Source organism: Ensifer sp. ENS03, assembly GCF_014852035.1.
GTDB lineage: Bacteria > Pseudomonadota > Alphaproteobacteria > Rhizobiales > Rhizobiaceae > Ensifer > Ensifer adhaerens.
On the sequence record NZ_JACVAV010000014.1, the window covers coordinates 56,803 to 110,402 of the forward strand.

General features: G+C 58.6%; 65 protein-coding genes (2 of these 65 only partly in view). 31 read left to right on the forward strand and 34 right to left on the reverse strand.

Annotated features, from left to right (window positions below; translation table 11 throughout):
* The 6 genes in view from IB263_RS30960 to purU are tightly spaced (at most 53 nt apart) and all read left to right on the forward strand, a layout consistent with a single transcriptional unit that may run on beyond the window.
* Positions 1 to 731 carry the 3' portion of a TIM barrel protein gene (locus IB263_RS30960; RefSeq protein WP_029742750.1) on the forward strand. Its footprint begins 49 nt before the window's first position, so 731 of the gene's 780 nt are visible here — the last part of the coding sequence; its start codon lies off the left edge, out of view; the stop codon is at positions 729 to 731.
* A gap of 4 nt (positions 732 to 735) precedes the next feature.
* On the forward strand, positions 736 to 1,560 hold the full coding sequence (locus IB263_RS30965) for a 3-methyl-2-oxobutanoate hydroxymethyltransferase (RefSeq protein WP_029742749.1): 825 nt from the start codon (positions 736 to 738) through the stop codon (positions 1,558 to 1,560).
* Between the two features lie 18 nt (positions 1,561 to 1,578).
* Positions 1,579 to 2,580: an inositol 2-dehydrogenase gene (iolG, locus tag IB263_RS30970; protein WP_029742748.1), complete on the forward strand. Its 1,002-nt coding sequence runs from the start codon at positions 1,579 to 1,581 to the stop codon at positions 2,578 to 2,580.
* A 53-nt stretch (positions 2,581 to 2,633) separates the two neighbouring features.
* Entirely contained in the window at positions 2,634 to 3,827 is a 1,194-nt protein-coding gene (locus tag IB263_RS30975; protein ID WP_029742837.1) for an NAD(P)/FAD-dependent oxidoreductase, read from the forward strand.
* Complete coding sequence (gene folD, locus IB263_RS30980) at positions 3,827 to 4,708, forward strand: bifunctional methylenetetrahydrofolate dehydrogenase/methenyltetrahydrofolate cyclohydrolase FolD (RefSeq protein ID WP_029742838.1); 882 nt, start codon at positions 3,827 to 3,829, stop codon at positions 4,706 to 4,708. Before IB263_RS30975 ends, folD begins: the two co-directional genes overlap by 1 nt.
* A gap of 19 nt (positions 4,709 to 4,727) precedes the next feature.
* Positions 4,728 to 5,612 (forward strand): formyltetrahydrofolate deformylase, encoded by an 885-nt coding sequence (gene purU / locus IB263_RS30985; protein ID WP_029742839.1) that lies wholly within the window; start codon positions 4,728 to 4,730, stop codon positions 5,610 to 5,612.
* A gap of 597 nt (positions 5,613 to 6,209) precedes the next feature.
* On the opposite strand, the gene IB263_RS30990 is transcribed toward purU, so the two are convergent.
* The gene (locus IB263_RS30990; RefSeq protein ID WP_029742841.1) at positions 6,210 to 6,698 is read right to left on the reverse strand and encodes a DUF1016 N-terminal domain-containing protein; all 489 of its coding nucleotides are present in this window, start codon (positions 6,696 to 6,698) and stop codon (positions 6,210 to 6,212) included.
* A 352-nt stretch (positions 6,699 to 7,050) separates the two neighbouring features.
* Here IB263_RS30990 and IB263_RS31000 point away from each other — a divergent pair, with 352 nt between their 5' ends.
* Positions 7,051 to 7,704, forward strand: coding sequence for a hypothetical protein (locus IB263_RS31000; RefSeq protein WP_029742842.1), 654 nt, complete (start codon positions 7,051 to 7,053; stop codon positions 7,702 to 7,704).
* Positions 7,705 to 7,950: 246 nt separating this feature from the next.
* Here IB263_RS31000 and IB263_RS31005 read toward each other — a convergent pair whose 3' ends face one another.
* Both IB263_RS31005 and IB263_RS31010 read right to left on the reverse strand, forming a co-directional pair.
* Positions 7,951 to 8,307 carry a type II toxin-antitoxin system HicB family antitoxin gene (locus tag IB263_RS31005; RefSeq protein ID WP_029742843.1) on the reverse strand — a complete coding sequence of 119 codons (357 nt, stop codon included), beginning with the start codon at positions 8,305 to 8,307 and terminating at the stop codon, positions 7,951 to 7,953.
* Positions 8,304 to 8,558 carry a type II toxin-antitoxin system HicA family toxin gene (locus IB263_RS31010; RefSeq protein ID WP_029742844.1) on the reverse strand — a complete coding sequence of 85 codons (255 nt, stop codon included), beginning with the start codon at positions 8,556 to 8,558 and terminating at the stop codon, positions 8,304 to 8,306. The genes IB263_RS31005 and IB263_RS31010 overlap by 4 nt, the downstream gene beginning before the upstream one ends.
* Before the next feature lie 1,259 nt (positions 8,559 to 9,817).
* On the opposite strand from IB263_RS31010, the gene IB263_RS31015 reads away from it, so the two are divergent.
* Entirely contained in the window at positions 9,818 to 10,585 is a 768-nt protein-coding gene (locus IB263_RS31015; protein WP_127890995.1) for a hypothetical protein, read from the forward strand.
* Between the two features lie 220 nt (positions 10,586 to 10,805).
* Here the strand turns inward: IB263_RS31015 and IB263_RS31020 are convergent, their stop codons facing one another.
* The 3 genes from IB263_RS31020 to IB263_RS31030 all read right to left on the reverse strand — a co-directional run bounded on the left by IB263_RS31020 (position 10,806) and on the right by IB263_RS31030 (position 14,424).
* Positions 10,806 to 11,900 carry a PHB depolymerase family esterase gene (locus IB263_RS31020; protein WP_029742846.1) on the reverse strand — a complete coding sequence of 365 codons (1,095 nt, stop codon included), beginning with the start codon at positions 11,898 to 11,900 and terminating at the stop codon, positions 10,806 to 10,808.
* Between the two features lie 450 nt (positions 11,901 to 12,350).
* Positions 12,351 to 13,130: an ATP-dependent Clp protease proteolytic subunit gene (locus IB263_RS31025; RefSeq protein WP_029742847.1), complete on the reverse strand. Its 780-nt coding sequence runs from the start codon at positions 13,128 to 13,130 to the stop codon at positions 12,351 to 12,353.
* Complete coding sequence (locus tag IB263_RS31030; RefSeq protein WP_029742848.1) at positions 13,117 to 14,424, reverse strand: hypothetical protein; 1,308 nt, start codon at positions 14,422 to 14,424, stop codon at positions 13,117 to 13,119. Before IB263_RS31030 ends, IB263_RS31025 begins: the two co-directional genes overlap by 14 nt.
* A 232-nt stretch (positions 14,425 to 14,656) precedes the next feature.
* On the opposite strand from IB263_RS31030, the gene IB263_RS31035 reads away from it, so the two are divergent.
* Positions 14,657 to 14,884, forward strand: a complete 228-nt coding sequence (locus IB263_RS31035) for a hypothetical protein (protein ID WP_029742849.1) — start codon at positions 14,657 to 14,659, stop codon at positions 14,882 to 14,884.
* Between the two features lie 632 nt (positions 14,885 to 15,516).
* On the opposite strand, the gene IB263_RS31040 is transcribed toward IB263_RS31035, so the two are convergent.
* On the reverse strand, positions 15,517 to 15,987 hold the full coding sequence (locus IB263_RS31040) for an NUDIX hydrolase (RefSeq protein ID WP_112977425.1): 471 nt from the start codon (positions 15,985 to 15,987) through the stop codon (positions 15,517 to 15,519).
* Positions 15,988 to 16,134: 147 nt separating this feature from the next.
* Here IB263_RS31040 and IB263_RS31045 point away from each other — a divergent pair, with 147 nt between their 5' ends.
* Both IB263_RS31045 and IB263_RS31050 read left to right on the forward strand, forming a co-directional pair.
* Positions 16,135 to 17,028 carry an SDR family oxidoreductase gene (locus IB263_RS31045; protein ID WP_090300832.1) on the forward strand — a complete coding sequence of 298 codons (894 nt, stop codon included), beginning with the start codon at positions 16,135 to 16,137 and terminating at the stop codon, positions 17,026 to 17,028.
* Between the two features lie 552 nt (positions 17,029 to 17,580).
* On the forward strand, positions 17,581 to 18,099 hold the full coding sequence (locus IB263_RS31050) for a DUF4334 domain-containing protein (RefSeq protein WP_112977424.1): 519 nt from the start codon (positions 17,581 to 17,583) through the stop codon (positions 18,097 to 18,099).
* Between the two features lie 46 nt (positions 18,100 to 18,145).
* Here IB263_RS31050 and IB263_RS31055 read toward each other — a convergent pair whose 3' ends face one another.
* The 5 genes from IB263_RS31055 to IB263_RS31075 all read right to left on the reverse strand — a co-directional run bounded on the left by IB263_RS31055 (position 18,146) and on the right by IB263_RS31075 (position 21,770).
* Positions 18,146 to 18,958, reverse strand: a complete 813-nt coding sequence (locus tag IB263_RS31055; protein WP_192439454.1) for a Ku protein — start codon at positions 18,956 to 18,958, stop codon at positions 18,146 to 18,148.
* A gap of 14 nt (positions 18,959 to 18,972) precedes the next feature.
* Positions 18,973 to 19,866: a Ku protein gene (locus IB263_RS31060; RefSeq protein WP_029742953.1), complete on the reverse strand. Its 894-nt coding sequence runs from the start codon at positions 19,864 to 19,866 to the stop codon at positions 18,973 to 18,975.
* 208 nt (positions 19,867 to 20,074) lie between these two features.
* On the reverse strand, positions 20,075 to 20,680 hold the full coding sequence (locus IB263_RS31065; RefSeq protein ID WP_029742952.1) for a general stress protein: 606 nt from the start codon (positions 20,678 to 20,680) through the stop codon (positions 20,075 to 20,077).
* A 22-nt stretch (positions 20,681 to 20,702) separates the two neighbouring features.
* Positions 20,703 to 21,023, reverse strand: a complete 321-nt coding sequence (locus IB263_RS31070; protein ID WP_029742951.1) for a PepSY domain-containing protein — start codon at positions 21,021 to 21,023, stop codon at positions 20,703 to 20,705.
* Positions 21,024 to 21,392: 369 nt separating this feature from the next.
* A complete protein-coding gene (locus IB263_RS31075; RefSeq protein ID WP_034800313.1) occupies positions 21,393 to 21,770 on the reverse strand; it encodes a hypothetical protein in 378 nt (125 codons plus the stop codon).
* 676 nt (positions 21,771 to 22,446) lie between these two features.
* Between IB263_RS31075 and IB263_RS31080 the strand changes: the two genes are divergently transcribed.
* Genes IB263_RS31080 through IB263_RS31090 form a run of 3 tightly spaced genes read left to right on the forward strand, consistent with a single transcriptional unit; the run spans position 22,447 to position 24,336 of the window.
* Positions 22,447 to 22,992, forward strand: coding sequence for a nutrient deprivation-induced protein (locus IB263_RS31080; protein WP_162728928.1), 546 nt, complete (start codon positions 22,447 to 22,449; stop codon positions 22,990 to 22,992).
* Complete coding sequence (locus tag IB263_RS31085; protein ID WP_034800315.1) at positions 22,985 to 23,404, forward strand: phage holin family protein; 420 nt, start codon at positions 22,985 to 22,987, stop codon at positions 23,402 to 23,404. Before IB263_RS31080 ends, IB263_RS31085 begins: the two co-directional genes overlap by 8 nt.
* Positions 23,401 to 24,336, forward strand: coding sequence for a DUF3618 domain-containing protein (locus IB263_RS31090; protein ID WP_060606898.1), 936 nt, complete (start codon positions 23,401 to 23,403; stop codon positions 24,334 to 24,336). Before IB263_RS31085 ends, IB263_RS31090 begins: the two co-directional genes overlap by 4 nt.
* A gap of 193 nt (positions 24,337 to 24,529) precedes the next feature.
* Here IB263_RS31090 and IB263_RS31095 read toward each other — a convergent pair whose 3' ends face one another.
* Entirely contained in the window at positions 24,530 to 24,706 is a 177-nt protein-coding gene (locus IB263_RS31095; RefSeq protein ID WP_162728929.1) for a hypothetical protein, read from the reverse strand.
* A 226-nt stretch (positions 24,707 to 24,932) separates the two neighbouring features.
* On the opposite strand from IB263_RS31095, the gene coxB reads away from it, so the two are divergent.
* The 7 genes from coxB (at position 24,933) to IB263_RS34825 (ending at position 32,278) form a co-directional block, all read left to right on the forward strand.
* Complete coding sequence (gene coxB, locus IB263_RS31100; protein WP_246811127.1) at positions 24,933 to 25,805, forward strand: cytochrome c oxidase subunit II; 873 nt, start codon at positions 24,933 to 24,935, stop codon at positions 25,803 to 25,805.
* Positions 25,802 to 28,318, forward strand: coding sequence for a cytochrome c oxidase subunit I (ctaD, locus tag IB263_RS31105; RefSeq protein ID WP_112977339.1), 2,517 nt, complete (start codon positions 25,802 to 25,804; stop codon positions 28,316 to 28,318). The genes coxB and ctaD overlap by 4 nt, the downstream gene beginning before the upstream one ends.
* Positions 28,318 to 28,698, forward strand: coding sequence for a hypothetical protein (locus tag IB263_RS31110; protein WP_060606889.1), 381 nt, complete (start codon positions 28,318 to 28,320; stop codon positions 28,696 to 28,698). The genes ctaD and IB263_RS31110 overlap by 1 nt, the downstream gene beginning before the upstream one ends.
* Positions 28,695 to 29,324, forward strand: a complete 630-nt coding sequence (locus tag IB263_RS31115) for a cytochrome c oxidase assembly protein (RefSeq protein WP_060606886.1) — start codon at positions 28,695 to 28,697, stop codon at positions 29,322 to 29,324. The genes IB263_RS31110 and IB263_RS31115 overlap by 4 nt, the downstream gene beginning before the upstream one ends.
* The gene (locus IB263_RS31120) at positions 29,324 to 30,391 is read left to right on the forward strand and encodes a c-type cytochrome (RefSeq protein WP_063894947.1); all 1,068 of its coding nucleotides are present in this window, start codon (positions 29,324 to 29,326) and stop codon (positions 30,389 to 30,391) included. Before IB263_RS31115 ends, IB263_RS31120 begins: the two co-directional genes overlap by 1 nt.
* Before the next feature lie 48 nt (positions 30,392 to 30,439).
* Positions 30,440 to 31,774 carry a sorbosone dehydrogenase family protein gene (locus tag IB263_RS31125; RefSeq protein WP_112977355.1) on the forward strand — a complete coding sequence of 445 codons (1,335 nt, stop codon included), beginning with the start codon at positions 30,440 to 30,442 and terminating at the stop codon, positions 31,772 to 31,774.
* A gap of 108 nt (positions 31,775 to 31,882) precedes the next feature.
* On the forward strand, positions 31,883 to 32,278 hold the full coding sequence (locus IB263_RS34825) for a hypothetical protein (protein WP_371814283.1): 396 nt from the start codon (positions 31,883 to 31,885) through the stop codon (positions 32,276 to 32,278).
* 291 nt (positions 32,279 to 32,569) lie between these two features.
* On the opposite strand, the gene IB263_RS31130 is transcribed toward IB263_RS34825, so the two are convergent.
* From IB263_RS31130 to IB263_RS31145, 4 genes are all read right to left on the reverse strand, one after another.
* Positions 32,570 to 33,547: a quinone oxidoreductase gene (locus IB263_RS31130; protein WP_060606883.1), complete on the reverse strand. Its 978-nt coding sequence runs from the start codon at positions 33,545 to 33,547 to the stop codon at positions 32,570 to 32,572.
* A 55-nt stretch (positions 33,548 to 33,602) separates the two neighbouring features.
* Positions 33,603 to 34,169 carry a TetR/AcrR family transcriptional regulator gene (locus tag IB263_RS31135; protein ID WP_112977356.1) on the reverse strand — a complete coding sequence of 189 codons (567 nt, stop codon included), beginning with the start codon at positions 34,167 to 34,169 and terminating at the stop codon, positions 33,603 to 33,605.
* A gap of 799 nt (positions 34,170 to 34,968) precedes the next feature.
* Complete coding sequence (locus IB263_RS31140; RefSeq protein WP_192439455.1) at positions 34,969 to 35,457, reverse strand: GNAT family N-acetyltransferase; 489 nt, start codon at positions 35,455 to 35,457, stop codon at positions 34,969 to 34,971.
* 279 nt (positions 35,458 to 35,736) lie between these two features.
* Positions 35,737 to 35,919, reverse strand: coding sequence for a hypothetical protein (locus IB263_RS31145; protein WP_060606880.1), 183 nt, complete (start codon positions 35,917 to 35,919; stop codon positions 35,737 to 35,739).
* Positions 35,920 to 36,188: 269 nt separating this feature from the next.
* Between IB263_RS31145 and IB263_RS31150 the strand changes: the two genes are divergently transcribed.
* The 5 genes from IB263_RS31150 (at position 36,189) to IB263_RS31175 (ending at position 39,043) form a co-directional block, all read left to right on the forward strand.
* The gene (locus IB263_RS31150) at positions 36,189 to 36,503 is read left to right on the forward strand and encodes a hypothetical protein (protein ID WP_162770633.1); all 315 of its coding nucleotides are present in this window, start codon (positions 36,189 to 36,191) and stop codon (positions 36,501 to 36,503) included.
* An 8-nt stretch (positions 36,504 to 36,511) separates the two neighbouring features.
* Entirely contained in the window at positions 36,512 to 36,922 is a 411-nt protein-coding gene (locus IB263_RS31155) for a PAS domain-containing protein (RefSeq protein ID WP_060606875.1), read from the forward strand.
* 178 nt (positions 36,923 to 37,100) lie between these two features.
* The gene (locus tag IB263_RS31160) at positions 37,101 to 37,991 is read left to right on the forward strand and encodes a hypothetical protein (RefSeq protein WP_060606872.1); all 891 of its coding nucleotides are present in this window, start codon (positions 37,101 to 37,103) and stop codon (positions 37,989 to 37,991) included.
* A gap of 430 nt (positions 37,992 to 38,421) precedes the next feature.
* Complete coding sequence (locus IB263_RS31170) at positions 38,422 to 38,820, forward strand: hypothetical protein (RefSeq protein ID WP_162728927.1); 399 nt, start codon at positions 38,422 to 38,424, stop codon at positions 38,818 to 38,820.
* Complete coding sequence (locus tag IB263_RS31175) at positions 38,813 to 39,043, forward strand: hypothetical protein (RefSeq protein ID WP_162728931.1); 231 nt, start codon at positions 38,813 to 38,815, stop codon at positions 39,041 to 39,043. The genes IB263_RS31170 and IB263_RS31175 overlap by 8 nt, the downstream gene beginning before the upstream one ends.
* A 238-nt stretch (positions 39,044 to 39,281) precedes the next feature.
* Here the strand turns inward: IB263_RS31175 and IB263_RS31180 are convergent, their stop codons facing one another.
* From IB263_RS31180 to IB263_RS31190, 3 genes are all read right to left on the reverse strand, one after another.
* Positions 39,282 to 39,515 carry a DUF982 domain-containing protein gene (locus IB263_RS31180; RefSeq protein WP_034800350.1) on the reverse strand — a complete coding sequence of 78 codons (234 nt, stop codon included), beginning with the start codon at positions 39,513 to 39,515 and terminating at the stop codon, positions 39,282 to 39,284.
* A gap of 87 nt (positions 39,516 to 39,602) precedes the next feature.
* A complete protein-coding gene (locus IB263_RS31185; protein ID WP_112977342.1) occupies positions 39,603 to 39,785 on the reverse strand; it encodes a hypothetical protein in 183 nt (60 codons plus the stop codon).
* An 86-nt stretch (positions 39,786 to 39,871) separates the two neighbouring features.
* Positions 39,872 to 40,120 carry a DUF982 domain-containing protein gene (locus IB263_RS31190; protein WP_034800356.1) on the reverse strand — a complete coding sequence of 83 codons (249 nt, stop codon included), beginning with the start codon at positions 40,118 to 40,120 and terminating at the stop codon, positions 39,872 to 39,874.
* Between the two features lie 436 nt (positions 40,121 to 40,556).
* Between IB263_RS31190 and IB263_RS31195 the strand changes: the two genes are divergently transcribed.
* Positions 40,557 to 40,841, forward strand: a complete 285-nt coding sequence (locus tag IB263_RS31195; protein WP_162728932.1) for a hypothetical protein — start codon at positions 40,557 to 40,559, stop codon at positions 40,839 to 40,841.
* 602 nt (positions 40,842 to 41,443) lie between these two features.
* Here the strand turns inward: IB263_RS31195 and IB263_RS31200 are convergent.
* The 9 genes from IB263_RS31200 to IB263_RS31215 all read right to left on the reverse strand — a co-directional run bounded on the left by IB263_RS31200 (position 41,444) and on the right by IB263_RS31215 (position 47,196).
* Positions 41,444 to 41,704: an acyl carrier protein gene (locus tag IB263_RS31200; RefSeq protein ID WP_112977344.1), complete on the reverse strand. Its 261-nt coding sequence runs from the start codon at positions 41,702 to 41,704 to the stop codon at positions 41,444 to 41,446.
* Between the two features lie 35 nt (positions 41,705 to 41,739).
* Positions 41,740 to 41,925: a DUF3606 domain-containing protein gene (locus tag IB263_RS31205; protein WP_060606866.1), complete on the reverse strand. Its 186-nt coding sequence runs from the start codon at positions 41,923 to 41,925 to the stop codon at positions 41,740 to 41,742.
* 398 nt (positions 41,926 to 42,323) lie between these two features.
* Positions 42,324 to 42,449 carry a hypothetical protein gene (locus tag IB263_RS34535; protein ID WP_255381443.1) on the reverse strand — a complete coding sequence of 42 codons (126 nt, stop codon included), beginning with the start codon at positions 42,447 to 42,449 and terminating at the stop codon, positions 42,324 to 42,326.
* A 712-nt stretch (positions 42,450 to 43,161) separates the two neighbouring features.
* Positions 43,162 to 43,347, reverse strand: a complete 186-nt coding sequence (locus IB263_RS34345) for a hypothetical protein (protein ID WP_090300846.1) — start codon at positions 43,345 to 43,347, stop codon at positions 43,162 to 43,164.
* A 384-nt stretch (positions 43,348 to 43,731) separates the two neighbouring features.
* Complete coding sequence (locus IB263_RS34540; RefSeq protein WP_256386711.1) at positions 43,732 to 43,857, reverse strand: hypothetical protein; 126 nt, start codon at positions 43,855 to 43,857, stop codon at positions 43,732 to 43,734.
* A gap of 197 nt (positions 43,858 to 44,054) precedes the next feature.
* Positions 44,055 to 44,177, reverse strand: a complete 123-nt coding sequence (locus IB263_RS34545) for a hypothetical protein (protein ID WP_256386710.1) — start codon at positions 44,175 to 44,177, stop codon at positions 44,055 to 44,057.
* A gap of 291 nt (positions 44,178 to 44,468) precedes the next feature.
* Entirely contained in the window at positions 44,469 to 44,720 is a 252-nt protein-coding gene (locus IB263_RS31210; RefSeq protein ID WP_112977345.1) for a hypothetical protein, read from the reverse strand.
* Between the two features lie 644 nt (positions 44,721 to 45,364).
* Positions 45,365 to 45,598, reverse strand: coding sequence for a hypothetical protein (locus IB263_RS34830; RefSeq protein ID WP_034800367.1), 234 nt, complete (start codon positions 45,596 to 45,598; stop codon positions 45,365 to 45,367).
* Between the two features lie 1,316 nt (positions 45,599 to 46,914).
* Complete coding sequence (locus tag IB263_RS31215) at positions 46,915 to 47,196, reverse strand: hypothetical protein (RefSeq protein WP_112977347.1); 282 nt, start codon at positions 47,194 to 47,196, stop codon at positions 46,915 to 46,917.
* Positions 47,197 to 48,577: 1,381 nt separating this feature from the next.
* Here IB263_RS31215 and IB263_RS31220 point away from each other — a divergent pair.
* Genes IB263_RS31220 through ligD form a run of 3 tightly spaced genes read left to right on the forward strand, consistent with a single transcriptional unit; the run spans position 48,578 to position 50,097 of the window.
* Positions 48,578 to 48,907 carry a hypothetical protein gene (locus tag IB263_RS31220; RefSeq protein ID WP_192439456.1) on the forward strand — a complete coding sequence of 110 codons (330 nt, stop codon included), beginning with the start codon at positions 48,578 to 48,580 and terminating at the stop codon, positions 48,905 to 48,907.
* Complete coding sequence (locus IB263_RS31225; RefSeq protein ID WP_051659543.1) at positions 48,904 to 49,122, forward strand: hypothetical protein; 219 nt, start codon at positions 48,904 to 48,906, stop codon at positions 49,120 to 49,122. Before IB263_RS31220 ends, IB263_RS31225 begins: the two co-directional genes overlap by 4 nt.
* A gap of 51 nt (positions 49,123 to 49,173) precedes the next feature.
* A complete protein-coding gene (gene ligD / locus IB263_RS31230) occupies positions 49,174 to 50,097 on the forward strand; it encodes a non-homologous end-joining DNA ligase (protein ID WP_246811128.1) in 924 nt (307 codons plus the stop codon).
* On the opposite strand, the gene IB263_RS31235 is transcribed toward ligD, so the two are convergent.
* Positions 50,094 to 50,423, reverse strand: a complete 330-nt coding sequence (locus tag IB263_RS31235) for a hypothetical protein (protein WP_034800375.1) — start codon at positions 50,421 to 50,423, stop codon at positions 50,094 to 50,096. The two genes, ligD and IB263_RS31235, sit on opposite strands and share 4 nt — an antisense overlap.
* 889 nt (positions 50,424 to 51,312) lie before the next feature.
* Between IB263_RS31235 and panD the strand changes: the two genes are divergently transcribed.
* A complete protein-coding gene (gene panD, locus IB263_RS31240) occupies positions 51,313 to 51,765 on the forward strand; it encodes an aspartate 1-decarboxylase (protein ID WP_060606845.1) in 453 nt (150 codons plus the stop codon).
* A 414-nt stretch (positions 51,766 to 52,179) separates the two neighbouring features.
* On the opposite strand, the gene IB263_RS31245 is transcribed toward panD, so the two are convergent.
* The 4 genes from IB263_RS31245 to dinB all read right to left on the reverse strand — a co-directional run.
* Positions 52,180 to 52,371 carry a hypothetical protein gene (locus IB263_RS31245; RefSeq protein ID WP_060581445.1) on the reverse strand — a complete coding sequence of 64 codons (192 nt, stop codon included), beginning with the start codon at positions 52,369 to 52,371 and terminating at the stop codon, positions 52,180 to 52,182.
* Between the two features lie 30 nt (positions 52,372 to 52,401).
* On the reverse strand, positions 52,402 to 52,680 hold the full coding sequence (locus tag IB263_RS31250) for a hypothetical protein (protein WP_060581444.1): 279 nt from the start codon (positions 52,678 to 52,680) through the stop codon (positions 52,402 to 52,404).
* Between the two features lie 90 nt (positions 52,681 to 52,770).
* Complete coding sequence (locus tag IB263_RS34550; protein WP_256385321.1) at positions 52,771 to 52,893, reverse strand: hypothetical protein; 123 nt, start codon at positions 52,891 to 52,893, stop codon at positions 52,771 to 52,773.
* Between the two features lie 417 nt (positions 52,894 to 53,310).
* On the reverse strand, positions 53,311 to 53,600 hold the 3' portion of the coding sequence (gene dinB / locus IB263_RS31255) for a DNA polymerase IV (protein ID WP_112977350.1). 793 nt of this gene lie beyond the right edge of the window; the window shows 290 of its 1,083 coding nt (coding positions 794–1,083); the start codon falls outside the window, past its right edge; its stop codon occupies positions 53,311 to 53,313.

Sequence of the window (53,600 nt, forward strand, 5' to 3'; positions counted from 1 at the left end):
GCTCGATCGAATGGAGGGCCTCGCGCCTCAAGGAAATGGGTTTTGGCGTCGGCCTGTGGAACTGGCCCGACCATGATCTGGCGAAACTGGAGGCCACCGGCGCGACGTTCACCATCATGAACGGCTACCTGCGCGGCAGGCTCACCGATGACGACGGAGCGGCGGAACTCCTTGAAACCGCACGGCAGACGGCCCGGATCGGCAAGAGGCTCGGTGTGCAGCGCCTCAATCTGCACGGGACCGGTCTTGGCGAAGGCGGACTTCCCGTCCAGCCGATCGAGGTCGTAACGGGAGCGATGTGGCTGAGGGCACGCGACACGCTTCGCCGTATCGTGGAGATGGCAGAGGAAGAGGGCGTCACCTTCACGCTCGAAAACCTCAACCTTCCGGTCGATCACCCGGGCGTACCCTTCGGTCGGGCCGAGGACACATTGGCTCTGGTCGCGAGCGTCAACCACCCGCGTCTGCGTCTCAATCTCGACCTCTATCACGCCCAGATCGGCGAGGGGAACCTGATCGAACTCTGCCGCAAATGCCTGCCCTTTATCGGCGAGATCCAGGTCGCCGACGTGCCTGGCCGCTTTGAGCCCGGAACCGGGGAGGTCAATTGGAAGGGCATCGCTAGTGCTCTTAAAGCGATGGGTTATGCCGGACCGGTCGGTATGGAGGCCTTCGCCTCCGGTGATCCGGAATTCGCGCTCGAATCCTTCCGCAACGCGTTCACGGTATAGCTCCATGGTTCACAAGAACACTCGACCGACCGTCGCCGACATCCGCACCATGAAAGCGCGCGGCGAAAAGATCTCCATGCTCTACGTCACCACGCTCGAGGAAGCGGCGGCGGCCGATGCTGCCGGTATCCATATGCTCTCGGTCGAAGGTCGCTTCTTCTCGCCCGAGATGCGCGAGGCGGCCGGCCGCTGCTTCGTGCAGATTGGTCTGCCCTACGGTGGTTGGGGCAAATTCGAGGGTCGCCCGCTTGCAACGACCGAAGACTATCTCCGTGCGGCGTTCCACTTTTCTGCCATGGGCGGCGACTGTTTCTATTGCGCAGCGTCGCTGGATATCCAGAAGGTGCTCTGCGACAACCATGTGCCGATCGTCGCCCATGTCGGGCTCATCCCCTCTTACATTACCTGGACGGGCTTTCGGGCGGTCGGCAAGACGGCCGCGGAGGCGGTCAAGGTCTTCCGTCACGTCAAGCAACTTGAAGCCATCGGTTGCTTCGGCGCTGAACTGGAGGTGGTGCCGGACCGGATCGGCGAGCTGATATCGAGAAACACATCCATGATCATGCTCGGCATGGGCGCTGGTCCGGGAGCCGACGCCCAGTATCTCTTCGCAGAAGACGTGCTTGGCCACACCGACGGCCACAGGCCGCGGCACGCCAAGGCCTACCGCAATTTCGCAGCCGAATTCGAACGGTTGCAGAAGGAGCGCGTCTCAGCGTTCCGCGAGTTCATCGATGACGTCAACACTGGCGCCTATCCGCAGCCGCAGCACAACGTCGCAATCACTGACACCGAATTGACCGCATTCAAGACCGAGCTCGGTCTTTGATCAGTAAAGGAAAATCAAATGCTTAAAGTTGGCCTTCTCGGCGCGGGTCGCATCGCCGGCGTGCACGCAACGGCGATCTCCAGCCATTCCGGCAGCAGACTTGTTGCCGTATCCGACATCAACATGGCCGCGGCCGAAAAGATCGCTGCGCAGTACGGCGCTGAAGCGCGCGACACGACGGCTATTCTGGGCGACCCGTCGATTGATGCCGTGCTGATCGCCACGTCGACCGATACCCATTCCGACCTGACCGAACGGGCGACGGCCGCCGGCAAGGCGGTCCTTTGCGAAAAGCCGGTTGATCTCAGCCTCGCGCGGGCGCAGGCCTGCCAGAGAACAGTTTTGTCTAGCGGGCGACCAGTCATGATCGGCTTCAATCGCCGGTTCGATCCCAATTTTTCGGCGCTAAAAAAGGCGGCAGACGCGGGCGAAATCGGCAAGTTGGAACTTCTCTCGATCACCTCCTTCGACCCCGCGCCGCCGCCTGTCGCCTATATCAAGGTCTCGGGCGGTCTCTTCCGGGACATGATGATCCACGATTTCGACATGGCGAACTTTATCATGGGGACACCACCGGTCACGGTGACCGCGGTCGGTTCGTCCATCGTCGATCCGGAGATCGGTTCGGCAGGCGACGTCGACACGGCTGTGGTGACACTCACCTACGCCGATGGCCGCATTGCCGTAATCAAGAACAGTCGCCGCGCCGTCTACGGTTACGACCAGCGCCTCGAACTGCTTGGCTCCAAGGGGTTGCTGCAGGCCCAGAACATGGTGGAAAACACCGTGGTGAAGTCGACAACCGAGGGCGTGATCGGCGCAAAGCCGACCTATTTCTTCCTCGAGCGCTACATGCCGGCCTATGCGGCGGAGTGGGCTGCTTTCGTCGAAGCGGTTGCAGGCACAAAACCTCTGCCGGTGACGCTGGACGATGGCGTTGCCGCCCTGGCAATGGCGGAGGCCGCCACACTATCCGTGAAAACGGGCGCCCCCGTCTCACTTCGATCCGTTCTCGGCTGAAGCGATGACCCCGAGCAGTCTTCGGGCCGCTCCTTTCACAATCGGAAACGACAATGACGAACCATGTCATCATCGGCGCGGGCGAAGCCGGCTTGCGCGCTGCTGCAACATTGCGGGACGCGGGCGAGAGCCACGTCACCCTTGTCGGTGGCGAGCAGATGCCGTCCTACGACCGACCCGCCCTCTCCAAGCCCGACGGCGAAACGGGCCTTTTCCACCGCCCGATCGCGGTGGACCTTGCCGGGGTGGAGGTCATGCTCGGGCGTACCGCGGACCGGATCGACCGGGTGGCGAAAGAGGTCATCCTGACGACGGGAGAACGGCTGACCTATGACCGTCTTCTGCTTGCGACGGGGGCGAGGCCGCGGCGCTTGCCTTGTGATCCCGCAGGTCATGCCTTGATGCTGCGCACTCTTGCGGACGCCGAGGCGATCTACGGGAAGGCGGTCGCTGGGGGCCGCGCCGTGATGATTGGCGCTGGCCTTATTGGTCTCGAACTGGCGGCGGAGTTGACCCGTCGCGGCATGGCTGTTCACGTTCTGGAGGCGGGTCCGCGGGCGCTCGGTCGTGGTGTACCAGCCGAAATCGCCGACGTGATCCTGGGTCGTCATCGCTACGCTGGATCGACGATTGATTTCGACGTTCGCATCGATCGCTTCGAACAAGGGGCCGTCGTGCTCGCTGACGGTAATCGGATTGAAGCGGATCTCTTGATTGCTGCAGTCGGCATCGAGCCGGAGGTTAGCCTTGCTCTATCGGCCGGGCTTACCTGCGCCAACGGGATCGAGGTCGATCGCCGGCTCGTGACGTCGGATCCGTCGATCCTCGCTGCAGGAGACTGTGCGGTCGTCGATCATCCTCGCTACGGCCGCACACGGTTCGAAACCTGGCGAAATGCGTGCGACCAAGGCGCCCACGCGGCGAAAGTGATGCTCGGCGGGCACGAAAGCTTCGACGCTCTACCCTGGTTCTGGTCGGATCATTTCGATCTCGGTCTGCAGGCTGTTGGCTTGCATGATCCGTCGCGCCGCGCTGTGCGCCGCGACTTGACCGATGGCGGTTGGCTGCGTTTCGAACTGGACGAGAATGATGTGCTTCAGGCAGCGGCAGGCATCGGACCTGGAAACTCGGTCGCCCGTGACATCCGTCTCGCCGAGAAGCTGATCGAGAGGGGTGCTTCCTGTTCTCCTGAGGCGCTCGCCGGTCCCGGTTCAGGACTGAAATCGCTTTTGAAGGTTGCGGCGTAATGGACGCGGTTTCGGACCACCATATCGACGGCAAACAAATCGCCGCGCAGCTCAGGGCCAACATCGCATCAGAGGTATCCAAGCTCAAAGACGTGACCGGAGAGGTTCCGGGGCTCGCGGTCATCCTCGTCGGCGACGATCCGGCAAGCCGCGTCTACGTCGCCAACAAGCATCGCCAGACCGTTGAAGCCGGGATGAAGTCGCTGGAGTTTCGACTTTCGGAGCAGACGACGCAAGCCAAACTCGTCGCACTCATCGAGCGCTTGAACGAGGACCATTCGGTTCATGGAATTCTCGTCCAGCTGCCGCTACCCGCGCAAATCGAAGCGGAGGCGATCATCAACGCCATTGCCGTCGAGAAGGACGTGGACGGGTTTCATGTTCTCAATGCCGGGCGTCTTGCGACCGGGCAGGCATCGCTAGTGCCCTGCACGCCGCTTGGGACGGTTATGCTTCTCAAAGACCGTCTTGGCGATTTGTCGGGTCTCCATGCTGTGGTCGTCGGTCGAAGCAACATCGTCGGTAAGCCGCTTTCGCAGCTGTTGCTTGCGGAAAATTGCACCGTGACCGTCGCCCATTCCCGCAGCCGCAATTTGCCAGATATCTGTCGGAGCGCGGACATCCTTGTCGCCGCCGTCGGCAGGCCGGAATTGATCAGGGGCGACTGGATCAAACCGGGTGCTGTCGTCATCGATGTCGGCATCAACCGGCTGAGCGACGCAGATGGCGTGCGGCTCGTCGGCGACGTCGCGATGTCCGAGGCTGGACACGCTGCCGCCATCACGCCCGTTCCCGGCGGGGTCGGGCCCATGACTATAGCCTGCCTTCTGTCCAATACGCTTCAGGCGTTCAGGCGCAGCTTGGCACCAGCCGCATCCTGATCCACAACGAGGAACACCAATGTCGAGTTTTGCCCTGCGCGTGCGCTGCGCATCCACCCGCGGCATCGTTGCCGCTATCTCCTCCTTCCTGGCGGAAGAGGAATGCAACATCACCGACAGCGCACAGTTCGACGACGCTGATACCGGTCACTTCTTCATGCGTGTCAGTTTCCGCTCCGAAGGGGGGCGGGCGCTAGAAATGCTGAAGGATGGGTTTAAGCCGATTGCGGACCGTTTTGGCATGGAATTCGAGTTCTTCGACGAGAAGGTCAAGCGCAAGGTGATCATCATGGTCTCGCGCTTCGGCCACTGCCTGAACGACCTACTCTACAGGTGCAAAATCGGGGCACTTCCGATCGACATCGTCGCGGTCATCTCCAATCATCTGGACTATCAGAAGGTCGTTGTGAACCACGACATTCCGTTTCACCACATCAAGGTGACGAAGGAGAACAAGGCTCAGGGCGAGGCCGAACAGATGCGCATTGTCGAAGAGACCGGGGCGGAGTTGGTCGTGCTCGCACGCTATATGCAAGTGCTCTCAGATCGCATGTGCCGGGAGATGTCGGGCCGTGTGATCAACATCCATCATTCGTTCCTGCCCTCCTTCAAAGGGGCCAATCCCTACAAGCAGGCCCTCGAACGCGGCGTGAAACTCATCGGCGCCACGTCCCATTACGTGACCGCCGATCTCGACGAAGGCCCGATCATCGAACAGGACATCGTCCGCGTCACCCATGGTCAATCGAACGACGACTACGTGAGCCTTGGGCGCGACGTTGAAGCTCAGGTCTTGGCTCGGGCAATCCACGCTCACATTCACGGTCGTGTTTTCCTCAATGGCAACAAAACCGTGGTGTTTCCGGCTTCGCCTGGGAGTTACGCATCAGAGCGCATGGGGTGAGGGGCCTGCGCGGGCCGAATTGATCAGGTGCCAATCACGTCGGAGGGCGATGCAATGGATAGTATCCAAACCGGTGAAAACTCGACTGGAACTCAACGCGGGATGCTAACGCCGACCCTCAGTGTCGAGGAGATCAAGGTGAGAATTATCAGGCGCGAGATCGTACTACCGGCCGGCTTGAAGCAGACCATGCGGGCCTTGCTCCAGCATCCCGACCTCGTCGCGTTCGGCACGGCGAAGTCTGTCGCAGCGTCGTGCTCCGTGTCGACGTCGTCTGTGCATCGCTTGGCACGGCAGTGCGGATACGAAGACTTTGCGGGGATGTGCTCCGCATTTAGAAACCACCTCGTCCAACGGAGTCAGGGCTCTAAGAAGTTCGGAGAATTTTGCTCCGCGAGGTGAGGGGGCAGCGCCATTCCCGACTGGCTGGTACGCCGGGAGGCGGCGCTAGGCGTCCGTCCGGTCCGCATCGGTCAGAGCGGGATCCAGAAAAGCATACATCTCGGCTTGAGATCAGGCGACGAAACTGTCGATTTCATCGCCGGGTTTCTCGCGAAATCGCGCCAGCCATCAGCCTGATGCGGTTGGCAAATTGTTTTACGCAGGCGAACACGGCCAACTCGTGGTGATGATATCGCCATCGCCAAAATTGGCGCCGATGGCTTTTGACGGAGCGAGGATGAACAGACATGTCTTGACTGAAACGCAATCGCTTCCCGGGTCGATTGAAATCCTGCCCAAACAAACGCGCGCCGCGACAGAACTGGTGAACTGCAGCAGCGAGGCGTTCGTCCGATAGACAAGGACGTTGCGGCTCCACCCATGTTCTACGGCTTGGTGTACAGACCACAGTCTATCTCCATCGCTTTTCAGGGCCTCGACGAGTTTCACGTTATGGCCCCAGGGCAATTGTGCAACAAGCTGTTGCACGATTTGCTCGTCGGGAAACGCCTCACCAAAGGCGCGCATGTGTTTGAGGTTTCGTGGCGAAAGCCCCGTCTTTTCAGGGAAATCGCGCCGAAGGTCCGCAGCGGGCCGATCGATGACGCGGCTGACCGCCGCCGCTTTGGCGCGCGTGCGGCTCATCTCGCCTGAAGCGGTGCGCACGATCGTTTAAGGCAGCCTTCGAGGCTTGGTAGGAGATCCAACCTCTCAGGCCGATCGAGCCGACCCGTGCGGACAAGAACAAGCAGCTCCCCGCTGAGCGGAGAGAGTTCATGATTTTTGCGTTTGTCGTCGCCTAATGTTCCGTTGGGAACTGACCGCCATGGCGATTTGTGTCCTTATTACCTTCGAGCGATCGCTTGTTCGTTTGTTCTTTACTGCCAAGCCGAATGTCCACGATGCGCGCATCGCTTTTAAGAACCAGAGTGAGAGTTGTGTGGGGTTTGGTTCGCAAATGGCGAGCATTGAATGACTAGAGCAACATGGTGAAGTGATGCGGAGTTTTACGCTCGAAAACAACTGTCTCATCAACATCGATGAGAAGAGATCGGCCCACGGCGACATTCGCACGTTGATTGAAGCCGCAAGGCGTGGAGAGGCGGATGTCGCCATTTTGGCTTCGAGCGCATATGAACGTCAGCCCGGTGGCGCACATCTAAAACGATTTGCAGACTTTGAAAGCCGAATGAGCGCGCTCGGACTTGGTCACATCAGCCTCTTGCGGCCGATCGGGCGACACGGTTTTTCATTCCATGGTTTCTCTATTATGAGTGATGAAGCGGCGATTGAGCGCGAGCGACTTATCTTCAGAACCCTTTTTCCGACGACGCCAGCACGATGGTCGGACTACGCGGTGAGCTACGGCTTGGACAAAAAGGATCTGTCCAGCGCCGCTGCTTGGCATTGGCGCAATTGCCTTGGCGCTGCTCAGGCGTTCTGGGCACATGAAAATGGCGGGCGCCATGTGTTCGTGACCACCAACGAAGGCTTTGCGCGCCTTCCGAAGAAACTTGAATTTGCCAACGCCGTAATCATGACCCCGACGCAGGCGGTTCAGGTTTTAGCTGGCGACAATCGCCGCATCCCGGTAGCCGGCTTGCGCCGACAGAGTCGGCCCGTTGCGAACATGGATTTTCTACCGAGGTAGCAACAACTGCCATGGGCCTGCTTGGACAGGCTTTCTCCGCAAGCGATCTTTGCAAAGGCTCTGGGCCGCCTAAAGTTGTCTAACGACTGAACTGCACCTTCGGATCGTCGCCCCGTCGCGGGTTTCGTCCGACCTCGGATGAATTGAGGGTTCCTTACGCCCAAGTTCATTCTAGTGTTGGTGACGACCGTTGACCTCGACCCGGACGAGAGCCCTGCCGGCCGACCTTGCGGGGAAGCGAATGGCCTATGCCGAAAGGCGGGCCTCCGCGACGTGCGCCGCGGCTTCTTCTAATGCCTCCTCGGCCCACTGATTGAGGCTCTTCCCCGACAGTTCGGCAGCCAGAGCAGCTCGGCGATGCACTTCGGGAGCAACTCGAAACATCATCTTGCCGGAATAGGGTCTTTGAGGCTCTTTGCCGATGCTCTTGCAGGTCTCAAGGTAATCATCGACAGCCTCATGGAACGCCTTCTTCAGTTCAGCAACGCTGTCCCCGTGAAACCCGACTACGTCAGAAATGCCAGCAATCTTACCGAAGAACAGCTCGTCCTCCGCGTCGAATTCTATGCGAGCGTGATAACCGTTGTAAGTCATGGTGTTCATGGTTCTACTCCAATTTGCGTCAGGAATTCGCGAGCATCGCGAACTTGATAACGTTTTGCCTCCTTGTCGGGATGAGGACGATGGAAGCTCGCGATTATGCCGTCCGTTTCGCACTTAACGCGCGAGCCGTTTCTTTCGATGACGTTCGCGCCGGCAGCGACAAGCAGGTTTTCTATACCGGCCCACTCTATGGTTCCCGAGACCGGATCTTTGAAAACCGTCACGAGAGTCTTTTTCTGCTTGCTGTTCATGCTAGCAAACATAGTAATGCTTGCTAATTCTGCAAGCATTATTTCTCATGCAAATACGATCCGTGTGTTTAGAGCCCTGGGTGCGACTCGCCCGATGGGTCCGATTTCAGAGCACCCGTGATGCTGCGAAAATCCGTGCGCTCGTGACTTTTGGCATAGTCATTTGCAAGTCGCACGCCCGGAAAGATCCGGCTGCGGGTTCGATTCTCTTCAAGGACAGAGGTTCGTTGGTAAACTTTCGGCCCAACGCCGACAATAGCTTGGGCCGGCCAATTCCGAACGGCACTCAAGTCACTGGTCGGCGGGCGGCCACGCACGAATAACGAGCCAGCTGGGAACGGGTACGACAGTCACGCTCTTTCTCCCGGATGGGTCAGGCGCCGACAAAGCAAGCATCGGCTCGGCTCCGTCCCAACACGGGAGTCTGATGGGTGAAGGTGAGGTCGTGCTCGTTGTGGAAGACGACAGCGCCGTGAGGCTGCTGATCGTCGACGTTCTGAAGGAACTTGGATACAGGACGATCGAAGCCGAAGACGGAGAACATGCGCTGAGTGGCTCTGGCAAGGAGGCCGGGCCTCCGTGTTCTGTTCTTAACGGGTTATGCAGCAACAGCATCCTCACGCGCGGACTTTCTCGGACCGGGCATGGACATGATGACCAAGCCGTTTTCCATGGACGATCTGGCGCGAATAGTTCGAGAAATGCTTGCAAAAGATTGAGACGCCGGCGCAACTCATGCCGACAGTCAGCGCCGACTAGCCGGCAAGGTGTGCGGCCTCTGACGTGCCGCCGTCGCGACGTAACAACCCTTCTCGCGACGGAAAATGACCGACCGCCTTGGGACGACCCGGTTCGTGCTCGATCAAAGCATGGAAACATGGAAATCATGATTGCTAGGGGCGTTCGGCAGGCAAACCAAATAAGGGTAAAGAGCGGTTGCTATTCGAATGACAAAGGCGCAGTGTCCAGTCTCCAGTAGCAGATGTCACGGGCGCTGCTGTATGAGGGTTCGATACCCTGGCCCCAATCAAGGGGGCGCCATGTCCTCCACCGAACAGACATTTTCGCCTTGCGATCCAGCAAAATCCGGTCGGTCCTAGACACTTGAGGCTGCGAACTGCACAGCGCTATGCGCAGTATGTTCCCAGCCACGACAATCTGGCATTGGTTGGGACGAACCGATGGGCGCAGGTAAGCGCCGGCCGCAATGGCTTCACACTTCTGTGACCACTCAACCGCCCATTTGGAGACATAAGGACATGCTTCAACCGTTCTTCCTAGCGTTGGCTATACAGGCGAGCGTTCTTCTATCCGCAACTCTGCTCTTGATCCCTGGGGCATATGGTCAAGGGTCGGTGCCAGCAAATTCCGAAGCAAAACGCTACGGATCGGGATGGGAGTGCAATCGTGGATTCCGACAAGAGGCCGATTCCTGCGTTGCTGTGACGGCTCCCGACAATGCTTTCCTGACATACGCTTCCTATGGCAACGGCTGGGAATGCGATTACGGGTTTGCCGAAAAGGACGGCCAGTGCCTTGCGGTTCGGCTGCCCGCCAATGCTTTTCTCGACTCTTATTCTGGTGACCGGTGGAAGTGCATGCACGGATATCGTCAGCGCGATACTGAATGCGACCTCATCGAGGTGCCGGACAAGGCGTATCTGACGGATTCGAGCTATGGCGAGGGCTGGATCTGTGAACGGGGGTATCAGGTCATCGCTAGCAAATGCGTCGCACTGATCGTTCCTGACCATGCCTACCTGACCACCAGCGGCAATGAATGGTTGTGCGACCGTGGATTTGAAATGAAAGATCAGGCCTGTGTTGCTGTAAAGGTTCCCGAAAATGCAACCTTTGCGGACAACTCCTATGGCCAGAAATGGAAATGTGACCGCGGATTTGAAGCAAAGGGATCGGTATGTTCACAGATCAATCTTCCTGACAACGCACATCTGGATCGTTCCGGAAACGGCTGGGAGTGCAACCGTCCGTATCGGCTCAGTCGCGGGGTATGCGGTATGGAGTGACGGCTAGATGTGCGCGCCGTCGCCGCTCGATGTGGCCGCTTTTCAAGAAATCGTCTGGACCTACCGCATAGCGTGAGGGCTGAGAGTACGGCCCATCAGGGTGGGCGACCTTGTAAATTGGATGTTCGCTGCGCCGGCGTCACTCGCCGTTTGAGGCATCTCCACGCGGCGAGTCGTCAGATCAAAAGGGCGGGTGGCCACGAAGGAAGTGTGCGCGGTGTTATCTCATCAGACCCGCTGCACGTAGCGCGTCTTCGATCGTCCGCCGAATGCCGTCCGCCGGTCCCTTGGGACTCGGATTATCGTTGCTCCGAGCCTTGGGGATAGCGACGTCAGTGGCGACGCCTGGGTTCACCTGTCTCAAGGATGGCGCCGCAACCCCGAACGATTTGGCAATTTCCTCGGTCGACGAAATGCCGACGTCAAGCATGTAGGGCCCTGCCCGACCGTACCCACTTTTCGCATCGATCGGTGTGCCGTGGCCCATACCCTTGACGCGGTAAAGCTGAAGGCGTTCCTCCCCGTTGGCATTGACCCAGACCCGGCGTTCAAGCCGCGACGTCGGTTGGTCTACCCGGGGCGATCCTCGGGTTTCAACAACGCCCAGCCACTGGTCGACAATCGCATCTGCGTTGGCCGAGTTGACGGTCATGTCCTGCGTTCCCTGCCAGACCGATATCGCCGGCCATGGGCCCGTTGTTTTGGAGGCGGACCGAAGCAGCTTTTGAAGCGTGTTAGTGTCGGGAATGCCTTGCGCGCGCATGCGGTCGAACGCTTGGGGTATCGTGTGTGCCGTGCCATAGGGGAGGCCGGCTATGATTGCGCCGCCGGCAAAGACTTCGGGATAGGTCGCCAGCATCACATTGGCCATCGCTCCACCTGCCGAAAGCCCGGTTATGTAAACTCGCGAGGTATCGATGTCATAACGTGCTTCGGCGGTCTCGACCATCTGGCGGATTGAAAGCGCTTCACCATCGCCGCGCGCCATATCGTTCGGCTGGAACCAGTTGAAGCAAAGATTGGCGTTATTGCTGCGGGTCTGCTGCGGGAAGAGGACGACAAAGCCATAGTCGTCGGCCAATCTGCTCCATCCCGAGCCTGTGTCGTATGACGACGCCGTCTGGGTACAGCCGTGCAAGACGACGACGAGCGCCGGTCGTGGAATAACTGTCGATGGGACATGAACTTTTGCCTCAAGCTGGCCAGGGTTCGGTCCAAAGGCCTCGAATTCCGACAAGTGGCTCTCCCGAGAAGGGTCGACCGGATGGGTGCGGAACTGCTTGAGCAAAGCGAGGGTGTTAGACAAGGAGCGCATAACGAAACCTCCAGGCCGTAACGGCCAGGATGGCTATCATAGCGGCCTCATGCAGCACTCGGTAATCATTGCTGCAGTGCACAATATAATGCTGCGACGCAGCGTTTCAATGGAAGGCGCGAGATTTCGCCAGGCGAACGCAAATCCATCAATCGCGCCAGCGGTTGCTTCGACAGCCAAAGCTGCGGCACACGATCCCAGAAACGTTGTGAGGCGGCTTCCAGGAAATGGGCGTCAAGAGGCGCGACCCCGCGCTGATCTCTACGCCCGCCTTTAAGATCGGTATTAAGTCCTCCTGTGTCCGATCGCGTTTAATCCCCTCGATTGGCCGCCGTTCTTTCGTAACCTGAATGATTGGATATCGCTGCGCCCTCCTGCGCTCCATCATTCCCAACCAAAGAGGCCCGCCATTGTCCATGCCCTAGCGTAGAGCTGATCCTCGGTAGAGACCTAACTTCTCTTCCTGGAACTCGAAGCGGGCGTAGTCGTCAGTCGAAAATCAGCCATTTCCTTCGCCGTCAAATAATAAAGGCGATCCGCAGGCGTTTCCAAAGCGTTGAACCAGAGTTCAGCAGCAATGCCCATCGCCTCGAGATGGCGGGCGACACGTGCGGTGGCGGATTGTGTGGTCGACATGACCTCGTCTGCGGCAGGTATGACGTTGCTGACGTTAAATAGCTGGTGCACTCCAACCACCGCGTCTTTTTCCGCGAGGCGTTCAACGCCACCTGCAAGCACGATTGGGCACGAGGATGCGCAAAGTGCTCTCGACACAACTTTCGTCGTCAACGATTTTTCGCGTATCAGCTTGGAAATTGCCAGCGCGTCGTCGACTGAGCCGCCTGGGGAGTTGAGCGCGACGGTTCTTACATACTCGCCGCGAACTTCGATCTCTCTGGCAAAGCGCAAAGACGCGCCTGGATCGAAGGTACCTTCGACAAGCAGGACGCCGCCGGGGCCAAGTTCCAATGTCATCGGCTTGTTCAGCACTTCGGCCGGGCTCGATGGGCTTTGCGCAGCATCGCTCGGATCCCCCTTGGTTCCTGCAGGCGGCAGGAAAGGGATTTGGTAGGCTGGGTCGGGGGTTGACAGCTTGGGGCTGGTTTCCATGTTGCGAACGTCGATAATGAGAAAAATCGCCGTCACCGACAGCAATAGATAGAACACGCCTCGCATCGCGGTGCCATCGTCCAGGCGCTTCAAGGCCTTGATCGGTTCATCGATCCTCATGTGGGCGATCCTTGGGACGTATTCTCGGGTCGAGGTTTGTGATGTTGTTTGCCTCTTCCGTAGTTTTCTGCGCTTCAAGCTCGGCGGCAACCTCCATCAGATCCGAGCCGCTTTCCGCCAGCGCACGCTTCAATTCTATTGCCTGCACGAGTTCGGCTGCCGTGATGCGTTCGGCAAATGGCATCCTCTCTTCCTGTTTTCGGATCGCGCCGTGCACGACTGCAAGAATGAACACGAGTACACCGGGCAGGAGATCGATGGAGATGGCGCCAGCCCATGCTGGAATAAAGTCCGAAGCGTAGCGCAAAACTGCTTCGGCGGACGATAGTGGAACGAACCTTCGCTCCTTTACCGGTGCGCGCGCAAGGATCTCGTCAGCGGCGTCGGACAGAACCTTCGACTGGGCCGCTACTGAAGCGCGCACTGTCGCCATTACCCTGTCCTGGCGGTCAACTAGGTCGGCATCGCCACCGTCGGCGACAGGTGCAATAAAGCCGAGCGAAAGATCATCGGCCGCGCGACGGATCGAAGGAGCAATTGAAGTCTGTCCGAGCGAGGCTATGACCCCGGTGAGCGCCACGACTTCCGAGGAGAACTGGTCGGCACGCGGTTCAATGGCGCCGGGCGCCGATACCAGCGTGCGCATGGTCTCAAGCCGCTTTTGTCCTTGTTCGAACAACGTCGTTACCTGTTCGCGCGAGGCGTTGATGCCGTTCTCTAGATCTTTCATCTGCGCTGACATCTGCGACAGCAACTGAACGACGCTTCCTGAACCGGTCGTACCGGTCAGAGCGCCCGATTGCCGTTCCGAAAGCGCCAGCTGAGCAAAGCGCTCGGAGGCGCGCTGGATATCGGGCAGAAGACTCTGGGCAGCAAGTGCGTTCTGGTGCGCCTGGTCGAGGTCGGCGGTATAGTCTTCCACCGTCTCGGCCAGGTGCTGCTCAAGTGCCGCAGAACCTGCTAGTGCAGCAGCATTTAGCCAGCTTGACATGGCCATGATCATGACCGCGCCGATGGCCATCACACCGAGCATGGCGGCGCGGCCCGTATGGGTCGTGATATGCGGAAAGAAGCGCGCCATATAGGACCAGAAAGCGTAGATGCCGACCGAGACGGAGGCCGAGTAGATAATCGCTGCGAAGAAGATCGCCGTTGGCGAACCGTCCAGGATGCTGCGCACGCCGAGATAAGTGTACACGCCGGAGGCAAGGGCTAGGACGGCAATGGCAAACCGCGTCATCGTTTCGACGGCGGCGACCCCGTCGTGCAATCGCTGGGATGCGCCGGTCGCCATGGGCCAGTCTCCGTAGAAGGAAAGTATTCCTTAAAAGAGGATCAAGAAGCGGGCGGAATAAAGGCCGGTTTAACACCGCGTCCCGGACATCCGTTCTAATTGATTGGGACGAACCAAAGCGCGCCGGTCGCGGATAAGGTTCAACGGCACCAAGCAGAAGCGCACGCACGTAAATCACCTAGGAACTATCGCGTCCTCCGGCAGTTGGTGGTGTGCGAGAAGGAGAGCGCCGATGACCCCAGATATTCGAAACTCCACTTTCTATGTGTTGACCCAGGACGATCCCTCCGCGCCAACAGACGCGGTTCCGGTTGGCTTCGAAGAGGCCTATGAGGAGGCTCAAAGGCTCACCGAAAGCGGCTTGGCGGTTCATGTCCTTTATACTGAAGACGCAACTCAAATGCAGCTGACGCGGTTTACTGAGGCCGGAATCAGAACGAGCTTGGCTTCGCAAGGGTAAGGGGAACGGTCGGTTCTCGGCGATCGACAGGATTCACGAGTTCGTTCTGCCTGAGAAGTGATGAGGCCAGCAGTTTACCTTCATGTAAACCCGATGTGATCGCCGCTGTTGTCCTCGTCATTGCCTCGGCTTACCGGGCGCTTTTTGCTTTTAGCGACACGTTTGGGCGCCCGTCATAAACAGCACGACAATCATCACTTTTTCGTGTTCGTCCTGGAGAACTCTCAAGATCGCGACAGCATAGCTATGCAGGCCTAACTCGATGAGCATTCAGACCTCCAAGGCGTAAACGAGCATGTCGGTATCGAGAAGCTGGACGAACTCGCGCTACGAGCGCTGATCACGGTGTTGGAAAGACAAGCCGGGCGGTCTGGCGAAGAGGGAGATCGAGCGCCATCGCGCGGCCTCGGGCGTCGACTTGAGGTCCGAGCCGATAAGCGGTCGCAGGCCGCGTCAAGCCGACCGGAACATCCGGATTTTTCCGCCCTCTCCTTTTGGCCCACACAATGGCAGTCGAGCTCGCTACCCACCCCTCCCGCGACGGTCGGTCCGCCAGCGCTCGCCAAGATATCGACAGACGACGATACAAACTTCAAAAATGTACGAGAATGGAATCGTCGCAGTTTGCGTCTTCAAGGCAAAGTCGCACTGCCGAAGCGTAAAATCTGGTCGCGTAGGGATCGCTCAGCGACGCGACGGGCGGCCTCTCGATATTCGAACCAGACAAGTTTGCGCTCGCCCTTCTCCGGAAAGTTCCCGCGCAGGCCAGCAACTTTCATCGCAAAAACGTGGACCTTGCAAGAAACTTTCAGGCCACTATCTAACTTCTTCCTGTAGACGTAGTGGCCAATTGGAGCCCTCTCACAGCTCCCTTTTACGCCGGCCTCTTCGAACGCCTCCCTTGCCGCGACCTCATGAGCACGCTTTCCTTTCATGGGCCACCCCTTTGGGATGACCCAGCGACCGGTATCCCGGCTGGTGATGAGAAGTATTTCGAGCGGATGCCCTGTGCGGACACGGTAGCACAAGGCCGCATACTGCAACCTCGGCGGACGACGAAGCATCAACTGCACGTCGGCAAGGACCCTGTGCAGCAATTGCATGGAACGTTTTCTCCCTCGGCGCGAAAAGAGGTTGAAGAGGACGTCAAATGAACGGTGGAGCCTGTCGTTTGGTTCCTCCGAATCGCTGGACGGGAACCCGAAACCAATCGACGAGTTTACCGATAATCGCCACATGAGGATTTACCAATGACCGATCGTCTGATGATGCAAGACCCCCGAACACAGTACCCCTCGCCGCCGTTTGACCCTCAACCACAATCCATGCCCGGTATTGTTGGTAGGATGCATCCAAAGCCCGATCACGGCGAGAAAACCTACAAAGGGGCAGGTCGGCTGAAAGGGCGCAAAGCCCTTATCACCGGAGGCGATTCTGGCATTGGACGAGCCGCAGCGATTGCGTTTGCACGGGAGGGTGCCGACGTCGCCATATCGTTCCTGCCGGAGGAAGAACCGGACGCGAAAGAGGTTATCGAGTTGATCGAGGCCGAGGGCCGCAAGGCGCTCGCCTTGCCGGGTGATGTGAAGGATGAACACTGGTGCCGCGCGTTGGTGTCGCGGGCACTGTCCGAGCTTGGTGGCATAGATATCCTGGTGATCAACGCGGCCCGACAACAGTTTCGCAAGAACGTCTCGCTTGTAACGTCCGAGGACTTTGACGCCACGCTGAAGACCAACCTCTACGCCTTGCACTGGATTGCTCAGGCCGCCGAGCCGCACTTGCCCCCAGGCGCGTCCGTCATCACAACCGCGTCCATCCAGGCATATCAGCCATCGCCAATTCTCCTCGACTACGCCACGACCAAAGCTGGGATCGTCGCCTACACCAAGGCACTCGCAAAACAACTCATCGAGAAGGGTGTCCGGGCCAACGTCGTGGCACCGGGTCCGTTCTGGACGGTCTTGCAGCCAAGCGGCGGCCAGCCTGACGAGAAAGTGAAGAACTTCGGGAAGGACAGCGATTTCGGTCGGCCCGGCCAGCCGGTTGAGCTGGCCCCAATTTACGTCTTCCTCGCCTCGCAGGAGGCAAGTTTCGTCAATGGTGAAGTTTACGGTGCGACCGGCGGAAAAGGCGTTGATTGATGCCGTATGATTTCGGCGCGGCCGGTGCCCTACCAAAATCAGGGCCGAACCGCCGAGCGACGTTCGCGGTTAGAACTTCGTCAACGCTGGGCAGAAGCGCAAGCCGGGCGAAGCGAACCGGAGACAAGGAAGGCACGTCGAGAGGAAAAACTGGAGGAGCAGGATGGAAAGGCAAAGGGCAAGGAAAAAGTGCAGGCGCGCTATCCGATACTCCTCGATGGGAGATCGTCCTACGAGCGCGCGATCGCCACGCATGTTGGAGTAGTCTTTTTAACCGGGTCTGACGGCGAACTAGCGGATATCAGAACGGTCCGTAATCTCTATTTCCCTCCATGGGTGCAATGAACTTGTCTGGGCTACCTGGCCGCGGGGTTCACTCGATGAACTGGTAAGGACGTGGCCCGAAAAACGTCGCCGACCTCTGAACTCAAGCGGGGCTGATGGTTTCCGACATTGGAAGATTTGCGGCAGGGGCGTCGCGGAGGCAGATTGAAACGAGAAGCCGGGAGGCGTAGAGGTGAGAGACAATGCGTTAAATGAAAGCAACGGGCGCTGGAACATTTTCTGCGGCTTCCGTCGCTGGAACCGTGCGAGCTTGCCGGCCTCTGGCAAGGTCGGGGAGTTCCAACTGGTCATCCCTTCGATGGCGTCTTGGAGAACCTCGGCTGGTTCGGCAAACGGTTCGATCCGGATCTGCGGGCCGATGCCCTTCTTTTTCACGTCGGTGGGCGAAAACTGCGAGCCATCGATCCGAAGTGGGTTCCGCTTCCCCTCGCACTTCGCTTTCATGCGTTTGGAAGAACGGCCCTTGCCGCCGTGCTTTTTGCCGGTCTTCAACGGTGCCTTCAGGCAAAGGGTCACGTCGCCTCGATCAAAACGGTTGCCTTTGAAGGCGTCGCAAGCGCGGCCATGATCTATGACGACCAGTCGATCGTCGACCATTTTCGACGGATCAATGACGACAGCTTGATGGGACTGATGGCCATGCGAGATGACGATCGGTTTTATGTTTTTGAACTTGAGAGGGTCATCGATCCCATCGCGCTGGCGCAGAACCTGCCCGTGGGCTGACGAGAGCCAGCCGTGCCGTCGTCAAGGTCTAAGGGTCGCGGATGGTTCATTTCCGGGGACGACGCTCCGCTGCGACCGACTTTTTCAAGGCGTCCATGATGTTGACGACGTTGCTGAGTGGCGATGGTGTGGTTGACGATTTGGACTTGGCCCTGGACGGTTTCTTTATCGCCTTCTTCTTGGCAGCGATGATGTCGACCAGGCGTTCCTGCACGGGGTCCTCCACCATGCTGGGGCTCCAATCCTTCGTCAGCTTCTTTATCAATCGCTGCACAAGCGGCATCATTTCGGGGTCCGCCTTGGCGTCGCTCGCGGTGGTGAAGTACGTTTCTTCGCCACGAACTTCGTCGCCGTAGCGCAATGTCCAGAGCACGATCCCCTTGCCACGCGGCTCGAGCATGACGGCTCGTTCCCGACGCGATATGACCAGTCGTGAAATACCGACCATTTTCTGAGCTTCCATCGCATCTCGGATAACAGAAAAGGCCTCCTGGCCGACCGGTTCGCTCGGAGAAAGGTAGTAAGGCGTATCGAGCCATATCCACTCGAGGCTGTCGCGCGGGGTGAACGTCGAGATATCAATGGTCCTGGTGCTTTCGAGTGCGACGGTCTCAAGCTCCTCGTCCTCGATCACGACATACTCCTTTTCCCCGCGCTGGTAACCCATGACCTCATCGTCTTCCTTGACCTCTTTCCCGGTTACCGCATCGACGAAGTGACTGACGACACGGTTCTCGGTCTCGCGATTAAGCGTATGAAAGCGAACCTTTTCGCTCTCGGACGTGGCCGGCATCATCTCAACCGGGCACGTCACCAGCGAGAGTTTCAAATAGCCTTTCCAGTAGGGGCGGACAGCCATGGCTCAATCTCCCGTCAGCCGGTGCGACGCGACGTTGCCGCCTGTTTCGACTTGGAAGACGAGCTCGACTCTTTTTGCCGACGAGCGCCCTTGTTTGCGTTGGCCGCTTGACGCTTGGACTTCGACTTGCTCGCATTGACGCCCGCGCTCTCGCGGAGCGCCTTGAGCAGATCGCCGGGTTTGGATGCTACGGGCAACTTTTTCTTCGGCAGGGCACGCCCCTCGATTTTGGCTTTGACCAGCTCGGCAACAGCCGCCTCGTACCGATCATCAAAGTCGCCGGGGTCAAAACTGCCTTTCTTGGTGCGGATAATGTGCTCTGCAAGTTCCAGCATCTCGCCCTCGATCTTGAGGTCGGGAAGCTCCTGGAACGCCTCTTTCGAAGATCGCACTTCATAGTCAAAGTTGAGGGTTGCCGCCACCAGCCCCTTGCCGTGTGCGCGGATAAGTACGGTTCGTAGCCGGCGAAAAAGCACGGTCTTGGCGATCGCGGCGACCTTGGCCTTAGCCATCCCATCACGGAGCAGTGCGAAAGCCTCCCCGCCCATCTTGTCGGGTGCAAGATAGTAGGGTTTGTCGAAATAAGTTGTGTCGATCTGCGAGCAGGGAATGAAGGCCTCGATCTTCAGGGTCTTGTCGCTTTCCGGAACCACCGCTGCGACTTCTTCAGGTTCCAGGACGACGTATCGTCCACCCTCGATTTCATAGCCTTTTACCTGATCGTCGGCCTGAACGGGCTCTCCCGACTCGCTGTCAACGAACTCGCGCTTTACCCGGTTGCCTGTTTTTCGATTGAGCCTATGGAAGCTGATGCGTTCGGACGAGGACGCGGCGGTGTAAAGTGCCACTGGACAGGTGACCTCTCCGAACTTGATGTAGCCTTTCCAGTTCGCTCGCGGGGCAACCATGGCTCCATTCCTTTCGACACCCGGGAGGGACGCAACCTGTCGGTATGCAAATCGTTCCACGGTCAATTTCGTCAAACTCTACGAAACGTCTAAGCGCTTTTGTCAGGTGCCGTTGTTGCGACGAGAGAGCCTGCCAATCATCAGGAACGTGCGAAGGCCAGTTTACGGTTCAGGTGATTTGAACGCATCATGGCCGCCTTGGTTCAAACTAGCGCATGCTCTCGAGACGTTGACGTTCCTTCTCGACTTCGTCGGCGGTGTAGGGATCGAGCGTCTCGTCAAAGCGTGTCCAGCCCTGTTCCGTGTAGGCGGCGCGGCGTTGGACAGGATCCACCCAGGTCCCTCGGCGCAGGATCGCTTCGGCATCCGCCTGGAGCGCGTCGTCGACCCGTGCCGTGACGACCGTGCCACCGCGCCGTACGCCTTCCGCATAGACATGGGCATGTTCCTCCGGAACGCCCGAATCCGTCATCGCTCCGATAATCCCGCCGGCGGCACCACCTGCTACCGCGCCGGCGGCAGCACCCGCCGCGGTCGCGGCAAGCCAACCGGCTGCGACCACCGGCCCGACACCCGGGATGGCCATGAGCCCGAGACCAGTCAACAGGCCGCCAATGCCACCGACCGCAGCGCCGACACCGGCGCCCGTCCCAGCGCCTTCAGCCGCGTTGCTTTCGTCTGCAGTGCCGTACCAATCGCCAACATTGTTGGAAACGATGCTGATGTCGTCCGACGGCACGCCGCGATCTTCAAGGGCTGACACTGCTGCTTGGGCGTCCGAATAGTCGTCAAAAAGTCCACTAACGGTTTTCATGGGAATTTCCTCGTTGCTGGAGTTAGTTGGCAACAATGTTGCCCTGGTAGTCGAGCGCGACCTGCATGGATTTGCCGTCCTTCGAGGCAGTTGCACGCCAGACGCCCTTGTCGTCGAGCTTTAGACCGGTCACATCGGTGTAGCCGGCATCAGTAAGGCGATCCTTGGCCTGTTCTTCAGTGAAACTGTTGGCACCGGCGACGGGCGCTGTTGGATTGGTGGTGTCTGGTGTTGCCACGGCAGGCGTATCACCATCTGCCGTAGCCGGAGGTGTGGCGGTCTGCGCGAGCGCGCCCAAACTCGATGCGCCGAGGAAGACCGCGGCGAGCAGTACGTTCTTCATGATGTTCGGTTCCTTGTTCTCAGCCCGTTAAAGGCAATGTTCAAACTCGGCGAAACGCTTTTGGTTCCTAAGCATTTGGTCTTTTCCACTCCCGACCGGAGCACTCGAACCATGAGCGGAGGCTAGTCCGCAATTCTTTGCGCTTACGCAAGTTGCATTTGCCGAAGTCGGGTGGGAGCTGCTTTTAGCATCAAGAAGTCAACGCCGGACGTTCTCTGCTTTGTAGGAAATGTGATTGCTGCGGATAGTCGACGTGCCATCGTGAGCCGAGCCTCACTGGCACGCCCAATGGTCTGGCGCCGCAGATCTCGTTTAGCGTTGGCCCTCGAACGCCGTCCGCCGAGACCCATCAGTTAGAAGGTGCCATGCTTATTTTCTGGCGCTTTTGCCTCTTTGCATAAGAAGCTGCATTTCTTCAAATCGGCGTCGGCGTTCGCCATCTTCCTGGTCGGAAGAGTAGCAAGTCCGGGAGACGCAGAAGCGTAGGAGTTTTGTGATCGGATTTGGCTGATCGAATTCGCAGTCGAACGTATCTGACATTTCGGCCTTCTTCGTATCCGATCTCTCAGAATATTTGAAGCGGACGCCAGGGGGCTTAAGCTCAGGGAACGATTGCACGACCCCGACATTCAGCGTGTCGGTCATGAAAAAATTCCTTGCGACCGACGTGCAGGCCGATTCAAGTTCGGCACTTTGGGCAAAGGCGGGGCCAGCGATAAGAACTGCGGTGACAGGAAGCCATTTCATTTTCCTCTCCATTCGCACTTGGTCCACACGAAAAGGTTGTTGCGTGAACCCGAAAAGACCGGGAAAAGTTCCAATCCATGAGCAAAATGCGGACAACCGATAGAAACCCACGCCTGGTCCAAGAAAATCTCCTACCACCACGACCTCATCGAGGTTTCAAGGAGCGAATGGAGGGACGCCGAGCTTAGAGGTGGGCCGCCAGTCGATGTCGTCATGCTGGACAAGAACCTTCAGGGGATAGCGGGCTTCCGGTAGCAGACGCCTGCAAGGAGAAATCGATAGCGTTTCTTATCTTGAAGTTCGGGAGCGCCCAAACTGCCCCAATTCTCTCCAAGCCGTTTTCGAGCTAGGCCCTCATCGAGGGGGTTGAGGCCCTTCTTGAGCAAAGCAAGAGGAACGGCATCTTCCTCAACATGATCGGACAGTAGAGCCCTAAGCTCGCAGCACCGCAGCGTCCGTTGGCGGACGCTGCGGTGCTGTGCAGGGGCTGAGGGAGTCCCTGCGCAGGGCGGGGTTGTTCCACGAGATCGATCGCAGTCGCCCAGCGTCTTCATTGGGCAGCGCCTTCGGATCGAACAAACGCCAAGCCGAGTGCCGTATGAGGCAGGGAACAAGATAGCGATCCGCTGGTTGGATCGCAACGAAGGGCCCGCGTCAGAGAACCAGGAGGTTTGTGATGATCGAAAACCCGGAGAACCGTAGACAACAACAACAGCAACCTATTTCGCCCTCACAAGAAGGCGGCCCTTATTCTGGGGGGGGCGAGAGCGATGCAGGTCGGCCCCGCGTCGACCAGAACGTCGCGAGTGACGATCTTTCGGGCCAGGCAAAAGCGGCGGCAGCCAAAGTCGTGGATGACGAAAAGGGGGCATTGGCGCGCCAATTGCGTGGTCTTGCTGGCGCCATGGAGAAGGTGGGATCTGAACTTCGCGATTCCGATCAACCGGGGCTTGGCCGCTACACCCAGGACCTTGGAAATTCGATCGGACGGCTGGCCCGCGAATGCGAAGACCGGGATCTCGGTGAAATCGCGTCGATTGCAGAAAACTATGGGCGGAAGCAGCCCCTTGCCTTTCTTGGCATGGCAGCGATTGCGGGACTGGCAGCGAGCCGATTTCTGATCGCTTCGGCAAAGCGAACGGCCACCAAGACATCGAACTCCTCGTCATCCCCCCGCGCAGGCGACGATTGGTCATTTGAAAAGGACTTCCGCGATGCATAACCCCCGTGACGACCGCTCTTTACCCGACCTGATGACGGGACTGGTGACCGATATAGCCGGACTGTTTCGCAAGGAGATCGACCTCGCCAAGGCCGAGGCAAGCGAGAATATTGACCGGGCGATCGGCAGCATCGAGACGCTCATGGTTGGCCTTATCTTTGCTATTGCCGCGATCGGCGTGCTTCTGAGCGCTGTGGTCGAGGGTCTGGGCGCCTTTTTGATGCAGCAGGGAATGCAAGAGGCAAATGCCCATGCGCTCTCAGCGGTCGCCGTTGGTCTTGTCGTCGGCGTCCTCGCGTGGGTTATGATTTCGCGCAGCCTTGCCAGGCTCGGAAACCGCAGCATTCGGTTTGAAAAAACGACGGCGTCGCTCCAGCGCGACCTCGACGTGGCCAAGGAGACAGTGAAATGAACGTCGACATGCATTCGTCCGCGGACCTTCAACGGGAGATCGAGACCGACCGTCAAAGGATTGAAGAAAAACTGCATGCCATTCAAGAGCGAATGTCGCCTGGCGAATTAATGGATGAATTCATCGCCTATGCCAGAAGGAGTGGAGGTGCCGACTTCCTCAACAATCTGGGTGGGGCAATGAAGGCGAACCCGATCCCAGTCGCATTGACAGGGATCGGTCTTGCATGGCTCCTTGCCGATCCCGCCTCGCGAGCGCCTCAAGCGTCGGGCGTTGACAAGGGAGTGGATGATTACCCGCTTGCGCGAGTAAAGGGCAATTTGCGACGGGTGGGACCGATCGAGGCAAATTTTGGCGAGCGCTACAGCCATTTTGAGGATGAGGACGGCAGTCGTTTTCGCGCGAAGACCGATGCGGCCGGCCGAAGGGCCGGTCACTTCGTCGATCCAAGTGGAACCGTCTATCGCGGTTTCGCCGATACGTCGGGCCAGGCGATTGCGGAAATCCGGGATGAGGCAGGCAGTTTGTTCGATGAAACAACCGGCTGGGCATCAGCGACATGGCGTGAGGTGAAGGGGGCGGCCAGCGGTGTTTCCGGTGCCGTTTCAGATGCCGCCCGGTCAGCAACCGACAGCATTCGGAGCGCCCATGAGAGTGCTCAGGATCACGGGGCGCAGCTGAATGCCGCCATGCTCAAGACATTTCGAGATCAGCCTCTGGTTGGCGGAGCGCTGGCCTTTGCGATCGGTGCGGCCATCGGAGCGGCACTCCCCGCAACGGACTTTGAGGATGAGACCGCTGGCGAGGTTTCGGATCGCGTTCGCGGCCAGCTTCAAGCAACGGCTGGTGCAGCTGCCGAGGGCGCGATCGAGGGTGCCAAGAACGCCTTGGGAGAGGCCAACAAGCCTGAAAACGAAAACCCTTCTGGCTGACGGCTGGAAATTGTCACTGACCGCAACCTCGCGGACGCCCGCTGTTTGCTTGGGGCCGAGGCGATCCCCGCGCGCGCTGAGGATTTGCGATCTTGGCGTTCAGGAGAATGCCGATCGCGTCGCGAAGTCTTCTCTGCTTTTGGGAGTGGCGGCAGCCGTCCTTCGGTTCCTGCGGCAATGCGGCGCGCCTCGCTCAATCGAGCGAAACGCCGTTCATGCGATGGGCAACTTCGATAACGCGCACGAATTTGTCCGCTCTGATTGTGCCGATCGCACAATCGCAGATTGCATCCTTACCGATCAGGCCGTAAGCGGCAACGAGCATCGCAACCTCCCTGTCGAGGGCGGTGCGTAGCTCACCGTTCAACACGTACCAATCCCGAGAAGTTAAAATCGGCGCGGGAACGCTTTCTGGAACTTTGCGGGGAGGCTCGGGTTAAGCGATCAACTCTTCTGGAAAGGACAGTAAAACGCCACGCCTCCGATCTCAAAGACGAAGATTGCTCCAAAGGCTGCCCTTAATCGCGGTTGCTCTGCCTGGCTGCCAGGGCACTCAATCCGCGTTGAGCCCCGCGGGTTCGGAAGCAGAGGCGACGTTGACTCTGTTTGTCGTCATGTCCATCGGCGCAGCCGCGATCTGGTTCGCGGTGGTCGCCTTCGTCTGCTTTGCCGTTCGCAGTCAAAGACGAGTTTTCGCAGAGCCTGCCGCAAGCCGGCTCGTCCTGTGGGGCGGCGGCGTGTTCCCAACTGTGACGCTCTTTGCCCTTTTGACATATGCATTCTGGTTAATGCCGACGCTTAGACCTTCGCCGACTTTTCGCGATGCTACGGATTTTCGGGTCGAAGTCACCGGCAGGCAATATTGGTGGCAGGTGGTCTATGTCCATCGCGGCCTCACAATCGCAGCGGCAAACGAGATCCGCTTGCCGGTCGGTCGGCGAATAGAATTTTTACTGAAGAGCGATGACGTGATCCATTCCTTCTGGATACCCTCTCTCGGGGGCAAGATGGATATGATCCCGGGTCGCGAAAACCGCCTTTCGCTGATGGCGCAAAGAACGGGGGTATTTCGCGGCGCGTGCGCCGAATTTTGCGGGACGTCTCACGCATTCATGGCGCTCACCGCAGTGACCATGGAACCCGACGTGTTCGACGCATGGCTTGCCAGCCAGGCGAAAGCCTCGATAAACGTCGCGGGAGAGGGGCGCGCACTCTTCTTGCGCCATGGCTGCGGCTCCTGTCATCGCGTTGCGGGCACGGAGGCCGCAGGCGCGGCTGGACCCGATCTTTCTCACCTAGGGTCTCGGCAGATGCTGGGAGCCGGGATCGTCGCCAACACCGAGGACAACATTGCTGGCTTCATCGCGAACCCGGGTGCGATCAAGCCTGGTGCAGCCATGCCCGCTTTCTCCATGCTGGCGCCGCAAGATATCCGTGCAATCGCCGCCTGGCTGAAAGGACTGAGATGACCGAGCCGGGCGCCCGCGCGAGTGAAGAGGAGCGCGCAGCGCAGAGCGAGCGGCTGCGCAAAGTATGGGAGAATCCGCACGGCTGGCGCTACTGGACGAGCGTCAACAACACGCAGGTTGGGCTGTGGTATGCGTCCACCGCCTTCATCTTTCTGCTCTTTGCCGGCGCGCTGGCATTGATTATGCGGGCGCAATTGGCCATGCCCGACAATGATCTGGTTTCGGCGGACTTCTACAATCAGCTATTCACGCTGCACGGGACCGTCATGATGTTCCTGTTTGCCGTGCCAATCTTCGAGGCAGTGGCGATTTTTCTGTTGCCGCCGATGATCGGGGCTCGAGAGTTGCCGTTTCCGCGACTGGGCGCGTTCGGGTTCTGGAGTTTTTTTCTCGGTGGCATCTTTGTGTGCGGCTCGATTTTCTTTGATGCAGCGCCTTCCTCCGGTTGGTTTATGTATCCGCCGTTGGCAACCGACGAAAAACTTTCCGGCATTGGCGCCGACATCTGGCTACTAGGCCTCTCTTTCATCGAGGTGGCTTCGATTGCAGCGGCGGTGGAGCTCATCGTCGGGATCATGAAATGTCGCGCGCCCGGCATGCGCATCAATCTGATGCCGCTCTTCGCCTGGTATCTGCTGATTGTCGCCGGCATGATCCTCTTTGCATTTCCGCCGCTGATTGCCGGCGATATCCTCTTTGAAATGCAGCGCATGTTCGACTGGCCCTTCTTCGATCCGGCACGCGGCGGCGATCCGCTGCTGTGGCAGCACCTTTTCTGGATTTTCGGCCATCCGGAGGTCTACATCATCTTCCTGCCGGCGATTGCCTTGATGGCGATGATCGTTCCAACCTTTTCGGGGCGTCCGATCGTGGGTTACTCCTGGATCGTGCTTGCCGCGGTCGGCACGGGCTTCCTGTCATTCGGCTTGTGGGTACACCACATGTTCGCGACAGGACTGCCCCAGATATCGCTTGCCTTCTTTTCGGCCGCTTCCGAGGCAGTGGCGATCCCAACGGCGGTTCAAGTCTTCGTCTTCATTGCCACCATGCTTGCTGGCCGCGTCATCCTTTCTACTCCAATGCTGTTCGGGGCAGGCGGCATCGCCATTTTCGTCATCGGCGGGCTAACCGGCGTCATGGTGGCAATTGCGCCCTTCGACTGGCAAGCGCACGACACTTACTTCGTGGTTGCCCACCTCCACTATGTCCTGATTGGAGGGATGCTGTTCCCGGTCGTTGCGGGGATCTACTACTATTACCCCCTCATCGATGCAAAACGTCTGTCCAATACGCTCGGACACATTGCCTTCTGGCTGATGTTTGTCGGTTTCAACGTCACCTTCTTTCCAATGCATCTGACCGGCCTTTTCGGCATGCCGCGTCGGGTTTTTACCTATCCGGCCGACCTTGGGTGGAACCTCTTGAACCTTGTGTCGTCTGTCGGCGCCATCGTGTTTGCCTTCGGCGTTTTGATCGTGGTGTGGGATGTCCTGCGCCCTAAGCACCGGGAGCCTCGCGCCGAACAAAACCCGTGGAATGCCGGAACGCTTGAATGGGTCAGCGAGCCTGAGGAAAACTGGGGTGTGCGCTCCGTTCCCTTCGTTTCGAGCCGCTATCCACTTTGGGATCAACCGACGCTTGCCCGCGAGATCAGCGAGGGGCGATGGTATCTTCCCGACGCCAAGGAAGGGCGTCGCGAAGGTCTGGTCACCTCCGTGCTCGATGCACGGCCGGAACAGGTCTTGCGCGTTGGCGGCACCTCAAAGGTCACCATCCTCTCGGCTTTCTCGCTCGGTGCCGTGTTCATCGCCTTGACGTTTAAGTGGTGGATCGCAGGGGCAATCGCCGCCTTCACCTGTTTCTGTGCGATCCTCTATTGGCTCTGGACGGGGACCGGGGAAATTCCCGAGAAGCCGCAGAAGGACGTCGGCGTTGGGCTCGCCTTGCCGCTTTACGCATCCGGTCCGTCTTCAGTCGGCTGGTGGGCCATGTTCATCACGATGGTGGGCGACAGTACCGCCTTTGCGAGCCTGATCTTCGGCTATTTTTTCTATTGGACGATACACGAAGACTTCACGGCGGGATCAGCTGGTCCCGGAATGATGTGGCCACTGGTTTCGGCAGCGCTCTTTGTCTTTGCGTGGCTCGCCACCTTAGCTGCAAGACATTTCAACGCCCTCGCGCGTACGGCGTTCGCGCGTGCCGCTTTGATCGTGGCCCTCGCCCTGACGGTCGTCGCATCCGCGGCTGGCATCGCGGGGCCCTGGTTGCACGCCATGAACCCGACCGCACATGTTTACCCGGCCATCGTCTGGGTGCTGGTTTGCTGGACAGTCGTTCATGCTTGTGTCGGCGCTGTCATGCTAGCCTATTGTCTTGCGCGAAGCCTTGCCGGGCGCCTTACGAAAACCCACGACATGGACCTGCGCAACGTGGCCCTCTACTGGCATTTCCTGGCAATTACGGCGCTCATCACCTTCTTCGTGATCGGTCTTTTCCCGGAGGCACTTTAATGCGTCTGCTGCCAAGGGAAATCGAAACGTTCTGGACGCTGTTCACGGGGCCGGCCATCTGGGCCGGGCACTTCCTGATATGCTACGCCAGCGCGGCGATTTTCTGTGCCAAACCAGCGTTGTTCGGGATGGAGTTCAAATCCTTGCGCCTAGGCATCGCCGTCATCACGGTTTTAGCGCTCGCAGCCATTGGGCTTTCGGCGTTCCTTGCGTGGCGCCAGTGGGGCTTCGGTGCGCACGATCCTCCGCATGACGATCCGACGCGCCACGATCGCCTTCTGTTTCAGGGGTTTGCAACCTTGCTGCTTGCCGGCTTGAGTTTCGTCGCCGTCCTGATGACGGCACTGCCGACGATCTTTGTTTCGGAGTGCTTGCGATGAGGGCGCTCTGGCTTGCGAATGGTTGCCTCCTTTTGGCCGTTATCTGGCTTGGCCCGCTTTTGAGTGCGTGGCGCGGCTCGGTGACCGCCCACATGCTCGCGCATATGGGGGTCGTAGCAGTCGCAGCACCTCTCATCGCTATAGGTGTTGCTCCCCGTCTCGCCAGCTGTCGCCGGCCCGTGCTCACCGGGTTGCCGATCGTCGCCTCGCTCGTCGAACTCCTGGTGGTCTGGGGTTGGCATGCACCGGCTGCACGTCGGTTGGCGGAGAGTTCGCTTTGGGGCACCGCCCTTGAGCAGGCCTGCTTTCTAGCCGCCGGGTTGTTCCTATGGTCCACGTGTCTTGCGGCCGGGAGCACGAACAGGTCTTCAAGCAATGCGGCAGGCGCCTTCGGTTTGCTGCTGACGACCGTTCATATGACGCTCCTCGGCGCCCTCTTGGCGCTCAGCCCACGCACGCTCTATCAATTTGGCGATGTCACCTGTTTCGGCACGACCTTGACGGCGGCTCAGGATCAGCAACTCGGCGCCGTTGTCATGCTGATGGTTGGCGCCGCAGCCTATCTCGCAGGTGGGGTCGCCTTGCTTTCCGGTCTGCTTGCAGAGCCAAACCGGAGGGTCGCCTGATGCATGTTCGATGGAAGCACCTGGCCGTCGGGCTCGCCATCCTGCCGATCGTCGTCCTTTTTGCCACCTGGATCGGCTTCTTTAACGTCGGTGCGTCATCCGGCCATTGGAGGATAACCGAGTGGTTTTTGCATTTTGCCATGCGTTCGGCTGTTCGCACCTATGCGCTCGCCGTTGATGCCCCGGAGAGGCTACCTGATAACGGCATCCCACCGGCAGCCGGTCACTTTGCCCGTGGCTGTGCCACCTGCCACGGTGCGCCGGGCGAACCGCGGTCCCCCGCAGCACTTGCGATGTTGCCGCAACCGCCGGATCTTTCCGCTGTAGTCGAGCAATGGGAGGACGCAGAACTGTTTCGCATCGTGAAGCACGGGGTTCGCTTCACCGGCATGCCGGCGTGGCCGACCCAGGCGCGCGACGACGAAATCTGGAGCATGGTTGCGTTCCTGCGAAAGCTTCCGGCTATGGATGCGGCCACCTATCGTTTGCTCGCCTATCGCGAGAGGCCACAGCCACCCATGCATGCGTTCCGATTCGAAGATGCATTGGCAGAATGTACCCGCTGCCATGGGACCGATGGGATGGGCTTTAGCCCGCTCACGCCTGTTCTTGCAGGACAGAAGGAGGCCTATCTGCTCGAAAGCCTCAACGCCTATCTCGAGGGACGTAGACCAAGCGGCATGATGCAACTTCCCGTGCAGTCGGTGGATCCGGGGCATCTTCGCGCTCTTGCCAGCCATTTCGCAGCTTTGAAGCGCAATGCGGTGGTGCAACCACTAAAAGACGATCGGGTGGGGCAGGGCGAGCAGATTGCGCAGCACGGCCGTCCCGCCCAAAAAGTTCCGGCATGCTTGGGCTGCCACCAAAATTCGCAACGTAACCCGTCCTACCCAAGGCTTGACGGTCAGCCCGAGGCATTTCTCGCGGCACAACTGAAGCTCTTTCGCGAAGGCTCGCGATCGGGAACTCCGTTCAGCCATTTGATGGAGAGTGCGGCAGAATACCTGTCTGACGCAGATATCGAGAATGTTTCGGCATATTTTTCGAGTTTGCCTCCTGAGGATTGAAACACCTTCGTGCCGAAATCGTTTGGCTCGGTCATTGAGGAGCCGGTCATGAAAAAGCTGCTGATCACCGTTCTTGTTGTCGCTGCGCTTGTGGTTGCCGCGGGTGGGGGCTTCGTTGCGCTGTCCCGGCATGAAGCCACGGTGCCGATCGAGCAGACCTATGGACCGGATCCGGTTCTCGTTGAACCGAAAGCGGAGTGGTTGCCTTCCGTGAACGTCGCCGAGGCCACGCCCTGGCCCAATGGGCAAATGCCCGTCGCGGCGCAAGGGCTTGAAGTCAAGGAATACGCCGGCGATCTGGACCATCCACGCTGGCTTCATGTGCTGCCCAATGGCGATGTTCTGGTGGCCGAAAGCAATGCGCCGCCGAAGCCCGACGCGGGCTTTTCGATCCGGGCCTTCTTCATGGGCCTCTTCCAGGCTAGAGCCGGTGCCGAGACGAAGAGCGCCAACCGCATATCGCTTCTGCGTGATTCAGATGGTGACGGCGTGGCGGAAACCAAGACACCGTTCATCACTGGGCTCTACTCCCCCTTTGGAATGTCATTGCTCGACAGCACACTCTATGTCGCCAATGCCGACGCCATCGTCGCCTTTCCCTATCAGGAAGGCGCAACGCAAATCACCGGGGCGCCTGACAAGATCGTCGACCTGCCTTCAGGTCGCAACCATCACTGGACAAAGGATGTCATCGCCAGCCGCGACGGAACAAAGCTCTATGCCACCGTGGGCTCCAATTCCAACGTAGCCGAGAATGGCATGGATGAGGAGAAAGGACGAGCCGCGGTCCACGAGATCGACCTCGCCAGCCGACAGACGCGGCTGTTCGCATCCGGTCTTCGCAACCCCAATGGGTTGTCCTGGCAGCCTGATTCAGGCCAGCTCTGGGTCGTCGTCAATGAGCGCGATGAGATCGGCCCTGACCTCGTGCCCGACTATATGACGTCCGTACAAGATGGTGCCTTCTACGGCTGGCCCTATAGCTGGTATGGCCAACATGTTGATGATCGCGTCGAACCCCAGAACCAGGAGCTTGTGGCCGTCGCTATCAAGCCTGACTACGCGCTCGGGCCTCACACGGCGTCACTCGGCCTGACTTTCAACACCGGCGATCTGTTCGGGCCCGAGATGAAAAGCGGTGCCTTTGTCGGTCAACACGGCTCATGGAACCGCATCCCGCGCAGCGGCTACAAGGTCATTTTCGTGCCTTTTGCCGCCGGCCGGCCGTCCGGCCCGCCGCGCGATATTCTCACGGGTTTCCTAAGCGCCGAAGGTAAGGCTTTGGGTCGGCCGGTGGGCGTTGCGATTGCTCGCGACGGCGCGTTGCTGGTCGCCGATGATGTCGGAAACAAGGTGTGGCGCGTAGCACCCCACGCCAATTGAGTGTCGGGATCACCGCAGCGTTCGGCTGACCTTGCCCCTGGGCTGGAGGAATGCGGCGTTGCACGGTGGTCACCGCTTTTCCAGTGCACCATGGCCCGATAGCCGTAAATGTCACCGTCACGCTCCTGTCACGCGACAAGGCGGTCAGGGCCCGATAAGTTGCGCGCTCATGTCAAGCCTCGAATTGTCGCTGGCAGCGCGCTTTGTTTCATCAGCGCAGCGGCATCACGTACGGAGTGGGATCTCATTCGCCGCTATCTATTTAATATCCATACAGCAGGCGTCGTTAGCCGCGACGAAGTCGGTCGAAAGTATTCATCGGATGGGGCTGCCGTCGCTTACGGTCAACGGGTCGTAGATGAGCTGACCAAGGATGAGGAATATTACGACGCCATAATAGATGTGGTCACGGCATCTGGACGGTTGGTTGCGCGACTTATATCGCGCAACGCTCCGCCCATGCGTCCCGTGAGCCAGCCGACGCGCCAAGTTTCATTGCATTGAGCATTATCTTCAGTGAGAATCTCTCCCGATCGCTAAGGGACAGGATGGAGTTTTCGCAGCATCTCCGGGGAGATCATCGATATTGCTCGTTCACTGGTGTGTCAAAGTGAGCTGAGCGCGGCGGCGGTACCTAACCTGGCGACCCCGCCCGAGGAGCGATGCTCGCAGTCCGCCTGGTTCCCGTCGCGACCTGTTGGATGTAACTCTCAGGATATCGCGGCCAATTTACAAACAAGCGACACGGAAGAATGGTTGTCGGGGCTGTCGACTGCTCATCCAAACGTGGGTTGTTCACGACCCTCCTGGAATCAGGAGCAGCTTGCCAGTTGTCTTGCGGCTGGCCATGTCCTTATGTGCCTGCGCAGCATCCTTGAGAGGGTAGCTTCCCCCTGCAGTGACCTTCAACGACCCGTCCGCGATCCAATCGAAAAGCCGGCCGGCGCGCTCGCGAAAGAGTTCGGGTGAGTGGATATGATCGAAGAAGACGCCATAGCCGATCTTGACGCTTTTCGGCAGGCTCATGATGTCGAGCGGGCCCGGCCCACCCAGCACCGGGCCATACCAACAGAGCGTTCCTGACCGCCGCAGTACTTCGAGGGACGCTTTGAATGTCTTGGGACCGGAGCCATCATAGACCACGTCCACTCCCCGACCACCGGTGAAGCGGAGCACCTCGTTGACAAACTCTCCTTCTGTATCGACGATCACGTGCTCGGCGCCGGCATTTTGCGCGATGGCGACCTTGTCTTTCGATGACACGCGCCCGATGACGCGCCCGCCTCGGAGCGTTATGATCTGCGTCAGGAGCAGTCCTACGCCGCCCGCTGCAGCATGAACGAGCGCGATGTCCCCAGGTTGGACGGGATAGAAATCGGTGGCAAAGTGGCTGGCGGTCAGGCCCTGCATCATGATTGATGCGGCCGTTCGGTCATCAATGAAGTCGGGGACCTTGATGAGCGACGTTGCCGGGATCGACAGCCGCTCGGAGTAGCTTCCGGGGGCATAGACCCAGGCGACGTGATCGCCCACGGCAAGATCCGTAACGCCGTCGCCAACACTGAGCACGCGGCCGGCGCCCTCGACGCCAAGCACTTTCGGGTTCGGGGTTTCCGTCCACGCCATGCCCTGCCGAACGCCGATATCCATGAAATTCACACCTGCCACGCGGACCTCAACGATAACGTGTCCGGGCGTTGCCACAGGCTCTGGGCGCTCGACGAATTCCATAACGTCGCTATCGCCCATGCCGTTCATGACCACAGCTTTCATAGTCAGCTCCTTTCTTGACTGATTGTTCCAGAATTGTGCAAATTTTTTTGGGGTGCTACCGGATTGCACGGATTGCCAGTTCTCCGAGAGATTCCAATTCCGCGCGAGGGCTACCTCCACGGGCCGCGATACGAATGCCAGCGATGCTGGTAATGAGGAAGGAGGCAACAGCCTCTGCCGACAGCGATTTTTCGACATCGTTTTCGGCCTGGGCTTGCTTGATGCACTCCACTGCCGCTTTCCTCAAGCGATTGTCGGCAGCATGATGGAGCGCGTTAAGTTCCGGCCGGCTCTGGCCAAATTCACAAATCGAATTGACGCCGAGGCAGGCGCAATGGGCGCGCTCCACCACTCGTTCTATCATTGCCGCGATCCCGTCGACGGCCCGTCGCTGGCTGCGCAACATCGTCACGTGGGCTTCAGTTTCTTCGAATGCATAACGTTCCACTGCTAATCGGTAGAGCGCCCATTTGTCTCCAAAGGTGTCGTAGAGGCTTTGTCGTCCGATCTTCATCGCGCGCACCAGCATCTCAGTCGATGTGCCCTCGAAGCCGTGTTCGCGAAACACGTCGATTGCGGCACCCACCGCCTTGTCTTTGTCGAATTCCTTTTTTCGCGCCATCGCCGTGAAATAGCTATTCTGGAACGATCTGTCAAGAAATGACATTGTGATCTGTAGTCTATGCGGCAACGCACAGGCGATCTTGATTTCGAGGAGTCGAGCGCGTCGCGGGACAACGTCATCGATATCGCTCGACGGCGAGGCCCCTAGTAGGTGAGGGGCGGGCCTTTCTCGTTGGCGATCGGCGGAATGCCACGGCCAAGATACCTCGCCTTTGCCCCGCCTTTGGCTATGATCCTTTGGCTTGGGGGGCAAATTTTCTGAGCGAGGTCTAGGTCACCTCTTATCGCCGTCGCATCGACCAGGTCTTGCGTGAAGGGCAGCCTGCCGCCTGGCAGCGCCAGCCCTCACGGACATGCGCCAGAAGATCGACCGTTATGGTCCCCTCGCGCGGCTCGGCGCCGAATTCGTTCATCAACCCAATTGCCGCAAACCAGAGAGCGTTGACTGCCGCGCGCCATCTTTGGCGTAGTGCCCGCCGGCGACGCTTCAGCCAGAGAGACTTCAAAATCCTTGGTTGCTGCTGATGGTGATACCGGTCGCGGTCGGCCAGATGTCGACCGAAAGGCTGCCGACGAGCGGACCCAGCTCCAATCAGCCGGCAACGTCTTCTGCCGACTAAAGTTCAATCCTTCACGGTCACCGACGGCGACAGGGTTCGCATCAGCATGGTACGAGCGTTCGGCTTGTCGGCTTCAACACTCCGGAAAAGTTCGAGCCCAGATGTTCGCGCATCGCCGACATGTCCGGTCGCTGGTGGCTGGCCAGGTGAGGTGTCGGCGCCCTGGATGCCGAGAAATTAAACTTTCACGTCGAGTGTCATCTCGACCATCGTCGGGCGAAAGCCCGCTGCGGCAAAGAGCCGTTGAGCAGCTTCGTTTCTGTGCGCCGTGGAAAGCACGATAAGGTTTGCTCCTCGCTCTTTAAGCGCTGCAACAGCTGCCTCGAGCAGCATCCGGCCGATGCCTTGGCTGCGCTTTTCGGGCTCTACGAAAAGATCGTGAATGACGCCCGCCGGTTTTCGGAGCGCCATGTAGTCATAGCCCTCAACCGATGCATAGGCGTAACCGACGATCATTTCGTCTTGCTCGGCGGCGAGGACCACGACCTCGGACTTTTCAAGCTGACTTCCCAGCCATCTGGCATAAGATGCCTCTGTGCCGGTTCCCGTCGGGATGAAGCGCTCGGGGTCCCATTGATGATGAAGCGCCATCAGGTCAGCCCCGAACTTTCCGAGCACAGGCACATCTTCATCGCGGGCGGCTTTAATCGTGATGGTTGATAGCATTTTACGGCATGATCCGTCGTTGGTGTTATCCGGCCATCACCTTCGATCAGCCTGGCCGAAGAACCTTGCATCGTAGATGAACTTCGTCGTGGCTCAACGGCTCGCAGGCAAACAAAAGGCGCTCTATCTTTGCCGCCAGGCTCTGTTCGCCAAATTTAACGGCGCGGTCGCAGACACGCCGCGCCGCTTGCCTTCGGACTTCGGGAATTGGGCGGTTTAGCCTAGAGAGTTTGCGGGGTCAGCGTCCGCTCGCTCCGAAATAGCGGCAATGTTTCCAGGTTATTCCATCGCCGCTTTCCGCGACCCGTCGCTGCTTTCGTCGAGATCGATAGCGTCGCCGAGCGGGGTAGCCGCGATTGAATTGATTTGTTGCGCGAGAGCCGAAAACTTGCTCGCAATATCCTGCAGCTCCGACGCTGAATTCGAGCCCGGGCGGATGCCGTTTACGCCACGTTTGTCCACGTTCTCAACCAAGTTCCGAGCGCTTTTGCCTTGGCGCACAACCGCTCATTTGGATCTGAGTGCCGGTCCAAGCTGTGCCTCGCCTGGAGTTGGGTTGCGAAACAATGCTGCTTATCGGCCACACTCGCGCGTGGTTCGTTACAAAAAATGCTGCGCGTGCGAAAGAATCTGACGTGGAGGGTAGCGGTTCGGGTAGTCGTGTCTGTTAGTGCGTGCTAATGAGAATTCAACGATCTGACACGAACACCGCTACGAGCGTCGCAGACCTCGTGATCCAATTTAAAACGGCCCAGTGCCAACTGGATGAGACGGTTTACGGGTATGATATTGAGCGCTTCCGCTCACTCGAAGAGACGATTAAGCAGTTGTTTCAATCGATCGAACGACGCGTGCCGCGCGACGCAGCCGAATTCGGGACGATCGCGACATTCTATCTCGATCTGCTCGAGGACTGTGATGGCGGCTTCAACAAACGGCTTCATGATGGCTTGCGCCAGCTGTTCGATCGGCACACCCCGCGTGGGCACCCGAAGGGAATTGGGTTTGCGACGAGTGGCCAACCGCAATGGATGGCAGGGGGTTAGGCGGAGCAATGAAGGAGGACGGAGAGCGCACGATTATTGTCGAACTCACAGATGCGGATGCGACGGACTCCGGGATCTTCACCTGGGATATCGTTCGCGACCTTGTCTATGGAGATTCGGCCCTGGCTGCGCTCTTCGGTCTAGCCGCGAGCGAGACGAGCCAGGGACTGCCGCTGAAACTGTATCTCGACCGGGTCCATCCGGAGGATCGACCAGGGTTGGCGAAGACAATTACGGAAAAGATCGTGAGCGGACGAGCCCAGCAGTCGTTCTACCGCGTCAGGACGCGGGCTGGCTTGTATGTCTCGGTCGTTGCTTTTGGTCGGTGTTTCCAGGATCGCGATGGAACACCGGTCCTCTATTCCGGCATCGTTGTCCTGGAAAGCGCAACATCGACCAACGACAACCGGCGGCATTAGCGCCGGAGCAGGATTTTCCCGGCGATGTTGGTGGACCTAGCCGGACCTTCGCCGGATCATTGCCGGTTGACCGGTGGACCTCGAGCTCCAATCTAAGGCTCCTGACGCTGTACAACCTGGCGCAACAACTGGTCCGCGGAATTCCTGCTCTAAGCGGAAGAAACGAGAGAGCCAAACAGTGAGACTGATCATCCGCCCGAACGACCGGTATCCGCATCTCGGATTGGACCGTCGTCCTTTGGCGATTGCGTGCGGCGAAGGTTGGCTGGGCATCCTGCACGCATTCTTCACCGAGGCCGACAAAGTGATGGCTGCAGGAGGCTCGTTCACGGTGCTCGAGGTGATGGAGAAGAAGGGCGTTCTGCACATGCATTATGCCATCGCACAGATCGCACCTGATGCCCGCTGCGCGATCGACGATGCCTCCCGGCTAGCCGCCGCGCGATCCTTTCACATCTGCGAGGTGTGCGGACGCCGTGGGCGTCTGCACACCTTCGGCGGCCTCCCTAAGGTCGTCTGCAGCGAGCACGCTGACGGCGAACTCGGCAAGGGCGTACCATTCGAAGACCCTCTCAATGCTCCCGATCCCTATTTCCCTGACGTGGATCCGTTCATAGCAGCTCGGCCGACCGTTACGGAGTTCGATGCTGCTCCGATCATTGAAGGGTGGCTTATCGAGGAGGACAGCGAAGGCGGCCGGCGCCCGTGGCTATACGGCTGGTTCTTCAGCGAGCCTGTGACCCGCGACGGGGAGCATGGGCACACGTCTCCCATCGTCCAAATGGACGATATGGTGCCCCCACGATGGGTTCGAACAGATACTCGGCTTTACCGCCTCGGCATGTGTTACCCGCCGGCCGAGCGCGAGATCCGTTACTGGGCGCAGAAGCTGTCTCGACGCCCTGTGCCCTACGGCGAGCCTCCCGGTGGCAGCGATGACATTGAGGCGATGCTGGCCTTCCTCCGTTCCAGCGGCCGCCTGCGATCAACGAAGATTGACCGCCTGGAACAAGCCTACCGCGAAGAGCCGGGACACGTACAAGAAGTCGGAAAAGTTCGCACGACGTAAGGCTTTGCTGATCGTGGTGCATCGGCTCCAACGCCGGAGTTCCGCTGATTTGGGGCCCCGCTTTCCTGCTCGTCGGGGTGTTGCGGTTTTCGTGCGCAGCGGGTCATTCCAAGTATGGGCGCCGGTGCGCTGACGCGCGCGGTTGCCCCATGGTACCTTGTGTAACCCTTGTCCATCAGCCGCTTCGTAGCAGCCGTCGCATGCCGGGCTGACCTTGGTGCAGCTCATTCAAGTGTGGGTGGTCCGGGAGATCGCGGAATTCTCAGCCATTATTCGGCGCTACCTGCGTTTCGGTGCGCGTTGCCGCGCTCAACCCCGATCAGGTCGTCGAAGAAGTCGAGCATCGCTACATTGCTCTGTTGGAATTCCCGCTTGTCCATTGCCTTCACTGGCTACGTACCGGGTGACGGTCGCCTCTTTGAAATCGGCGATGGAAAAGCCGTCGATCGGCCGGATGCACGCCGCCAAGGGCGAACCCAGAAGCAATGGACGGAATGCCGTCTCAAAGCTTGGTGGAACAACGAAACCGACTTCGTTCGCTACTAAAGCCAACGCGGCTGAGAAAGCCGCGAAGGAAGGACGAGAGCTGCGTGCAGCAAAGATGGCTATGCCGAATTCATCGAAAAGGCCGCCCGTATTCGCGCATTGGCTCAGCTTGAAACAACGGCTGATCATCGCTGAGAAGCTGCGCGGTATCGGCTCGTCTCTCGCAGAATGGATCTGCCCGGAAACTCACGGACGGGAGTGGCGAGTGATGCAGCAGCGTTCCATGATGCTCGACCTGATGATGTCCCGCCGGCGCCCGGCCTCGATGAACCGTTGTGGCTGAAACCAATCTCGGTAAGAGCGGATGGAATATGGGAAAATCGGGCATCATGTCCAATGGTGTCGGTACTGGGTCGATCAGTACCGGTGACAGCGTCGCTGGGTATTGCAGCCACGGCGGACCGTTCTGGGACGAGCACGAACGCTTCAAGGCTGCGCTGACCGATGCCGTCAAGATGATGCAGCGCCGAAAGCCATCGCCGCGTTGCGCGGAAGGGGCTGAATGACTGAGCAGCTTTGGGGTTGAGTATGGGGTGACGCACTCATGACCGACCCCGACCACCTCCGCGAAGAGATCTCGAAGCCTAAATCTTCCGCATCAAAAATCCATGAACAGCGCCGACAACGGCGTGCGAGACTATAAACTCGCAGTGATCACCCGTCTTCGTGATGGGTGCCATCGGTCACTCGCTGCCCTTGAAGAGCGCGCGGCGGCAGCCTACCTCGGGCCGGGCGACACCAACGTTATCGGAGAATGCCGGCTTCTTTCGCAGCAGCTTCAAAGGCGGCCCTGGCTTCCGCGCCAGGAATTGTTCCCTCGGCAGCATCCAGGCACGCTTTCCGGGCCGCTGCGTAACTCGCGCTCTTCGTCTCTGGCCAGGACTTCATAAGGAATGCGACCGCCTCTCGGGCATTCCTGATGACGTGAAAATGATTATCAAACGTCACTTCAACGTTCGCATCCCAGATGTTTATCATCGCGGCCTCCGTAGGGTTGGCCTTTCCGAAACGTATATTAGGGAATTCTGTTCCAACGGAGAGATCGGACTGGGAAGCTTAGCAAGCTTAACCGCTCATCTTAGCCGGTATTTCCTCACCTGGCACAGGGGTGACGTCTGGCGCCTCTTCCGGGACGTCGTCCGGTCGGGGCTCCTCAATGGGGCGATCCGGATTGTCTGGCATGGGGTCGGGTGTCTCGCCGGGCGGGACCTCCACGGGCTTTCTCGGCTCTTTGGGGTCGTCGGTCATATCGGTCTCCCTTCTTGCAGGCCTAATGGAGCCGCATAAGTTTTGTTCCGCGAACCGGGAGGTGCGGCAGCATAAGACGAATGGATTCAGCGCAGCCTTGTGACCTTTGCCTCGGCGATCGCTTCAATGAACGCGGCGCGAGCTTGCTCCCATGGATACGTGCCCATCGCCGCGTCGGTGCATTTGTAAAGCGCGTCCGAGTACGCGACGCCAAAGTCTATGGGCCAGTTCTCGCTCAGGAGCTTAGCCGCTCGACCCGGGGTCCATACGATTTGCACCCCGTCGAGCTCCGGAAGCTGGATGATCACGCATTTGCTCCAACTCTGGATTTCCACCGGCCTCTCCTTATCTTGCGGTCGCGCCTACATTTTCGGCGGAATAATTGCGCCGGGCACACGGCTAATAGGAGGTACGTCGGGACCGACGTCGGGCTCCGGCTCCTCGATCGGGGGCTCCGGCAGATCTGGTGGAGCATCCGGCGGCAGGTCCGGCGGGAATTCGGGATCTGGAATGGTCGGGATTGGGGACTTGGGCATGGAGGCCTCCTCTTTAGTGGTGCAACCGCGACCGAGCGGTGTTTGTTCCAAGAGCTCGGGCCGGGGCGCCCCGGCGAGGTGGCGGCATGACCGAGCACGTGTCCGCGAAACAGTAACAGGCCGCCATCGCCATGCCGAAGCGTGGGAACAAGTACCAGGCGCAGCGCACCGCCTCTCGACGGCATTTGGCGTCGACGAGGTCGGCAAATGCATCGCCTCACTGATGGACGCCGGCATGATGATCCCCGCATCGATCCAGTCCGAAGATCCGACCGAGGAATATCGGATCGCTCTCACGGGCATGCTGATCCACGGTCGGCGCACCGTGTTCGTCGGCCTGAAGCGTGGGGAATACAAACTTCAGAACAGGTCCTTCCTGCCGATCTCATCAGAAATGGCGGCTATGGCCAACCTCGAATGCCGAAGCCTCCGCGAAGAGCGGATGCGCCTCGGAGATGATCAAGGCTGGCCGCCAAAACGCTGCGCTCGGTGGCCCGCGCAGCTCCCGCTACGGGCTTAAGGACCTGCGCATCACGCAGGAGAAGAGGCGAGTTCGCCGCCCAGGGCTTCGTCGTCGTCGCCGAATGCCAATCGCACGACGAGTTCGCCAACGGCTGCAAGGAGCGCCGGTGGCGTCTCGGCGCAAAGCATCTTTGGGCAATCAATCAGGTATAGGCTCCTGGCGCCGCAAAGCAGGTCCTACCGGAGGCGCATCCTCTGCTGCATAAGCATCGGCTCGGCCCAGACACCAACCGATCACGTCATCGCCGTCCGCGTCCACCAGCTGCGCACGCTCGCCTACCTGACGCCCACCGACTATGTCCGGCTTCAGAGCCTCGAACTGCGGATCCCGTCAAAGGTCATGCCCGGCCCGTCGCACTTCATATTGCTCGCGAAGGCTGTCCTCTATCTCTTCACGGACCCCGGCGAGAGGAGGACATTGCGAAAATTCGAAGACGTTCTCGCGGCTGTCGAAGTCGCCTCGTAGGTCACCCAAGAACGCGGACCGTGTTTCGTCCATATCGCCCCAATGTCAGGTGGAAGTGCCAACTATAAGTAAATTTATAGTTTTGCAGTGGCCGTCGAGGCGAATGTATAATGTCGGTTTTTTACTCGGCTTTTTTATTGGCCATACAAGCGTTTGGATCCCCAAACGAAATCGATAACATCCCCAACTGTCACGAGTTGCTCCATCGACTCCTCGGCGATGAATATCCCAAACTCCTCTTCGATCAACATCGACAACTGGGATATTTTCACCGGGTCAGTTCCAAGATCGTCCACGATTGCAGCGGTGTCGGCAAGGTCCGCGGCTTTGACGCCGAGTATTTCGATGAAAATCATCTTGACGCGGGCGGAGATACCGGCTCGTGTGGTAGCCATACGTCGCTCCCGTTTTTGTGTTCGCGACGCCGACTTTAGCCCTTCTTTCGTTTCTCGGCTAAAGCGTTCGCCTTCTCTCGCGAGTTGCCTGCTTCTTTGATGATCTTGCGGGCCTGGTCATCGGTGAGGCCGTGCTTCCGCTTGAAGTAGTTGAGTTCGTAAGCCTGTCCAGCGGCAACTCGTCCGCGATCGCGACCAACGTTCTTCTTGTCGTCTGCCATAGGGTTCCTCCCGGGTTGTGACTGTTCACAACCGTGGAAGCCGCAGGAATGTTCCGCGACAAACTGAAATCCCATAATCTAGTGGGGGTTAGTTGTTCCGCTTTGCCACATAAGTTGTTCCCGGATCGTTCTGGTGCGTATTAATGGCCGAACCAAGCAAGTGTTCTACGTGAAAGATATCAACCACCGAGCTACCAACAGGCCGACGCGGTGGTGGCAGCTGAGGGATCCGGCAACAAATCGATGGAGGCTGGCTAGCGGCGAAAACCGAATTGGATTCGCGTTACTGTCGCTCGTCTTTATCGCCGCGTCAGTTCTACTTTTTTGGCCTTGACGACGAACCAGTGCGTAAGGCGCAGTGTCCGCTAACGCAGCCCGCTCGAATGTCGGCGTTGGCGTTACTTCTTATTGGTGTCCTTCACCTGAGATCCGAACGTCGGCGCAGCGGGTTTCGCGGCAGCCTTGTCCTTGTCCTTTTTGGGCTTTCTGGCTTCCTTGTTGCTTCGTACTTGACCCTTGGCCATTGGCGCGTCTCCTGTTGACGAAAAAGGTAGCCGCTAACGGCGGGAGATAGCAACCGAATTCGGTCATCTTGAATGCATTCCCACTCTCCAAGGTTGGATCAATACCAGTCCTGAAAAGCGCGCGATACGAGAGGTTCGCGCAGGCACTCGCCAAAGGCAAGACAGCAGATGACGCATATGCGGCTCGATCAGAGGGAACACTCGCTGGATCTTAGCGAGGACTTCACCGCCTCACGCCTGCGTCTATCACTGCTAATATTTCAGAAATCCGGCCGCCGCTGGTAACCGATTGGGCAACGTGGCGCGGCGCCTGTTAGTCTTCAGATAGTTGCTCCGCAGTCGCGACGACCTCGGAGCGCCGAACGTCCCGTCGACATACTTGAAAAAAGTATGCTCATGATCCAGGCGACGATTGCGATGACGACTATCTTCATGAGGCACTTCCGGTTCGTCACGATCTACAGCAACACCCCGGACGCCCCATTATTCCGTCGCAGAGCAATCGGGGGGTCCCTAATTGGTGGGGACCATCGCCGGCGGCTCCGGTGGTGCCGTCTCGACTCCCGGTTCGAACATTAGGATGCTCAATACCAGGGCAACGAGAATGCAGATGAGCACCAGGAAGGCGACGCCGGCTTTATCCATCCCCCACTTCAGCCCTCGAATGTGGGCATAAGGAGGCAGACAAGCGCGACGACCCAAGGACCGCGGTTTATGCGGTAGGGGCGGCAAGCAAGAGAACAATCGCGATAGCGATCAGCAGCGGCCCCATCCATCGAAAGTGCCTCGTGAGTTGAGCGAGCCATGGTACCTGAGTGTTGGTCTGAACGTAGCCAAACCCTGCTGCCGTCATCCAGAGGCCGGCGCAAAGCATGATGATCTGATCAACATAGGCCAACACTTCCAATTCCTTTGCCTACAGCCGGAGAGGTGGATGACGCGGGTAGCCAAATCGGGATACGGGGGAAATCGCAGCGGCCTTCAGTTTACCGAATGATGAACCATTCCATGGGATCGGCGCCTCGCTTGTAGCTCAGCCCCGCTTTCTCCAAGCTCTGCTTTAGGTCAACCGGACACAAACAGAGGTCCATTCGGCGCCAGTCCTCGCCGGGAGGCCATTTGGAAAACGGGTTGTGATCCTGCCACACAAGGTTTCGGCGCCGCTGAAGTCAACGAGTTCGCCAGGAGGTTGGATCATCGCCTACGGCCCGATTTGAGCACGGATCCTGGAGTCGCGGCGTCATTGATGTCCAGATTAATGCAGCCCGCGCGACCGTCGGCGTTACTTCTTATTGGTGTCCTTCACCTGAGATCCTAACGTCGGCGCAGCGGGTTTCGCGGCAGCCTTGTCCTTGTCCTTCTTGGGCTTTCTGGCTTCCTTATTGCTTCGTACCTGACCTTTGGCCATTTGCGCGTCTCCTGTTGACGAAAGAGCTAGCCGCCAACGGCGAGGGAATAGCAAGCGAATTCGGTCATCTTGAATGCCATCCCCACTCTCCGAGGTGGGATCGATGCCAGTCCCAAAAAACGCGCGCCATGAGAAGTTCGCGCAGGCACTCGCCGACAAAGGCAAGACAGCCGATGTTTTAGGGAGGACGGCGCCTGTTAGTCTTCAGATAGTTGCTCCGCAGTCGCGACCACCTCGGAAGTCCCGAACGTCCCGTCGACATACTTGAAAACAAGTATGCTCATGATCGAGGCGACAATTGCGATGACGACTATCTTCATGAGGCGCTCCCGGTTCGTTGCGATCTACAGCAACACCCCGGACGCCCCGTTGTTCCGTCGCAGACCAAGCGGAGGGCCCTAATTGGCGAGGACCATCGCCGGCAGATCTGGTTGTGCCGTCTCGACCCCCGGGTCGAACATTAGGGTCCTTAATACCAGGGCAAGGAGAATGCAGTTGAGCACGAGGAAGGCGACGCCGGCTTTGTCCACAACCAACTTCAGGCTTCGAATGTGGGCAGAAGTAGGCGGGCGAGCACGCGAAGAACGCCGGTGGTCGCTTCCAGCACTATGTTAACCGCCGCAATAGAGTTTCAGTGAGGCTGCGCGCTTGCCAATCTCAACAGATCTCGCAACGGCGGAAGGGCTTTGCGTTGGGAGCTTGCCGCCGCTTGATTGCATCATGACTTCGAGGGCTTGCTCGACTTCTGTCAGATCAACGGTCTTCTTCTGCGCAAGAAACCAATCTGATGTTTTTTGCCGTATCATGTTGCGAAATCCTGCCTCTACGGCGCCCTTGTACTTAAGTGGGGCAACCACGCGCATACGCGCCGGTTTCCCGTCGGACGTGCAACCGTAGACGAAAATGCCGTTCTTCGCGGCGATCGCGTTCTCGCTTCAAAACGAGAGGACCCCGGCTATTAGCAATGTAGCAGTCAGCGTGGGTTTCACAATTGCCCCTCGAAATTTCCCCAAGTATAACGTTCACTCAATGGCGCAACAAATGCAAGTTGTGCCCCTGGAATGCGCGACCATGCAATGACCGCCGCCTATGCGGGAGGGTGGCCGCCTTCTTTCGCGGTCTATTGGCCGTCCGATTCCCTCAACGAGGTACGGCGTCTATGCGGTCGGTTTTGGCTGCGCTAGGCGGTGTTTCATAACCAGTGAAGATCGTCGGCGCGGGTCTGAAGGCCCAAACCATAAGGATGCCCACGGAAGCGATGAGTAGCGAGAAAACGAGACGACTTGACACGGTGCTTTCCTCCTAGTTGGAGCGCTGTGAATGCTGATGCATTCGTCGCCATTGTCAGCTCGTCATTTCTGGCAAAGAGACGCGCAAGCGCCGTTTGAGCCTCGCGGTCCGTGCGGTTAGGGAGGGGTCGGTTGTGTCCGGTCGCCGCATGGCAACCCCAGAACAATAGCACAGTTATCGCCGTGTGGTCGCAATTAGATAAGCGCCGAAGTCTTCGTCAAATTACCAACTGCACGATATGAGCAAAGGGCGTCATTGCCCACTTGCCGCTGTTATCCTTCGCAGTTTTGTAGATGATGAAGTCGCGCCCAATAGTAAAGGGTCCGTGCATCGTAATCTCATTGCCGGTTGAGAGTATTGCCCGAAATTCGTTTGTGTGGCGCTGCTCAATTTGGCCCCTGATCAAATCGGATAGGTCCTGGTCCAAAATACTGGACTGCGTGTCTATCATTGGATTCCCCCGAATTGTTGCCGCCTAGATTTTGATGGCGCCACAAATCACGACCGTAGGCAAGGGGCAGCCGTCAATGTCTCCGAGCGGTGGAGCGGCCGGCACGAGTTCGCAAAGAGTGAGCACCGGCAACGATGAGATAACCAGCGTTCGAGCACCAGTCGGTCTGGTCGTGTGGGCATGGCAGGAGCGACTGGCGGCGAACCAGGACGGGCAGTTGAGAAAACACGCTCAACAATCTCAGTTACGATATCCGGCTTGTGCGGGAGATCCTCCAGTGCCTGGAAGAGAACGGTCGTGGTTCAAAGATCCGCTCGCCCAAAGCGTGAGGAAAAGAGCGTCAAATGGCGCGCTCGCCTGTTGTGGACTGTTGCTCAAACTTGCAAGCATTGCTCGGGCCCGATGCCTGCAAATGCAATCGTTGATAGCGAGCATATACACACTTATCCCGGTTTTTAGGCAGGTCGCTGAAGCGGCGGCCTCGATGCGCGCCGTGGAGGCAGGCCGACCAGGCCACCGACGCCCCCGGCAACTGCGCCAATCAGACCGACAAGTTCGGTGACAAAGGATTGCCTCGAAGGGCGCCTGACGGGGCCATAAGTTTCGAGGTCATCGACGGGTCCGGAGGGGCTCTGGACCGCTTGATTGTCAGCCGTGTCCGATCACATTGAGTGCATGACCGAGCCACCACTACTCGGTGTGCAGCAATAGATGGCTTAGCGCTTGCGGAAGAACTGTCCGGACCCTCCACGTTGGAATATAACTCGAATGTAGTACGCAGGACGCCCGTTTGGGTGAATTGCCTTGCATTTCTCAGATTGGCAAACTGCGCCTGCATTTACACAAACCGCTACCGATTTCGACGCTATCCACCTGCGTTCGCGGTTTATATTGGCGTGTAGATGCTTGATATAACATATATAATTATGCGCGCATGAGCCTCCGCTCGGTGTCCCAGCGGAGGCTCACCCTCTCAGGCGCGCCGTAGGTAAGCTCGGATTTGAAAACAAGAAACGGCGTCGCGGGCGAGGGGTTCTAATTGGGACTCATCGGTTTAGGGATCCGACTAAGAGAAATGGCCCCGATGGCGTGGTGGGGGGGGAAGCCTTGGGTCGTCGCCGAACTCGACGCTGTCGCGGCGATGGCCCCCGGCGTGAGCTTCTGGGCTATTAGACGGATCGTGTCCGTGATCAGTTGCGATCTGGGCAAACAAAAAGGCCTCGTCGTTCGGGCGCGACGAGGCCAGTTGGCTTCATAATCATGAAGCACGGGCGCGCTTTCAATCCCCGGAGGGCGGGGAGCGATATGCGCGTTATCTAATATAGGGCGCAGACGTTCCAGTGCGAGGGCTCCGGCGAGAAGAAATCGCCCGGCAATACAGCGCTGATGATTGGCGTCAATGTGAGCGCTAGTGCCGCGTCGTCTCGGCCGATCGACCAGAGGTAGGCGACGATCTCCAGCCTAAGAGGATCTCGGTCCCGGTATTTCTCCGTTATCCGACGTACCTCTTCGGTTGCAGAATCCTTCACCTCGCCGATCACGTACATCTCATGTCCAATGGCCGTGATATCGCACCCAGCCGCGATCAACTCATTCACGATCCCGCAAAGGTCCTAATCCGTTGTCAGACCCAAGATCCGCCGCCTTTACTGGTTGAGTAGTAAACTGCATGCAACGATCTCAGATGATGGCCCCAAAAGTGCAACCAACGGGGCCAAGAGATTCAGTGTCCAATGAGCCCTCGCAGGGGAAGTGGATAGCTTGGGCTCGTTGTCGAAACCGCAATCCAGGGGGCTTGTTCCGCGCCACCATGTCGAATCCTACAAATTGCGCACTGGGGAAGCCTGATCTGATACAGGCATGGTCACGAAACTCACAATAGGTGGCGCTGGGTTTTCAGAAAAGAGGCCGGGGCGCACCTTCATAGGTGCCCCACATGCACGTGCGGGCTGCGCAGAACAGAAAGAATTGGCCCCCTGGAGCTATCGGGGGCCAATTCCTCTCTCCGCAGGGCAATGGGAAAACCTGGGAGCAGACTACAAACTGCTGTCTTTGGAAACGGTTCCGTCGTGACGAGACATCTAGGACGAACTCTTCAGGTGTCTGCCGACACCGTTTGGGTGCCCATCACGTTTAAAGGACTTGGAACTTAATTGATCTACGATCCGCTGCGTGAGCACGGAGTCTTCCCGCTTGACGGGCAAGGTACGCAAAGTTGTCCATCGTCTTGTCGCTTTTGCGCTTCTTAGGCTTTTCGAAGCCGATCAGTGTTGACGGTCTTTGGATCCGGGCTTTCTGTGGGGGAAATCAGGGTGAGCGTACAAGTGCGTTGGCAAAGCCCATGATCTTAACCGAAACAAACGCGCAATTGCATCATTCGACCGAATTTGGGTGAGCTATCTGTTTGGGGCCGTTGGACAATACGTCCCCGAACTGAGGAGATGCCAACTCGAGCCAGGGTTTTTCCTGTCCTTACCGACTGAACCTATTGCAGCGACGATTGTTCATAAGGCGGCACATGCCCGGTTTATCAACGTCGGCATTCCTTACAAAAAGCTTGCATCCGACAAGCGTTCCCCCACCCACGTCGAACCAGGGTTTACTGCGACACCGCCCGCGAGCGCACTTGGAAAACAGGCGAGATCGCTAGTGTCGCCATTCGGCAAGCAAAATGGCCCCGTCATTCTCGACGGGGCCTAGAGCGCGCGTGCTATACCAACCGTGCTACACAAAAGGGGTCTCCATTCTTAAAAATTTCGATGAAGGCCCGCCTTGATCCGTTGGGCAGTGGATCATCAGCAATGCAAACAACGGCCGCGGATGCGGAATGTTCCTCTGCGCTGACCGATTGCGAATGAGATCGCTTGGTACGCCAATCGAATCGAATCAATTGTGGCGTTTAACTGTCTGTCGATAGTAAAGTGAACCTATCCACGAGTATTGCGTTAGGGCGAAGCGGTGCGTTGAGGAGGCGGTGCTGTGAACACGAAGCTCCGTATCGACGGGTCATTTCAGGCCATGCGTCAGGCGATTGACGATGCGCGCCAGGCGTTCGCGAGCGGAGGCGCCGATCATCATCGCGACGCCCTACAATACCTCGGTCGCGTGGTAATGAACTCATTGGCCGAGATCATTGAAACTGACGGCGGCACAGATGGTTACCTCTACGACGCCGACGGCATCGCGCAGGATATCGAGGATTGCTACCAAAAGCTGGTAGAGGAGGAAGAGGCCGCGGAACCGGACAACGAAGCGCGGCAACCTACTCATGGAACTATGAACCTTCCACAGCAGGGAGTGGGGCGATGATCACTGGCTCGGATCTGCTGCAGATTTCCTTGGCACGCATCAACATGGAGCGCTCTGAACTCGAAGAGGCCGGGGTAATCGACAAGGGGATTGACGGCGATAGAGCGTGGTCCAACTTCGGACGGGACATCGATACTTTCATTATAAAGCTGCCCCAAAGTCGGCTCGCTGCGTTAGCCGCGATGATCCAGAGACGAGCAAATCGTCAACGTTGAATGGCTAGAACCCTTAGAAAGAAACCAACCTCCACGCCGCTGCCCGAACCGATGCCGCGGCGCGTCGAGCCATGCGTCGCTACCCTCGTCGATCAGCCGCCGAAAGGTCCGGAGTGGACCTTTGAGGTGAAGTGGGACGGGTATCGGCTGGCGATCCATGTCGAGCCAGGCGAGGTGAGGGCGATCACTCGCGGCGGATATGACTGGGCTAAGAAGTTCGGTTCCGTCGTCGCCGATGCGCGCGAGCTCGGCCATGCGACCATGATCATAGACGGCGAGGCGGTTGTGCTCGACGACCGGGGCCGCTCGGACTTCGGGTTGCTGCAGCGCGCGGTCGGGAGAAGGCCGAGCCTGCGCGATGCCGGAGAGATCATCTTCTTTGCCTTCGATCTCCTCTATCTAGACGGCCAGGACCTTCGGATGATGCCCTTGGGTGAGCGCCGGCAACTGCTCGAGCCGATCGTCGCCGGTAGGGCTGGCACGATACGTTTCTCCGAGGAAGTCCAGGCTGACGGCGCCGATTTCTTCCGCGCAGCTTGCGAACTCGGCCTTGAGGGGATCATCGCGAAGCGGCGGGACGCGCCCTATCGATCCGGGCGCCGGCCGGAATGGCTCAAGGTTAAATGTGCTTGGCGCGATTGGTTCGTGATCGTCGGATATGAGCCTTCGACGATGCCAGGCGCGATCGGCCGCCTGCTTCTGGCGGCGAGGAAGGGGGACGAGCTCGTCTACGTCGGCGGGTGCGGAACGGGATGGAGCAACAACGAGTCGGTGCAGCTTCGCGAACTGCTCAACGCGATCCCGGCTAAGCGGCCACCGGTGGCACTCAAGCGCAGGGGCGCGATCTTCTCCGAACCGCTGCTAGTCGCCGAGGTCGAGTATCGGGCGTGGACGCAGGACGCGAAACTGCGCCATCCCTCATTTAAGAGGGTCGGCGAGCGGGCGGAGAAGGTCGAAGTTTACCATCTCGATTAAACGTCTGATCTTTTGGTCGCCGTGCTTGGTGAGGCAGTCAGTGCTCGTGCCCATGCCGACAAGTCGGGCAACAAATCTCCGACGGTTCCACCTCCACCGGCCGCCATCCCATAGTCGATCGGGTCGCAGAATTCCTTTAAGCGCGCTTCGAGGTCCAACTCATTACGCGTGCCGGTCATGTACAGTTCCAGCGCATATCGGGCCAAGCGTTCAGCCTCCTCGCTCTCGCGGCTTATTGCTCGCGCAATTGCGACCTTATCAAAGACCGATGAGACGACCGTAAAATCTTGAGGAAGAATGTATCCAGATTGGCGTGGAGAAAGCATAGCGCAATCCCTCCCTTAGGGCGAAAGCGCGTATGATCTCCCAGCCGCCGGAGCCCTTCTTAAAGTCCAGCGATAGTCTCATAATGCGCCGTTGGAGGCGCATTGGAAATTAACTTTGACATGTGGAGCGGAATTCTCGTTTTTCCGCTCTTGGCTGTCAAATTTTCGGAAAATTGCGGCGCGCAACATCAACTCTTTAGCATTGATGCGGATGCAAACTCGCGTCGCGGAATCCCGGAATAGTTCCCGAAGTCGGTGTGTCGACACGGCGCAAACACTCTACGCTACAGGGGCGCGGGCCGGATAGCCCCACGCTCCTAGGGACCTCGACACGTCATGATTGCTCGCTCATAGCTGCGGGCCGCATCGGCCATTCATGTTCGAGAAAATCCGGCGCGTCGTAAAACGATGCGAAAATGCGGTTCGTTCCTGGCTGCTGGCGGACCGATAGCGGAACCGTCGAAGGTATCTCACGAAGCGCTAAATATCCTCCTTCGGCAAGCTAACTGGCTGAAAAATAAACTGAAAGTCGTGTCGGGGGGCGGGCTAGTACATACGCCGTACGGATTGCGACAACGCGGGAGGGGAAAAGCTGGTGCCGACACGATTAGGATCGTCATTTGAGCCGGTTGATATATTAGCAAAGCCGTACCGGAATTGTCGAAAGCGACCTTCCTTGCGGGCGGCTTTGTTGGTATCTGAGCGCATCGGCTTGGCCGATGGAGTTTTTCTTCCCCGCGTTCAGAGAGCCATCTGGGTGCGAACCTTGCCCCGCCTTCCCCGGCGGGGCCTTCTCTCTGCTTGGCGATTGTCCGTGCGCGGAGATTTCTGCCTCGTCGGCAGCGCCAGGGCGCGACGAAACCTGATCAACCGCGAGGTGTGAAAAAGCATGAGAAAGCTGGTCGCAGGGAAGCTCCATGGCATTTATGTCACCGAGGCGAACCTCAACTATCATGGGTCGATCACTCTTGACCCGGACCACTGTGAGGAGGCCGGCATCCTGCCGATGGAGTTCGTCGAGATCTGGAACAAGAATTCCGGGGCGCGCATCTCCACCTACGTCATCCTCGGTGAACGCGGTTCTAGGTGCTGCATCCTCAATGGTGCGGCCGCACGCACATGCCAGCCGGGCGACCAGATCATTATATGCAACTCGGTTTACCTCGACGAAAGCCGGCTTACTTCCTTGAAGCCGAAGGTACTGACCTTCGACGAGAACAACCGCGTGCAGGATCGCCTCAGCTACTCGGTTGAGGTCGATGCATCTGGCAAATTCACTTTCGAAATCCTCGACGAGGCCGAGACGGCATTGCCGATACCGCTTATGGTGTCCGGCAGCTGATTGGATTTGGCCAAGAGGCAAACCTGACGGCTGTGTCGTCGCCAACGAGGCGGCGTCCGCACTCTTCAAGGTCAAGCCGGGGATGGCTGAGGCTTTTCTCGGCGCTCACCGGGACATAGCTCAAAGCTGGTCGGGTCTGCGTCATGCCAACATCATCGAGGCTGGCGAGGGACGATACTGCATTATCGCGGAATGGGGAGCATGGAAGCATTGGCGGCGAGCCGGCCGCAGATGGTCGCCACGCTTGACAGCTTTCGTGAGACGCTCGAGGACCTCGGAGGAGGGCTCGGCGTAACCGACCCAATTGCAGGCCTGGTCGTCCTATCAGTGAAATAAACCGGAAGCGGGTTTGCCGTGGCGATGCGTCGTTGGGCTCAACATTAGCCGGCGATGCCACAAGACGTGTCTCGTCGTTTAATTGCGCTTTGCCGTTCGGGCACGTTCGCGCAGCATTTTCAGGTACCTCCGCCGGATGTCATCGATCGAAATGTCACCCGCAATCCAGATTTTGAGCAGAGCCTGGAACTCGGCGGTGTGGTCAATTGCAATGCCCCTGGCTTGCCACTTGGCAATCACACGATCGGCAATTTCTTTGCGGGTGGCCACGTCCTTTCCCCTTCCTGGTCTGTCCATTCATTATGGCGCGGGGCGCCCCTGCGACGTCAGTAGCAAGGATTGGTCTGTGCGCTCGCGCGCCGTCGAGGACTGCCGGTAAGTGTTCGTCAGCCTTTCCGCTATTTGCATTGCTTGCTGCGCGGTCAATCTGAACTGCAGCGCCGACACGTTTTCGAGATCCGGATCGGCGCTGAATTCGATCCTCAGGAAAAGCTCGCCCGTCTCGTCGATTGCAGTGTTCCAGCCGACGACCGTTGATGCCCTTATGTTGCCGTGACCGTCCGTATTCCAGTCAATCATATGCGAACCTTTCCTCTTCGGGAAACAAGGACGCAGAGTTGGTCTCGTATCGATGAGCCGAACTCATCCGTTCACGGCGATTGCGTCGCTCTAGAGCGCACTTCCCATGACCTGGACTACAACGGCAACGACGGTGGCCGCCACAGTGAGCGCGGCGCCAAGACGTGCAACCTTCATCCGGCGATGCCGCGCGCCGCTCCAGTCATAACTCATCGCTTAACCTTGCGCTTGTGGTTGAGAGGTGCCTGGCCTTATGGGCAAAACCGTAACCCGTGGGCGGGGTTACGGTTCTGAGTTGCCGCTGTACGCTGGAATGTGATTGGCGACTGAACAAAGTCTGCAAGCTTATGGTTAATTAAGAGTTTACTGAATAAGATTCCCCGCAAAGGTCGCCCGTTCGGTGATCACGATTTCTATGATTTGTTCGAGTGAATGGAGCGAGCCTCGGTGGGTGCGGCTCGCGCTGCTGCATTCTCAATGGCTGCACGGACGTGCCGTCATTTGCAACTCGGTCTGTCACGGCGAGGGGAAGCTGGCCGCATGACCCATCCCACTTTTGGTAGCCGGCGCATAGTTGATCCGCCAACCCTCATTCGGTCGTTCGGTGTCCTGGCGGACGAGCAAGCTGTTTTAGAGCGCGAAGGCAAGCTGTGGCTTGCTTTCGATCGTTGCTTCATCGAGTGACGACAGTGTCACGCCCAGCAACCGAATGCCTTTTGGGGCAGGGAAGAGTGGAGACAACAGCATCGTCATGACCGCGGCAAGCTCTGCGGCACTTGCGATCGGTGCCGCTGTTGTCTTGCTCCTAGTGATCTGCGTGAAATCCGCCCATTTCACCTTGAGCGTCGCGGTCTTGGCGCGAATGCCGTTCGCTTCGCAGTAGCGCCAGACCTTTTCGATCAGCGGTTCGAGGCCAGCCC

Excerpts from the sequence above, each read along its gene's own strand:
- IB263_RS30965 (WP_029742749.1), top strand. The coding sequence starts at position 736 with ATGGTTCACAAGAACACTCGACCGACCGTCGCCGACATCCGCACCATG.
- iolG (WP_029742748.1), top strand. The coding sequence starts at position 1,579 with ATGCTTAAAGTTGGCCTTCTCGGCGCGGGTCGCATCGCCGGCGTGCAC.
- IB263_RS30975 (WP_029742837.1), top strand. The coding sequence starts at position 2,634 with ATGACGAACCATGTCATCATCGGCGCGGGCGAAGCCGGCTTGCGCGCT.
- folD (WP_029742838.1), top strand. The coding sequence starts at position 3,827 with ATGGACGCGGTTTCGGACCACCATATCGACGGCAAACAAATCGCCGCG.
- purU (WP_029742839.1), top strand. The coding sequence starts at position 4,728 with ATGTCGAGTTTTGCCCTGCGCGTGCGCTGCGCATCCACCCGCGGCATC.
- IB263_RS30990 (WP_029742841.1), bottom strand. The coding sequence starts at position 6,698 with ATGAGCCGCACGCGCGCCAAAGCGGCGGCGGTCAGCCGCGTCATCGAT.
- IB263_RS31000 (WP_029742842.1), top strand. The coding sequence starts at position 7,051 with ATGCGGAGTTTTACGCTCGAAAACAACTGTCTCATCAACATCGATGAG.
- IB263_RS31005 (WP_029742843.1), bottom strand. The coding sequence starts at position 8,307 with ATGAACACCATGACTTACAACGGTTATCACGCTCGCATAGAATTCGAC.
- IB263_RS31010 (WP_029742844.1), bottom strand. The coding sequence starts at position 8,558 with ATGAACAGCAAGCAGAAAAAGACTCTCGTGACGGTTTTCAAAGATCCG.
- IB263_RS31015 (WP_127890995.1), top strand. The coding sequence starts at position 9,818 with ATGCTTCAACCGTTCTTCCTAGCGTTGGCTATACAGGCGAGCGTTCTT.
- IB263_RS31020 (WP_029742846.1), bottom strand. The coding sequence starts at position 11,900 with ATGCGCTCCTTGTCTAACACCCTCGCTTTGCTCAAGCAGTTCCGCACC.
- IB263_RS31025 (WP_029742847.1), bottom strand. The coding sequence starts at position 13,130 with ATGAGGATCGATGAACCGATCAAGGCCTTGAAGCGCCTGGACGATGGC.
- IB263_RS31030 (WP_029742848.1), bottom strand. The coding sequence starts at position 14,424 with ATGGCGACCGGCGCATCCCAGCGATTGCACGACGGGGTCGCCGCCGTC.
- IB263_RS31035 (WP_029742849.1), top strand. The coding sequence starts at position 14,657 with ATGACCCCAGATATTCGAAACTCCACTTTCTATGTGTTGACCCAGGAC.
- IB263_RS31040 (WP_112977425.1), bottom strand. The coding sequence starts at position 15,987 with ATGCAATTGCTGCACAGGGTCCTTGCCGACGTGCAGTTGATGCTTCGT.
- IB263_RS31045 (WP_090300832.1), top strand. The coding sequence starts at position 16,135 with ATGACCGATCGTCTGATGATGCAAGACCCCCGAACACAGTACCCCTCG.
- IB263_RS31055 (WP_192439454.1), bottom strand. The coding sequence starts at position 18,958 with ATGGCTGTCCGCCCCTACTGGAAAGGCTATTTGAAACTCTCGCTGGTG.
- IB263_RS31060 (WP_029742953.1), bottom strand. The coding sequence starts at position 19,866 with ATGGTTGCCCCGCGAGCGAACTGGAAAGGCTACATCAAGTTCGGAGAG.
- IB263_RS31065 (WP_029742952.1), bottom strand. The coding sequence starts at position 20,680 with ATGAAAACCGTTAGTGGACTTTTTGACGACTATTCGGACGCCCAAGCA.
- IB263_RS31070 (WP_029742951.1), bottom strand. The coding sequence starts at position 21,023 with ATGAAGAACGTACTGCTCGCCGCGGTCTTCCTCGGCGCATCGAGTTTG.
- IB263_RS31075 (WP_034800313.1), bottom strand. The coding sequence starts at position 21,770 with ATGAAATGGCTTCCTGTCACCGCAGTTCTTATCGCTGGCCCCGCCTTT.
- IB263_RS31080 (WP_162728928.1), top strand. The coding sequence starts at position 22,447 with ATGATCGAAAACCCGGAGAACCGTAGACAACAACAACAGCAACCTATT.
- IB263_RS31085 (WP_034800315.1), top strand. The coding sequence starts at position 22,985 with ATGCATAACCCCCGTGACGACCGCTCTTTACCCGACCTGATGACGGGA.
- IB263_RS31090 (WP_060606898.1), top strand. The coding sequence starts at position 23,401 with ATGAACGTCGACATGCATTCGTCCGCGGACCTTCAACGGGAGATCGAG.
- ctaD (WP_112977339.1), top strand. The coding sequence starts at position 25,802 with ATGACCGAGCCGGGCGCCCGCGCGAGTGAAGAGGAGCGCGCAGCGCAG.
- IB263_RS31110 (WP_060606889.1), top strand. The coding sequence starts at position 28,318 with ATGCGTCTGCTGCCAAGGGAAATCGAAACGTTCTGGACGCTGTTCACG.
- IB263_RS31115 (WP_060606886.1), top strand. The coding sequence starts at position 28,695 with ATGAGGGCGCTCTGGCTTGCGAATGGTTGCCTCCTTTTGGCCGTTATC.
- IB263_RS31120 (WP_063894947.1), top strand. The coding sequence starts at position 29,324 with ATGCATGTTCGATGGAAGCACCTGGCCGTCGGGCTCGCCATCCTGCCG.
- IB263_RS31125 (WP_112977355.1), top strand. The coding sequence starts at position 30,440 with ATGAAAAAGCTGCTGATCACCGTTCTTGTTGTCGCTGCGCTTGTGGTT.
- IB263_RS34825 (WP_371814283.1), top strand. The coding sequence starts at position 31,883 with ATGTCACCGTCACGCTCCTGTCACGCGACAAGGCGGTCAGGGCCCGAT.
- IB263_RS31130 (WP_060606883.1), bottom strand. The coding sequence starts at position 33,547 with ATGAAAGCTGTGGTCATGAACGGCATGGGCGATAGCGACGTTATGGAA.
- IB263_RS31135 (WP_112977356.1), bottom strand. The coding sequence starts at position 34,169 with ATGGCGCGAAAAAAGGAATTCGACAAAGACAAGGCGGTGGGTGCCGCA.
- IB263_RS31140 (WP_192439455.1), bottom strand. The coding sequence starts at position 35,457 with ATGCTATCAACCATCACGATTAAAGCCGCCCGCGATGAAGATGTGCCT.
- IB263_RS31155 (WP_060606875.1), top strand. The coding sequence starts at position 36,512 with ATGAAGGAGGACGGAGAGCGCACGATTATTGTCGAACTCACAGATGCG.
- IB263_RS31170 (WP_162728927.1), top strand. The coding sequence starts at position 38,422 with ATGGAAAAGCCGTCGATCGGCCGGATGCACGCCGCCAAGGGCGAACCC.
- IB263_RS31180 (WP_034800350.1), bottom strand. The coding sequence starts at position 39,515 with ATGATAAACATCTGGGATGCGAACGTTGAAGTGACGTTTGATAATCAT.
- IB263_RS31185 (WP_112977342.1), bottom strand. The coding sequence starts at position 39,785 with ATGACCGACGACCCCAAAGAGCCGAGAAAGCCCGTGGAGGTCCCGCCC.
- IB263_RS31195 (WP_162728932.1), top strand. The coding sequence starts at position 40,557 with ATGATGATCCCCGCATCGATCCAGTCCGAAGATCCGACCGAGGAATAT.
- IB263_RS31200 (WP_112977344.1), bottom strand. The coding sequence starts at position 41,704 with ATGGCTACCACACGAGCCGGTATCTCCGCCCGCGTCAAGATGATTTTC.
- IB263_RS31205 (WP_060606866.1), bottom strand. The coding sequence starts at position 41,925 with ATGGCAGACGACAAGAAGAACGTTGGTCGCGATCGCGGACGAGTTGCC.
- IB263_RS34535 (WP_255381443.1), bottom strand. The coding sequence starts at position 42,449 with ATGGCCAAGGGTCAAGTACGAAGCAACAAGGAAGCCAGAAAGCCCAAA.
- IB263_RS34540 (WP_256386711.1), bottom strand. The coding sequence starts at position 43,857 with ATGGCCAAAGGTCAGGTACGAAGCAATAAGGAAGCCAGAAAGCCCAAG.
- IB263_RS34545 (WP_256386710.1), bottom strand. The coding sequence starts at position 44,177 with ATGAAGATAGTCGTCATCGCAATTGTCGCCTCGATCATGAGCATACTT.
- IB263_RS31210 (WP_112977345.1), bottom strand. The coding sequence starts at position 44,720 with ATGCGCGTGGTTGCCCCACTTAAGTACAAGGGCGCCGTAGAGGCAGGA.
- IB263_RS34830 (WP_034800367.1), bottom strand. The coding sequence starts at position 45,598 with ATGATAGACACGCAGTCCAGTATTTTGGACCAGGACCTATCCGATTTG.
- IB263_RS31225 (WP_051659543.1), top strand. The coding sequence starts at position 48,904 with ATGATCACTGGCTCGGATCTGCTGCAGATTTCCTTGGCACGCATCAAC.
- ligD (WP_246811128.1), top strand. The coding sequence starts at position 49,174 with ATGCCGCGGCGCGTCGAGCCATGCGTCGCTACCCTCGTCGATCAGCCG.
- IB263_RS31235 (WP_034800375.1), bottom strand. The coding sequence starts at position 50,423 with ATGCTTTCTCCACGCCAATCTGGATACATTCTTCCTCAAGATTTTACG.
- panD (WP_060606845.1), top strand. The coding sequence starts at position 51,313 with ATGAGAAAGCTGGTCGCAGGGAAGCTCCATGGCATTTATGTCACCGAG.
- IB263_RS31250 (WP_060581444.1), bottom strand. The coding sequence starts at position 52,680 with ATGATTGACTGGAATACGGACGGTCACGGCAACATAAGGGCATCAACG.
- IB263_RS34550 (WP_256385321.1), bottom strand. The coding sequence starts at position 52,893 with ATGAGTTATGACTGGAGCGGCGCGCGGCATCGCCGGATGAAGGTTGCA.